Origin of the sequence: Pseudomonas sp. A014, assembly GCF_052378495.1 — a bacterium.
In the GTDB taxonomy this organism is placed as follows: Bacteria; Pseudomonadota; Gammaproteobacteria; order Pseudomonadales; family Pseudomonadaceae; genus Aquipseudomonas; species Aquipseudomonas machongensis.
The window spans coordinates 3,394,211-3,450,677 of sequence record NZ_CP199001.1 but is presented as its reverse complement, the minus strand read 5'-3'; the positions used below and the strand labels follow the sequence as shown (position 1 = coordinate 3,450,677).

Below are 56,467 nucleotides of genomic sequence, written 5' to 3'. Positions count from 1 at the left end.
TTCAGTCGCGGGGCCTTCAACCTGTCGGGCTTCATCGCCACGGTGTCGCTGGGCACCATCTGGCAGATCAGCTTCTCGCCCTACACCTCGGATTATTCGCGCTACCTGCCGCGAGAGATCGGTATCGCCAAGCCGTTCTGGGCGACCTATTTCGGCGCGACCCTGGGCACCATCCTGTGCTTCAGCTTCGGGGCGGTGGCGGTGTCGTGCGTGCCTGAAGGCACCGATGCGATGGATGCGGTCAAGCAGGCCACCGGCTGGTTGGGACCGATCCTGATGGTGCTGTTCCTGCTCAACATCATCAGCCACAACGCGCTGAATCTGTATGGCGCGGTGCTGTCGATCGTTACCGCGATCCAGACGTTCGTCGCTCACTGGACGCCGAGCGTGCGGGTGCGGGTAGTGCTGGCGTCGGTGATCCTGTTCGGGTGCGGGCTGGTGGCGCTGAATGCCTCGGCGGGGTTCATCGGCCAGTTCATCGGCCTGATCCTGGCACTGCTGCTGGTGCTGGTGCCCTGGGCGTCGATCAACCTGGTCGACTTCTACCTGATCAAGAAGGGCGAATACGACATCGCCTCGTTCTTCCGCGCCGATGGCGGCATCTACGGTCGCTTCAACCACCACGCCATCGTTGCCTATGTATGCGGGATCCTGGTGCAACTGCCGTTCGCCAATACGGCGCTGTATGTGGGGCCGTATTCGAACATCGTCGAAGGCGCCGACCTGTCGTGGCTGTTCGGGTTGCTGGTGACGGTGCCGCTCTATTATTGCCTGGCCACTCGCGGCAAGGCGCTGAAGGCGGGGCGTGCGCTAGGTGTGAGCGACTAGTTGATGTGCAAGAGGGCCGCAAAGCGGCCCTCGGTGTTTCAGTTCACACCTTGAACTGCGCCACCATCCCGTTCAATTCCACCGCCAGGCGCGAGAGATCCTGCGCCGCGGCGCTGGTCTGGTTGGCTCCCGCAGAGGTCTGCATCGCCAGGTCACGGATGTTCACCAGGTTGCGGTCTACCTCACGCGCCACCTGGGCCTGCTCTTCGGACGCGCTGGCGATCACCAGGTTGCGCTGGTTGATCGCGGCGATCGCCTCGGCAATCAGCTCCAGTGCCTGACCTGCGGCCTCGGCGATCTCCAGGGTGCCGCTGGCACGGCCCTGGCTGCTGTGCATCGAACCCACGGCGCGCTCGGTGCCGGTCTGGATACCCCCGATCATCTGCTCGATCTCGGCCGTGGACTGCTGGGTCCGATGGGCCAGCGCCCGCACTTCATCGGCGACCACGGCAAAGCCACGTCCGGCTTCACCGGCCCGCGCCGCTTCGATGGCGGCGTTGAGCGCCAGCAGGTTGGTTTGCCCGGCGATCGAGCCGATCACATCGAGCACTCGGCTGATTTCGTTGGCGCTGGTGGCCAGTTGTTCGATCTCGCTGGAGGTGCCGGTGACGTCCTCGACCAGTTGCTGGATCGAGCTCAGCGCCTGGTTGACCTGGTCGCGGCCATCGCGGGTGGTCTGGTCGGCGCCCCTGGAGGCGTCGGCGGTGCTGACCGCGTTGTTGGCCACTTCCTCCACCGCAGCGGTCATCTGGTTGACCGCAGTGGCGGCCTGGTCGATCTCCGCGCTCTGCTGGTGCAGGCCGCGGCTGGTGTCTTCGGTGACGGTGTGCAGCTCTTCGGACGCCGAGGCCAACTGGTCGGACGAGGCCGCGATCTTGCGGATGGTGTCGCGCAGGCTTTCCTGCATGCGGCTCAAGGCCCGCAGCAGCAGCGCCGGCTCGTCACGACCGACGATGCGGATTTCCTGGGTCAGGTCGCCGGTGGCCACGCGCTCGGCAACGCTCACGGCTTCGGCCAACGGTACGACGATGCTGCGGGTCAGCAGCACGGCGATGGCCACCAGCGCGAGGATGATCACCACCAGCGACAGCACGATCAGGGCAAAGGCTTCTTCATAGGCGTCACTGCTGCGCTGCGAGGCTTTGTCGGCACCGTCGGAGTTGTACTGGATCAGGGTGCCGAGCGCTTTCATCATCGAGTCGGCGTACTCGGCCAGCGGGCCGTTGACCAGGCGCCTGGCCTCGGCAATGTCGCCATTGGCCGCGGCATCGCGGATCGACTTCTGCAAACCGTGGTAGCGCTGGGTGAGAGAGATGAAGTTATCGAACAGGGCGCGGTCGTCCTTTTCGATGATGGTCGATTCGTAGGTTTTGATGCCTGCTTCGAGCGAAGTATTGATCTCGCCGATGCGGCCGAGGGTGGTCTGGCGGACGGCGGGATCTTCCTCGATCACGCTGCGCAGGGTCATGGCGCGGGCGCGGCCGAGGTAGGTGCTGACGTCGTTCAGGGCGATGATCGCCGGCATCCAGGTGACGCGGATTTCATCGGTGGCGCTATCCATGCGCCGGGTTTCGTACAGCGATATCAGACCCATGACCAGCACCAGGACGCCCAGCAGCGTAAATACGCTGGCTGCCCGGATACCAATCTTCATATTCCTTAAGTGCATGGAGCTACTCCTTGAATGTGGCGTGCAGGCTTCAAGCGCTGGGTCGTGGTGCCGGAACCGGCGAAAGGGGCCAGGCGTCTCGGTGCGCTGCGGGAAAGTACAATATCCTTAACTTTAGTAGGTTTTTTGACGTCAATAATGCCACGGTGCCACTATTATTGACCAGTCATTCAATGTAACTACACGTACAAACAGATCCGTCATTTTTTGACGGATCTGTCAGGTTTATTCGCTTAAACGATGGCGATCATTGGATCGGCAGCGGCCAGGGCCTTGCTGCGATCAGCCTCTGGCGGGTAGATCCACACCGAGTTGATCTGGCGCTTGAGCTGCTTGCCTTCATCGCCCTGCAGCTTCAGTTCACGTTCCCAACCTTCGCTGAAGGCCGCGCCCCAGTCGCCCAGATCGAGGCAGGTGACGTACTTGGGCTGGCGATACACCACCGGCGCCTCGCCGAGCAGGTCGGCCATGGCATTGTTGCCCGAGTGACGGCCCATGGGGATGGCGTGCTGGCAGGTCATCAGCGCGTGGTTGCCCAGGTCATCGACTGCGGCCCAGGCCACGTCGCCGGTGGCGTAGATATGCTGCTGGCCGATGACCTTGAGGTGCTCGTCGACGCGCAGGCGACCCTGGGCATCACGTTCGCCGGCGATCTGCGCGGTCAGCGGGCTGGCCTTGACGCCTGCGGTCCAGATCACCGTCTTGCTGGCGATGTACTCGCCGTTGTCCAAGGTCACGCCACCGACATCCACCGCGATCACCGAAGCATTGGTGAGCCATTGCACGCCGGCGTGCTGTGAGGCGGCAACGATGGCTGGGGTGATGCCGGCACCCAGGGCTGCACCGACCTGTGCGCCGCGATCAATCACGATCACGCGGATATTGGCCTGCTCGCCGAGTACTGCGCGCAAGCGGGCAGGCATTTCGGTGGCGGTCTCGATGCCGGTGAAACCGCCGCCGCACACCACCACGGTGTTGCGGGCCGGGGAGGCCGGCAGGCTGGCGAGGTCGGTCAGGTGTTGCTCCAGCTTGACCGCCGACTCCATCTGGTCGACATCGAAGCTGTGCTGGTCCAGACCCGGTACGGCAGGGCGGGCAACCTGGCTGCCGGCGGCCAGTACCAGGCGCTCGTAACCCAGTTGGCGGGTCTGGCCATTGGCGTCGATATAGGTGACCGAGCGTGCGTCGGCATCGATGGATTGGGCATGGCCCTGGATGAAATTCACCCCTACAGCCTCGAACAGCTCGCCAAGCGGCGCTTTCATCGTGTGCACATCGGCTTCGTAGAAGCGCGGGCGGATGCGCAGTTCGGCCTGCGGCGCGAGCACGCTGATGTGGATGTCGCCACGCTTGGCGAGGTCGAGCAGGCGGGCGGCGCTCAGGGCGCTCCAGACGCCGGCAAAACCGGCACCGATGATCAGGATGTGTGGGTTCATGGACAGGCTCCGCGAGAGGGTCGAAGGGGTTTGGGTCGAGGTTCGGCGTGCGTTGCTGCGCTTGCCGAATAACTACGACTCTATTGGTCGTAGTTTAAAACGACAAGCTTTTTTTTAGCGGGCAGTCGCAGGCGGCCCTCGCTTTGCGGGTGAAGCAGCGATAAGTCAGGGGTTCTGGGCGATTGAGAAAAATAGGCAGGCGACCGATGGTGGCCGATGGCTTTGCCAGTTCCTGGAGAAGGGCGTACTGTTTGCGACAAATTTGGTCGGAGATTGATATGTCGTTATACAGCGCGGGCGTCGAGTACGGCATTCACTGCCTGCTGTTTCTCATCGACGAGCGCGGCGATAGCCGCGAGTCCAGCGTGCGCGATCTCGCCGAACTGCAAGGGGTGCCGCAGGAATACCTGGCCAAGGTCTTCACCAAGCTGGCGCGTGCCGGGCTGGTGGCGGCCACTGAAGGCGTGCGTGGCGGTTTTCGCCTGGCCCGGCCTTCGGACGAAATCACCGTGCTGGATATCGTCAACGCCATCGATGGGCCGAAGAAGATCTTCGATTGCCGCGAGATCCGCGAGCGCTGCTCGCTGTTCGACGGTGCAGCGCCCGGCTGGGCCACCGAGGGCACCTGTGCCATCCATGCGGTGATGCTCAGCGCGCAGAAACGTATGGAAGAGGCACTGGCCCAGCAGACCATCCTCGACCTGGCGCGGCGCTTCGGGCGCAAGGCGCCGGCCGAGTTCGGGCAGAAGGTCAATGACTGGATGAGCGAGCGGCGTGATGGCAAGGGTGGGGCAGGAGACATCGCGCTCAAGCAGCTCTAGCGCGTAGGGGCTGTGTAGAACACTGCCAGCCAGACCGTCGTCGCATCGGCCTGCGTCCACTCCACGCGGTGTCGGCAATGCGGCGGGATATCCAGGTGGTCGCCTGCCTTCAGTACCCGCGTTTCGCTTTCGTGCTCCAGGCGTAACCCGGCGCTGCCGGTGAGAACCACCACCCACTCGCCTTCGGCCTGGTCGTACCAGAAATCGGGCGGGCTGCATTGGCCGCTGGAGACGATGCGCTCGATGCGCAGCCCTGGGCGGCGCAGCAGTTCGTCGAATCGCTCGGCGGCCGCAGGATCGAGCGGGGGCAGGGGGCTGAACAGGTTGTCGGGCATGGACGTTTGCCTTTCTTGATTCCGGACGGTGATTGTAGGAAGGTTCCGGAATTTTCCGCACGGAGCTACGTTGTCACGGAGCTACTTTGCGGAACTACTTTACGGAACAATGTCACGGCACTGCGCAAGGAATCACGCCAATGGACAAGCTGCTGGCCATCAAGATGTTCATGGCGACTGTTGAAGCCCAGGGCTTTTCCGCTGCCGGCCGACGGCTCGGGGTCGCGACCTCGTCGGTGACACGCCTGGTCGATGCGTTGGAAAGCGAGCTGGGTACCAGCCTGCTCAACCGCTCGACCCGGCAGGTCAGCCTGACCGAGGCGGGTGTCGGCTACTACCAGCGCGCCCGCGCTATCGTCGCGGCCTTGGCCGAGGCCGATGCCAGCGTCGCCGATCGCGGGCAGGAACCGGTGGGCGTGCTACGCCTGTGCCTGCCGGTGGAGTTCGGGCGGCGGATGATTGCGCCGCACCTGGGCCGCTTCATGGCCCGCTACCCCTCGCTGGAGCTGGATATCGACCTGAGCGACCGCTTCGACGATTTGCTCGACGGGCGCTACGACCTGTCCATTCGCCTGGGTGATCCGGCGCCGAGCGACGAGCTGGTCAGTCGCACCCTGGGCACTTTTGAACGCTGGCTGGTGGCCAGCCCGGATTACCTGGCCAGCCATGCTGCGCTCGAACACCCCGCGCAGTTGAGCGAGCATGCCTGTTTGCGCTTTCGCTATAGCGGCCTGGGGCGACCTTGGCAACTGCGCCAAGGAGACGAGCTGATCGAGGTGGATGTGGCCGGGCCCTTGCGCTGCGCCAACTCCGACTTGCTGCGCGAGGCGGCGGTGGCGGGCAGTGGCGTCAGCCTGCTGGCAGACTGGCTGGTGCGCGACGATGTCGCTGCCGGGCGTCTGGTGCGGTTGTTCCCGGGCTGGCAGGCCAATCCGATCGCTGCCAGTTGCAATATCAACGCCCTGTACCTGCCCAACCATCGCTGGTCGCGGCGGGTAACGGCGTTCATCGAGTTCTGCGAGTCGTTGCTCAGGCCCTGAACGTGGTGGCTTTGCGCCTGGCGCAACGCCGCTTTGCGTTGCGTTCCGATTCCCTCTGCAGGCCCTGGCCGCTAAGGTGCGTGGCATGTCTTGCCATGTGTGAATAATCTGAAATGAGTGCTTCTTTAGCGACATCCTCTACATCCGGCACGTCACTGAGCCGAGGCCTGGTGACGCTGCTGGCGTTCTGCTGTGGTGCCATCGTTGCCAACATCTATTACGCCCAACCCATCGTCGGCCTGATCGCGCCGGACCTTGGGCTGTCCACCGAGCGTGCCAGCCTGATCGTCTCGCTCACCCAGCTGGGCTACGCCCTGGGGCTGCTGTTGCTGGTGCCGTTGGCCGACCTGGTGGAGAACCGTCGGCTGATGATCGCCACGGCTGTGCTGTCCTGCGCCAGCCTGCTCCTGGCGGGCAGCAGTGGGCACGGCCAAGGTGAGCTGTTTCTCGGTTATGCCTTGCTGATCGGCTTCAGTTCGGTGGCGGTGCAGATGCTGATCCCACTGGCTGCGCATCTGTCACCGGAGCAACAGCGTGGCCGGGTGGTGGGCAACATCATGGGTGGCCTGCTGTTGGGCATCCTGCTGGCGCGGCCCTTGTCGAGCCTGGTGGCCGATCACTTCGGCTGGCGTGCCGTGTTCCTGGGGGCGGCGGTGCTGATGGCGGCAATCGTCGTGCTGCTGGCCGTGACCCTGCCGCGGCGTGTGCCGGAGCACAAGGCCAGCTACGTCGAGTTGATGGCCTCGCTGGGCGGGCTGCTGCGGCGCTACCCGTTGCTGCGCCAGCGCTCGCTGTATCAAGGCTTGATGTTCGCGACGTTCAGCCTCTACTGGACCGCCGTGCCGCTGGCGCTGGCAACCGAGCATGGCCTGTCGCAGAGCCAGATCGCGTTGTTCGCATTGGTGGGCGCGGTGGGCGCCATTGCGGCCCCGATTGCCGGGCGCCTTGCCGATGCCGGGCATGCGCGCCAGGCGTCGTTGCTGGCCCTGGTGCTGGCGCCGTTGTCGCTGCTGTTCGGGCTGAGCGCGCCGGGCTACAGCGTGATCGGCCTGGGGTTGACCGGGGTGCTGCTGGACTTCGCCGTGCAGATGAACATGGTGATCGGCCAGCGTGAGGTGTACGCCCTGGACCCAGCCAGCCGCGGGCGGCTCAATGCCGTGTACATGACCAGCATCTTCATCGGCGGTGCTCTGGGTTCGGCAGTGGCCAGTGCCTTGTATGCGGGTTATGGCTGGAATGGCGTGGCGCTGGTGGGCGCGGTATTGCCGGGGCTGGCGCTGGTGATCTTCCTGATGGTTGCGCGGCGGGCTTGACCCACCCTTCGGTAGGCGCGGAACACGTCGCAGCGGCGAACCGCCGCGCCTACCGAGGCGAGAGTCAAGCCTGCATCTGTTCGATCAACGCCCACAGCCGTGGGTCGTTGTAATCCTCGATCACCAGTTGCGCGCCGGCCTGCAGCAGGCGCTCGGCCGGCTGGGTGGTGGCCAGGGCCACGGTGAAGATCCCGGCGTCGACCGCCGCCTTCACGCCGGGCAGCGAGTCTTCGAAGGCCAGTGCCTGCGCGGCCTTGGCTTCCAGGCGCTGGAGGCCGGTGAGGTAGGGCAGTGGGTCGGGCTTGGGCCGGGCCAGTTCGTCGGCCACCAGCACATGCTCGAAGCGCTCGCCCAGGCCCATGGCCCCCAGCATGTGCTCGGCGTTCAGCCGCGGGGCATTGGTCACCACGCACATGCCGATGCCATGGCGCTCGGCGTGCTCCAGCAGGCGCAGCAGGCCCGGCATCGGCTCGAGCGTGGGCGACATTTCGCGGAACAGCGCCTCCTTGCGGTCGGCCAGGTCCTTGCACTCGGCGGCATCGGCCTGGGGGAACAGCTCCTTGAACAGCAGGCCATTGGAGCGGCCGCTGACCTGGGCGTTGAATTGCTCCTGGGTCAGTTCGCGGCCGTCGTAATCGTGCAGCAGCTTGCGAAACGCCTGCAGGTGCAGGGTGTCGGTGTCGGTGAGGGTCCCATCGAGGTCGAACAGCAGGGCGGTCAGCATCGGGCATCCTGGCAGTGAAGAAACAATTCAGCAGCCATCATAGCCAAACTCGGCGACGAAGGGGGCTGTTCAGTGTATTCGGAAAAGAGTACAAATGTGCTCCATGGACAAATTATCCCCCAAACGCCGCGCCATTCTCGAATTCATCCGCGAGCGCATCGCCGACCACGGCCAGCCGCCGAGCCTGGCCGATATCGCCGAGCGCTTCGGTTTCGCCTCGCGCAGCGTGGCGCGCAAGCACATCACTGCCCTGCATGAGGGTGGTTACATCGAGGTCACGCCTAACCAGGCGCGGGGCATTCGCCTGGCCGAACCGCTGCGCCGACCGGAAATCCTCGAGATTCCGGTGCTTGGCCGGGTCGCCGCCGGTGCGCCGATCGGTCCGGACCTGGGCATCCACGAACAATTGCTGATCGACCCCAGCCTGTTCCGTCGCACGCCCGACTACCTGCTCAAGGTGCGGGGCGATTCGATGATCGGCGACGGTATCCTCGACGGCGATCTGGTTGGCATTCTCCAGCAGGGCGATGCCCGCGACGGGCAGATCGTCGTTGCGCGGCTCGATGGCGAGGTCACCATCAAGCGCCTGCAACGGGTGGCGGGTGGCTATCGGCTGCTGCCACGCAACCCGGCCTATGCCCCCATCGACGTGGGCCCCGAGCACGACTTCTGCATCGAAGGTGTGTTCTGCGGCCTGCTGAGGCGTGACTGATGGGCGCGGTAGTCGATCTCGATGGGCTGCTCGACCAGCGCCGAATCTGGCGTGGGCGGCAGGTCCAGGCACGCCCGCTCGGCTTGCAGCCCACCGGTCATGCCGCGCTGGACGAGCGCCTGCCTGAAGGGGGCTGGCCATCGGCGGCGCTCAGCGAGTTGCTGCTGGCCAGCCCCGGTTGCGGTGAACTGCAGTTGCTCTGGCCGACCCTCGCCCGGCTGAGCGGCGAGGGTGGGCGGGTGGTGCTGGTAGCGCCGCCGTTCATTCCCTACGCGCCGGCCTGGCAGGCGGCAGGCGTCGATCTGCGCTGGCTGGCGCAGGTCGCGGCCGAGCCAGACGAGGCCCTGTGGGCTGCCGAGCAGTGCCTGCGCTCTGGCAGTTGTGCGGCGGTGCTGTGCTGGCCGGAGCGCGCCGATGACCGCTCATTGCGCCGCTTGCAAGTCGCCGCTGAAACCGGTGAGGCGCTGGCCTTCGCCTGCCGACCCCAGCAGGCGGCGCACAACCCGTCGCCTGCGGCTTTGCGTATCGCCATCGATACGCGTCCGGCACAGTGGCGAGTGCTCAAGTGCCGTGGCGGCCTGGTGCCGGCCACGCCCATCGCCGCTCCCGGACGAGGCTGATGCGCCATGCTCTGGGCCTGCATCCTGCTGCCGCAGCTGGCGCTGGACACCGTTCAGCGCGGGCGTGACGACGCCGATTCGCCGCTGGTACTGCTTGGCGGCCCAGCGCAACGACGGGTGTTGCAGGCGGTCAATGCGGCGGCCGCCGACCTGGGGCTGCGCGCCGGCCAGACGCTGACTGCCGCCCGCGCCCTGGCTGACGGCTTCACCTGTGTCGAGGCCGATCCGGCGCGCATCGACGAAGTACAGCAACTGTTGGCGGCCTGGGCCTACCGGTTCAGCGCTCAGGTCAGCCTGCACTATCCGCGTGCGTTGTTGCTGGAGGTGGGGTCGAGCCTGCAACTGTTCGGTCCGTGGACGAGTTTCGAGGCGCGTCTGCGTACAGAACTGCAGGAACTCGGCCTGCGTCATCGCATTGTGCTGGCGAGCAATCCGGTGGCGGCGCGCATGCTGGTCAACGGGCACGATGGCCTGGCGCTGACCTGCGCCGAGCAGACGCGCGCAGCATTGGCGAACATGCCTCTGGATCGGGTCGGCTTGCCTGCCGATGCCGCCCAGGCCCTCTCGCGCATGGGGTTGCGCCGGCTGGGCGAGGTCATGGCCTTGCCGCGTGATGCCCTGGCCAAGCGTTTTGCCGCGCCTGTGCAGTTGCACCTGGACCAACTTTTCGGCCAGCGTGCGCTGGGGCTGGATTTCTATCAGCCGCCAGACCGGTTCGAGTCCAGGCTGGAGCTGAATTTCGATGTGGAATCGCACCAGGCATTACTGTTTCCCCTGCGCCGGCTGATCAATGACCTGGCCGCTTTTCTTGCTGGGCGCGACTGCGGCGTGCAGCGTTTCGAGCTGCATCTGGAGCACGTAGAGGGGCCGGATACCGTGCTGAAGGTCGGCTTGCTGGCGGCCGAGCGCGAAGCGGCGATGCTCTTCGAACTGGCCCGTGGCCGGCTGGAGCCGCTGCGCATTCCGGCGCCGGTGCGCAACGTGCGCCTACTGGCCGCCGACCTGCCAGCGTTCGTGCCACAGCATCGCGCGCTGTTCGATCCGCGTTCGCAGCAGGCCCAGCCCTGGGAGCAGTTGCGCGAGCGCTTGCGTGCCCGGTTGGGCGACGAGGCGGTCATGGGGCTGCGCGCCGAAGCCGATCATCGTCCCGAGCATGCCTGGCAGGCCAGTGAGCAGGGCGCTGCCGGTAGCCTGGCGGTCGCGCCCGGCAGCCGTCCTGGCTGGTTGCTGCCCCAGGCCCTGGCCTTGCCCGAGGGCGGCCTGCAATGGCTTGGCCAAGCCGAGCGCATCGAATCGGGCTGGTGGGATGGCGGTGATGTGCGCCGTGACTACTACCGCATCGAAACCCGCGAAGGGTTGCGCGGTTGGGCCTACCGCGACCTCGCCCAACCCGGCCCCTTGTGGCTGCAGGGCTGGTTCGCATGAGCCTGCCTGGGTACGCCGAGCTGCATTGCCTGTCGAATTTCAGTTTTCAGCGCGGCGCCTCCAGCGCCGACGAGCTGTTTCGTCGTGCCCACGAGCAGGGCTATCAGGCCCTGGCAATCACCGACGAATGTACCCTGGCCGGGATTGTCCGCGCCTGGCAGGCGGCCCGCGAGCATGGCGTACGACTGATCGTCGGCAGCGAAGTGCAGGTGCAGGATGGGCCGCGCCTGGTGCTGCTGGTGGAGAACCTGAGCGGCTACCAGAGCCTCTGCGCGCTCATTACCCGTGCGCGGCGTCGGGCAGAGAAGGGCGAGTATCGATTGCTGGCCGAAGACCTGCAGGCGCATTGCTCAGGCTTGCTGGCGCTGTGGATCGCTGACGACCCTGGCGACCCTGAACCCGGCCGTTGGTTGCAGGCACTGTTCCCCGAGCGGCTGTGGCTGGCAGTGCACCAGCACCGTGGCAGCGACGACGCAGCGCGCTTGCAGCGTTTGCGTGCCCTGGCCGGGCAACTGGCGATTCGCGCCGTGGCCTGTGGCGACGTGCACATGCATGTACGTGGTCGTCGCGCCTTGCAGGACTGCATGACCGCGATCCGCCAGCACTGCACGGTGGCCGAGGCCGGGCGTTACCTCTACCCCAATGGCGAACGCCACCTGCGTAGCCGCGAGCAACTGGCCGAGCTGCACCCCGGCGACCTGCTGAGCGAAACCCTGGTCATTGCCGAGCGCTGCCGCTTCGACCTGAGCGAGCTGAAGTACCAGTACCCCCGTGAGCTGGTCCCTGAAGGCCACAGCCCGGCGAGCTGGTTGCGTCACTTGTGCGAGCAGCGTCTGTCGATACGCTGGCCGCAGGGTGCCAGCGCCGAGGTGTACCAGACGCTTGAGGGCGAACTGACGCTGATCGAGGAACTGGGCTACGAAAGCTACTTTCTCACCGTCCACGACATCGTCGATTTCGCCCGCCGGCAGAATATTCTCTGCCAGGGGCGGGGCTCTGCGGCCAACTCGGTGGTGTGTTTCGTGCTGGGGATCACCGAGCTCGACCCGATGACTCACCGCCTGCTGTTCGAGCGATTTCTCTCACGTGAGCGCAATGAACCGCCCGACATCGACGTGGACTTCGAACACGACCGCCGCGAAGAGGTGATCCAGTATGTGTTCAGGCGCTATGGCCGGCACCGCGCGGCGCTTACCGCGGTGGTCAGCACCTATCACGCTGCTGGCGCCGTGCGTGACGTGGCTCGGGTGCTGGGTCTGCCGAGCGACCAGGTGGATGCCCTGGCCAAATGCTGCGGGCGCTGGAGCGATCGCATTCCCGATGCGCAGCGCCTGGCCGAGGCTGGTTTCGAGGCGCAGAGCCCATCGTTGCGGCGTATCCTGGTGCTGGCGGGTGAGCTGATCGGTTTCCCTCGACACCTGTCGCAACACCCTGGCGGTTTCGTGATCTGCGAGCAGCCACTGGACCAGCTGGTGCCGGTGGAGAACGCCGCCATGCCCGAGCGCACGGTGATCCAGTGGGACAAGGACGACCTGGACATGGTTGGTCTGCTCAAGGTCGATGTGCTCGCCCTGGGCATGCTCAGCGCCCTGCGCCGTTGTTTCGACCTGCTCCGGCTGCACCGTGGCCGCGAGCTGACCCTGGCCAGCATCCCCCAGGAAGACCCCGCCACCTACGCGATGATCAGCCGCGCCGAGACCATGGGGGTGTTCCAGATCGAGTCGCGGGCACAGATGGCCATGCTGCCGCGCCTGCAGCCGCGCACCTTCTACGACCTGGTCATCGAGGTGGCAATCGTGCGGCCCGGGCCGATCCAGGGGGACATGGTGCATCCCTATCTGCGGCGGCGTCTGAAGCAAGAGCCGGTCACTTATCCTTCGGAAAAGCTCAAGGCGGTCTTCAAGCGCACGCTGGGTGTGCCGTTGTTCCAGGAGCAGGTAATGGAACTGGCGATGGTCGCGGCCGACTACACCCCAGGCGAAGCCGACCAGTTGCGCCGCAGCATGGCGGCGTGGAAGCGTCATGGCGGGCTGGAGCCGCATCGGCTGCGCTTGCTCGACGGCATGTTGCGCAATGGTTACGAGCTGGCCTTTGCCGAACGCATCTTCGAGCAGATCAAGGGGTTCGGCAGCTATGGCTTCCCCGAGTCCCACGCCGCCAGTTTCGCCTTGCTGTGCTACGCCAGCAGTTGGCTCAAGTGCCACGAGCCGGCGATCTTCACCTGCGCGTTGATCAACAGTTGGCCCATGGGGTTCTACAGCCCCGACCAGCTTTTGCAGGAGGCGCGTCGACAGGGCATCGAGGTGCGACCGGTGGATGTCGTTCACAGCGTCTGGGACTGCACCCTGGAACCGCAAGGCGGTGATGCCCTGGCGATTCGCCTGGGGCTGCGGCAGGTCCGTGGTTTCGGCGAGGACGATGCCCGGCGCCTGGAGCAGGCGCGGGCACAGCGGCCATGGCGGGATGTCGAGGATCTGTGCCTGCGTGCGTCCCTCGACAGCCGCGCCCGCGCGCGCCTGGCCGATGCCGGTGCCTTGCGTGCCCTGGCTCGCGATCGCCATCAGGCACGCTGGCAGGTCGCTGCCGTGCAGGCGCAACTGCCGTTGTTCGCTGGGGTCGAGTCTGCGCCTGAAAGCGAAGTGAGCTTGCCGGCGCCGAGCATCGCCGAAGACCTGTTCGCCGACTACGCGACCCTGGGCACCACACTTGGCCCGCATCCCTTGACGCTGCTGCGTTCACGCCTGCGCGCGCTGGGTTGCCGCAGCTCTCGTGAGCTGGATGGCTTGAGCCATGGCGACAGCGTTGCCGTGGCCGGCATCGTCGTGGGTCGCCAGCGCCCGCAGACGGCCAGCGGCGTGACCTTCGTCACCCTGGAAGACGAGTTCGGCATGCTCAACGTAGTGGTGTGGCGGGATCTGGCCGAGCGACAGCGGCGAGCCCTGGTGGGCTCGCAATTGCTCAAGGTCAGTGGCCGGCTGGAGCAGGAAAAGGGTGTCAGACACCTGATCGCGCGGCGGTTGGAGGATGTCAGTGGGTTATTGCGGGGGCTGGATGTAAGGAGTCGGGATTTTCATTAGCCTCGTCTGACATGCCGCACCAACACCTTCTCCAGCAACTCCCACATCCCGGGATCCGTACTGAACGCCACATTGAACCGCATCCACCCCGTGGCCTGCGCATCGACCATGAACAACTGCCCAGGCCCAAGCATGATCCCCTGTTCCAGCGCATCGTCGAGCAGCGCCGCACTATCGGGAATGGCCGGGTGGCGGGTCCAGATGTACATGCCTTCATCCGACTCGATGAACAACTCGAAGCCCAGTCGATGCAGGTGCCGACCCACTTCCTGATGCGCTTCTGCCAGGCGCTGGCGCAGGCGCTTGAGGTGCTTGCGCCAGCGTCCGTCGATCACTGCGGCGTATACCACCCGCTCCATCACCTGCGAGGTGGTCAGCCCTGAACGCATCTTCAACTGCAACAGCTGCTGCATCACCTCGGCTTCGGCCACCAGGTAGCCCACCCGCACGTTGGGCGAGATGCTCTTGGAGTAGCTGCCCACGTATACCACCTGCTGCAGATGATCGAGGCTGGCAAGGCACGGCTGCGGCTCGGCGATCATGTCGGCGTAGAGGTTGTTCTCCACCAGGCGCAAACCATGCTGCGACGCCAGTTGCAGCAGGCGGTGCAACTGCGCGAGCGGCGTACGCGAACAGGTCGGGCTGTGCAGGTGTGGCTGGGTGAAGAACACCGTCGGGCGATGGTGGGCGAGCAAGCGCTCCAACTGGTCGAGGTCGTAGCCCACCGGTGTGCGCGGGACGCCCACCAAGGTCGCGCCCTGAAAGCGCAGGATGCTCATCAGGTTGGGATAGCCTGGGTCGTCCACCAGCACCACGTCACCCGGTCGCACCAGGGTGCGCACGGCCAGGTCCAGCGCCTGGCTGGCGCCATGGGTGAGCATCAGTTGCGCAGGGCTGGCGACGATCGACAGCTCCTGCTGCAGGTTCTGCGCGGTCAGCGCGCGCAATTCAGGCAGGCCCATCGGATCACCATAGCCAGACAGCTCCAGCGGGCTGCCGGCCACCTGGCGCATGCCGCGACGCAAGCCATCTTCGTACATCCAGTCGTTGGGCAGCCAGCCGCAGCCGGGTTTGAACGGCAGTTGGCGGGTCTCGAAGATCTGTTGCAGGTACCACTCGGAGTTGAACGATGGTCGGGTTGTGTCAGCTTGCGGGGTATGCGTGTCGAGCAACTCGCCCGCCGAGCGGCTGACGAAGAAACCCGCGTTGCCGCGACTGACCAGCAGCCCCTGGGCCACCAGGCGGTCGTAGGCTTCGACCACGGTGAAGGTGCTCACCGAGTAGGTCGAGGCAAACGCGCGGATAGACGGCACCTTGGCGCCGGGCTTGAGGGTCTGGTTGTCGATGAGCTCGCGCAATCCGTCGATGATCTGGTTGACCAGCGGGGTAGGGGAGTCTGGATGTAGTCGCAGCATGGGGTGCCTTCAGGTGTGCATAACGCCAAGCGCCTGCAGGGTGTCGCGGGTGTATTGCATTGGCGGCCTGTACAGTGCAGTGCGAGTTTCATGCCACTGTGCATGGCTCTAAGTGTCGGACATTTTTACATTAGGTGTCAGATATCGCCAGATGCAACACGTTCAGTTCGCCCGAGCGGCAACCCTCGGGCGCGTCAGCAGGCCGCCATGGATGGTCTGCGTGTGTTCTTCACACCTCCTGCCCGCAATAGCGCTGATGTACAGGTGAGGCCGATAACCATCGGGGTTTCACAGTTTTTCCTTGGATAAAAAGAAGCACGGGGTACACAACTGATGGACGCAACATCCACATCCACCACTTCCGCGGAAGGCGGGCACGAGAGCAAGCTCAGTGCCTCGCTCAAGTCGCGCCACCTGACGATGATGTCGATCGCCGGGGTCATTGGCGGCGCCTTGTTCGTCGGCTCCGGCAGCGTGATCCACAGCGCCGGCCCAGCGGCTGTCCTGGCGTACCTCGCCGGCGGCATCCTGGTGGTGCTGATCATGCGCATGCTCGGCGAGATGGCGACTTCCTCGCCGGACACCGGCTCGTTCTCGACCTACGCCGACCGCGCCATCGGGCGCTGGGCCGGTTTCACCATCGGTTGGCTGTACTGGTGGTACTGGGTCATCCTCATGGCCTGGGAAGCCTACGTGGCGGGCAAGATCCTGCATGGCTTCTTCCCTGATGTCAGCGTCAACGTGTTCGTGCTGGCGACCACCTTGTTGCTGATCACCGTGAACTTCTTCAACGTCAAGCACTACGGCGAATTCGAGTTCTGGTTCGCCTTGATCAAGGTGGTGGCGATCGTCTGTTTCCTGGTGGTGTGTACCGCCGCCGTGATGAACGTCTGGCAGTTCGGTGAGGTGCGCGGCATCACCCACCTGACCGCCGAAGGCTTCATGCCCAACGGCATCACCACGGTGATCGGCGCCTTGCTCGGCGTGATGTTCGCCTTCCTCGGTGCCGAGATCGTGACCATCGCGGCTTCGGAAGCGAAGGACCCGGCTACCCAGATCGTCAAGGCCACCAACTCGGTGGTGTGGCGTGTGTGCCTGTTCTACGTCGGCTCGATCTTCCTGATCGTCTGCCTGGTGCCGTGGAACGATCCGCACCTGGGCGTTTCCGGCTATGGCGCCTACCGTCGCACCCTGGAACTGCTGGGTGTGCCGTATGCCGAGCTGCTGATGAACTTCGTGGTGTTGACCTCGGTGAGCAGTTGCCTGATCTCCGGCCACTACACCGCTTCGCGCATGCTCTTCTCGCTGTCGCAGCGCGGTGATGCACCGTCGTTCTTCAAGATCACCCGCACCGGGACCGGCGTGCCGGTATACGCGATCCTCGGCTCCTGCGCCGTGGCGGTGGTCTGTGCGCTGATCAACTTCAGCGAGACCCTGCGCCCGAAGGATGTGCTGGAAACCCTGATGAACACCACCGGCATGATCGCCCTGCTGGTGTACCTGGTGATCGCCTTCTCGCAGCTGCGCATGCGCCGCAAGCTGATCGCCGAGGGCCGTGAGGTGCGCCTGAAGATGTGGCTGTTCCCCTGGCTGACCTACCTGGTGATCGCCTTCATCGTTGCCGCACTGGTGACCATGGCCTTCATGCCTGACTACCAGATCCTGGTGATCTCCACCGGTATCGCCGCGGCCATCGTGGTGGCCATGGGTGTGGTGCATCAGATCCGTAGCGCCAAGCGGCACTGATCGCTACCTGGGTTGTACTGAAAACGCGGCCGGCTCCTCCAGGGACCGGCCGCGTTTTCATTTGCGCCGCACCACCGTCAGCCAATCGGTGTAACGGGCGACCTTGATCGGCAGGGCGGCCTGCAGGTCATCCAGGGCCTGGTCGGTGTCGTCCAGGGCCAGGTCGTCGGCGACCTTCAGGTCGGCCAGCGAGGGGGCATCGAACAGCAGCAGGCCACGGTGGTGCCGGGCCAGGCGCTCGAGGGTTTCGTTCAGTGGCTGACCATCGCCGGGCAGGCGCTCCAGGTACCAGGCTGCCTGGGTGTCGCCGGTATCGACCTGGGTCAGGGTGCCGGGGCTGATGCCATCGAAGCGCAACTGCTGGCCGCGGTTGAGCGACCGTTGGCGGTCGTTGCCCGTCAGTTCGACCCGCCCCTCCAGCACGGTGACTTCGCTGCTGTCCTGCAGCCGTTCGACGATCAGTTTCGCGTCCAGCGGCCGCAGGCTGCCGTGTGGGGTGACGATGAACAGCGGGCGCGTATCGCCCCGCGCCACCTCCAGCAACAGTTGGCCCTTGAGCAGGTCGATCCGTCGCTGGGCGCGGTCGAACGTCAGGTCCACGGCCGACCCGTTGTCCAGGGTCAACAGGCTGCCGTCCTCCAGTTGCCGGGTCAGGCGGCTCTGGCTGTCGGTGGACAGGTCGGACAGCTCGAAGCCCTGGCCCATCCAGGGCGAGGCGAGCAGGAAGGAGGCGCCGATCAACGCAAGGATGGCCAGAGGCAGGGCAAGACGCGGATAGGGGAAGGCATTCATGGCAAGCGACGTGTGGAGGTTATGCGGATGACCTCCAGCATAGGCTGTCGGTTCCTGTTTTCGTTCAGGCGAAGCGGATCGGTCAGGCCGATACCCCGGACGCTCGGCAAAAGGCCTATGCTAGCGCTTCCAACTGCCGAAGGAGTCGCCCATGGCCTGGTCCGCCACCCAATATTCGCTCTTCGAAAATGAACGCACCCGCGCCGTGCGCGATCTGCTCGCGGCCGTGCCACCGCGGCCGGTGCGCCATGCCACTGACCTTGGTTGCGGCCCTGGCAACTCCACCGAGGTCTTGCTGCAACAGCATGGCGACGCCCAGGTGCTGGCCTTGGACAGCGACCAGGACATGATCGACAAGGCGCGCGAGCGACCACGCCTGAACGTGCCACGGGTGCGTTGCGAGGTAGCCGATATCGCCACCTGGAAGGCTGCCGAACCCCAGGACCTGATCCTCGCCAACGCGTCGTTGCAATGGGTGCCGAACCACCGTGAGCTGTACCCGCACCTGATCCGCCAGCTTTCCGAGGGTGGCAGCCTGGCGGTGCAGACTCCCGACAACCTTGACGAACCTGCCCACAAGCGCATGCGCGAGATTGCCAGCCAAGGCCCGTGGAAAGACAAGTTCAGCGATTTTTCCTTGCCACCGCGACACAGCGGCGCGTTCTACTACGACCTGCTCAGCCCGCTGTGCGAACGCGTGGATGTGTGGCGTACCACCTATCACCATGTCCTCGAAGGCGGCGCCAGCGCCGTGGTGGAATGGTTCAAGGGTTCGGGCCTGCGGCCGTACCTGGCGCGGCTGGACGAGGCCGAGCGCGAAAGCTTCCTGCAGCTCTACTTGCAGGCCATGGAGCAGGATTACCCGAAAGCCACCGATGGCAAGGTGTTGCTGCCGTTCCCGCGGTTGTTCGTGGTCGCTACCCGCTAGCACGCCACCCGCGCCAGAGCACATAGCCGTAGATGCCAAGGTTGAGCAGCAACACGATCAACCCGAGCAGCACCTGGATCTGCGGTGTCAGCCCGGCAGGGTAGATCAGCGGCCAGACATAGTGCTCGACGAACCCACCCTGGTAGCCAGCCTGGCCGGCTGCCAGGCGCATGCGGTTTTCCCAGCCGGTCAGCGGGCACTGCAGATGCAGGCATTCCACCGAAAGCCCCCAGGCCAGGGCCGGCAGATGCAGGAGCAGGGCGCGGCGCCAGCGCAGCACCAGCAGGCCGCCGAACAGCACCAGCAGGATGAAGGCCAGGTGCAGCAGGACCAGGGCGTCGGCGCTTAGGCGGTAGAGCATGGTGGGCGGGGTCCGCTGTGGGGCGAGTCATCAGCATAGGGCAGATTGCAGGGTTGTCGGGGCCGGCCTGATCGCAGGGGCGGCACCGATGGAGTCACAGCGCCTCTTGCACCATCTGCAGAAACGTCGCCACCACTCGTCGCGTGCGTTGTTCGCTCAGGCACACCAGCGTCTCGGTCAGGTGGCGTTGGCAATCGACGATGGGCAGCGCGCACACCCGTGAGTCGGCGCCGAACTCCGCCGCCGACACCACCCCCACGCCAATCCCCACCACCACCGCTTCACGCGCCGCTTCACGTCCCTCGACCTGGATGGCCGGGCGGATGCGCAGGCCCGCGCGCTGCATCTCTTCTTCCAGGGTCTGGCGTGTCACCGAGCCGGGCTCACGCAAGACCAGCGGCGTGTCGTCCAGGTCGGCCAGGCTGATCGAGGCGCGGCTGGCCCAAGGGTGGTCCCGGGACACGAAGGCCACCATCGGGTCACGCCGCATCGGCACGCAGAACAGCCGCTCGTCATCGACGTCGCGCCCGAGCAGGGCCAGGTCGGCCTGGTAGCTGAACAGGCGCGCGAGCGACTCATCGGTGTTGCCCGTCTCGATCTTGACCTGAATCCCCGGGTAGCGCTGGCAGAAGCGCGCAACCTGCGGCAGTACGTGCACGGGGGCATCCACCGCCAGCACCAGGCTGCCGGTGTGCAGGGCTCGCGAATCCTGCAGCAGCTCCAGGGCTTCGGCTTCACAGGCGAACAGGCGTTGGCTGATGCCCAACAGGCGTTCGCCCAGGTCGGTGAGCTGCACCGAGCGCTTGTTGCGCTGGAACAGCAGCACGCCGAAGCGTTCCTCCAGCTTGCGCACCTGGTCGGACACCGCCGGCTGGGTGAGGAAGAGTTTCTCGGCGGCCCGGGTGAAGCTGCCGTGTTCGGCCACGGCGTGAAAGGCCTTGAGCTGCGCTTGCGAGACCGACATGAACACCTCGGAACAGGTTCAGTTAAAAGCTGGGCTTATGTGTGAAATACGATAAATCGATTTTATTTATCAGTCATCAGCTGCTTCCATGTCGCTCAACCCGAGGCGGCGCCAAAAGCGCCTGCACCGGGCCATGGTCCAGCCAGATGACGTCCCTCCGTCATGCAGTGCGCAACACAACAACAAGACAGGCGTTTCTTCACATTCTGCCGGCACACTCAGCAAGAGGTCAGAGTCAAATGAACCAGTCTTTCGGTGCCATCAAGCGGTGGCGCATGCAGATCTTCGCCATCACCTGGCTGGCCTACGCCGCCTTCTACTTCACCCGCAAGGCCTTCTCGGTCGCCAAGCTTGGCATTGCTGAAGATCCAGGCTTCATGCTCGACAAGGCCGCCATGGCCAACCTCGACGCGATCTACCTGGCGGCCTACGCCGTGGGCCAGTTCACCTGGGGCATGCTCGCCGACCGCTTCGGCCCACGCGTGGTGGTACTCGGCGGCCTGCTGATCTCGGCCGCAGCAGCGGTGGTGATGGGCAGTTACGCGACCTTCCCGATCTTCGCCACCTGCATGCTGATCCAGGGCCTGGCGCAGTCGACCGGCTGGGCAGGGCTGTGCAAGAACATCGGCAGTTTCTTCCCGTCGTCCCAGCGTGGCCGGGTACTTGGGCTATGGAGTTCGTGCTACGCCTTTGGCGGCCTGGTGGCCTCGCCCTTTGCCGGGTGGTGGGCGTACACCCTGGTTGGCAGCTGGCACGCAGCGTTTTTCTCCAGCGCCGTGGTGGTGGCAGCGGTAGCGCTGCTGTTCTTCTTCTTGCAGCGCAATAAGCCCGAAGACGTCGGCCTGCCGGCGGTGGAGCCGGAGCCGCAGAGCATGACGCCAGGCGCGAACCTGTGCAGCGTCTGGGCGCCGCTGCGCGAAATCCTGCGCAACCGCACGGTACTCACGTTGGGTCTTGCCTACTTCATGCTCAAGCCGGCGCGCTACGCCATTCTGCTGTGGGGGCCGGTGATCGTTTTCGAGCAGATGCCCTCGGTAGGCAAGGTTGGCGCGGCGATCATTCCCACAGCCTTCGAGCTGGCCGGGTTGCTCGGCCCGATCCTCATCGGCCTGGCCTCGGACAAGCTGTTCGGTGCCCGGCGCATGCCTGCCTGCGTGATCAGCCTGGTGCTGCTGACCTTCACCCTGGCGGGTTTCATGGCCGCAATGCACAGCGGCAGTGTGGTTCTGGTCGTTGCGCTGTTGTTCGTCATGGGCCTGACCCTGTACGGACCTGACTCGATGATCAGCGGCGCGGCCGCGATCGACTTCGGCACCGCCAAGGCCGGCGCCACGGCAGCCGGGTTCGTCAATGGCTGCGGCTCGGTGGGTGCGGTGTTGGGTGGCCTGCTGCCGGGCTATTTCGACAGCGTCACGGTGTTCATCGTGTTCGCCGGCACTGCGCTGTTCTCCGCCCTGGTGCTGCTGCCGCACTGGAACAGCCGCCCGGCCAGTGCGGAGGCGGTACATGACGTGGCCCCCAACACCGGCATGGCGATCAAGCCGGTACGTACCTGAAGGAAAGTGAAACGATGAGACCGTTCTGGCTGCAACAGGCCCTGGATCCGCAAAACGAAGCGGTATGCCCGCCGCTGCAAGGTGATGTGCGCTGTGATGTGTGTATCGTCGGTGGCGGCTATACCGGCTTGTGGACCGCGCTGATGCTCAAGGAGGCGGTGCCGGCGTTGGATGTGCTGCTGATCGAGGCGGATATCTGCGGCGCCGGTGCCAGCGGGCGCAATGGTGGTTGTGCGCTGTCGTGGTCGGCCAAGTACTTCACCCTGGAGCGCTTGTTCGGTGTGGCCGAGGCGGTGCGCCTGGTCCGTGAGTCGGAGCGCAGTATCGCGGCCATCGGCACGTTCTGCGCCGAACATCACATCGACTGCGACTACCGCATGGACGGCACCTTGTATACCGCCACCAATGCCGCCCAGGTCGGCAGTACCGATGCGGTGATCGCGGCGCTGCAGCGCCAGGGCATCAACTCGTTCCAGCGTCTGGCGCTGGATGAGGTGCAGCGTCGGGCAGGCTCTGACCGCCACCGGGAAGGCTGGTTCTCGCCAGCGGCCGCCACGGTACAGCCGGGCAAGCTGGTGCGTGGCCTGCGCCGGGTCGCGCTGCAGCTCGGCGTGCGCATCCACGAGGGCACGGCGATGACCAGCCTTGAGCACGGCGTCCCGGTGCAGGTGCGCACTGCCCACGGCACCGTGCGTGCCGACCGGGTCGTGCTGGGCCTCAATGCCTGGATGGCGCGACAGTTCGCGCAGTTCGAGCGCAGCGTGGCGATCGTCTCCAGCGACATGGTGATCACCGAGCCGTGCCCCGAACTGTTGCGCCAGACGGGCCTGGAGACCGGCATCAGCGTGCTCGATTCGCGCATCTTCGTGCATTACTACCACAACACCCCCGACGGTCGGCTGATGCTCGGCAAGGGCGGCAATACCTTCGCCTATGGCGGGCGCATGCTACCGGTCTTCGATCAGCCATCGCCCTATCGATCGCTGCTGAAACGGACCTTGGGCGAGTTCTTCCCGGCGCTGGCCGAGGTGCCGCTGGCCGCGAGCTGGAACGGGCCATCGGATCGCTCGGTGACCGGCTTGCCGTTCTTCGGCCGGCTGGACGGGCAGGGCAACGTGTTCTACGGCTTCGGCTATTCCGGCAGCGGGGTAGGGCCTTGCCACATGGGCGGGCAGATCCTTTCGTCGCTGGCCCTGGGGATGGACAACGCCTGGACGCGCTCGCCCCTGGTCAAGGGGCCGCTGGGGCAGTTCCCGCCGGAGCCGATCCGCTACTTGGGGTCGCTGATGGTGCGCGATGCCGTGCGGCGCAAGGAGCGCGCCGAAGACCGAGGGCTGCGCCCGCGGCGGCTGGATGTGCGGTTGGCGAAGTTCGCGGCGGCGGCGGGGAAGGCGGACAAGGGCTGAGTCGGTGTGGGCATTTTCGCGGGCAAGTCGGGTCGCCGCACCGCCGCTCCCACAGGTACCCACCGCTTGCAGGGGCGGCGGTTCGCCGCTGCGAGTTGCCCGCGAATGTCCGCCATGCGATTTCTTGTCGATCCCACCCGCGAGGGCGTATAAACTCTCCCCACTTTTGGCCGGTCGCTTCCTGAACCGGCCGCTGAGACAAAGAGAGTCGAGATGGGCGCACAGTGGAAAGCCAAGCATAGAGAAACGGCCGCCAACGCCAAGGGCAAGATCATGGGCAAGTTGGCCAAGGAGATCCAGATCGCGGCCAAGTCGGGCGCCGACCCGGATATGAACCCGCGTCTGCGCTTGGCGATCGTCCAGGCCAAGAAAGCCTCGATGACCCGCGAAACCCTCGAGCGTGCGATCAAGAAAGGCGCTGGCCTGGATGGCGAGGCGGTGCAGTACCATGCCGTCAGCTACGAGGGCTTTGCCCCGCACCAGGTGCCGCTGATCGTCGAATGCCTGACCGACAACGTGAACCGTACCGTCGCCCAGATCCGGGTGTTGTTCCGCAAGGGCCAGCTCGGCGCAAGCGGCTCGGTGGCCTGGGACTTCAACCATGTCGGCCTGATCGAGGCTACCCCGGAAGGTGATGCCGACCCGGAAATGGCCGCCATCGAAGCTGGCGCCCAGGACTTCGAAGACGGCGAGGAAGAGGGCTCGACCCTGTTCATCACCGACACCACCGACCTGGACGCGGTGCAGAAGGCCCTGCCCGAGCATGGTTTCACCGTCACCTCCGCGAAGATCGGCTACACCCCGAAAAACCCGGTGAGCGCCGCCAGCCTGAGTGCTGAAGCCCTGGCCGAGGTCGAGGCCTTCCTTGAGGCGATCGACGAGAACGAAGACGTGCAGAACGTCTATGTCGGTCTGACGGACTGACTTCCTGCCGGGCCGCCTCGCGGCCCGATGGGCCCCGCCATGGGGCCCTCCACCCCACCCGCGCAGGTCACCCCATGACCCCCACCTTCGCCTCACTGAGCCTGGCCCACCTGCGCACCCTCGATTGCCTCCTGCAATTGAAGAACCTCAGCCACGCCGCCGAGCGCCTGGGTTGCAGCCAGTCGGCCCTCAGTCGGCAGCTCGCTCACCTGCGCGATGCCTTCGGCGACCCGCTGCTGGTCCGCCAGGGGCGCGGCTATGTGCTCAGCGAACATGCCGAAACCTTGGTCGAACCCTTGCGCCAGGTGCTCGATGAGCTCAGCGCCCTGCGCCAGCCTGCCGCCTTCGACCCGGCGCGTTGCGAGCGGCGTTTCTGCATCGCCGCCTCCGACTATGTGGCCGAGCACATCCTTCCGGACCTGGTGACGGCACTGGAGCATGAGGCGCCCGGGGTATCCCTCGAGTACCGCACCTGGCAGGCCGGCCAATACGCCTCGCTGGCCAGTGGTGAGGTCGATCTGGCCACCACACTGTTCGATGAGTCCCCGCCCAACCTGCATGGCCGGCTGCTCGGTGAAGACCGTGCGGTGTGCCTGATGGCGGGCGGGCATCCGCTGGCCGCCTGCACCACGATCAGCCAGGACGACTACCTTGCCTATCGCCATGTGCGGGTTTCCGGCGGCGGCGACAAGGACAGCTTCATCGACCGACACCTGCGTGCCCAGGGCCTGCAGCGGCGCATGCAGCTGCAGGTGCCGTTCTTCAGTGCCATGGTGCAGGTGATCGGCAATGGTCAGGCGTTGGCCACGGTGCCGGAGCATATCGCCCGCCAGCTTTGCCGTTTGCATGGCCTGGCCTGGCGGCCGCTGGGCTTCATCGAGCACAGTCAGCGCTACTGGGTGGTCTGGCATCAGCGCTTGCAGGCCTCGGCCGAGCACCGCTGGTTGCGTAACCGGGTATTCGAGCTGTGGCGCCAGTCGTCGTTTGGCGTGCAGGGCGGGGATGCGCGGTTGCGATAGCAGCTATGCGCGAAACGGGGTTATTGCCCGACGGCGGGTTGCCTAGACTGGGCTGATTGCGGGGTGTCGGTGCTGACACCTCATCCCTTCGCCCAGGAGCCAGCCCAGTGACCCCCGAACAATTCCGCCAATACGGCCACCAGCTTATCGACCTGATCGCCGACTATCGCCAGACCGTCGGCGAGCGCCCGGTGATGGCCCAGGTCGAGCCCGGCTACCTCAAGGCCGCGCTGCCCGAGGCTGCGCCGCAGCAGGGCGAGCCGTTCGCCGCCATCCTCGATGATGTCTCCAGCCTGGTGATGCCCGGCCTGTCGCACTGGCAGCATCCCGACTTCTACGGCTACTTCCCCTCCAACGGCACGCTGTCGTCGGTTCTCGGCGACTTCCTCAGCACAGGGCTTGGCGTGCTCGGCCTGTCCTGGCAGTCCAGCCCGGCCCTGAGCGAGCTGGAGGAAACTACCCTCGACTGGCTGCGCCAACTGCTGGGGCTGTCGGCGCAGTGGAGCGGGGTGATCCAGGACACGGCCTCCACCAGCACCCTGGTCGCGCTGATCAGCGCACGTGAGCGCAGCACCGACTACATCCTCGCCCGCGGCGGCCTGCAGGCCCAGGACAAGCCGCTGATCGTCTACGTCAGTGCCCATGCCCACAGCTCGGTGGACAAGGCCGCACTGCTGGCCGGGTTCGGCCGCGACAACATTCGCCAGATCCCAACGGACGAGCGCTTCGCCATGATCCCCGAAGCGCTGCAGGCCGCCATCGAGCAGGACCTGGCCGCCGGCAATCAGCCCTGCGCCGTGGTTGCCACCACCGGCACTACCGCCACCACGGCCCTGGACCCGTTGCGCCCGGTTGGTGAGATCGCCCAGGCGGCGGGGTTGTGGCTGCATGTCGATTCGGCGATGGCAGGCTCGGCGATGATCCTCCCCGAATGCCGCTGGATGTGGGACGGCATCGAGCTGGCCGACTCGGTGGTAGTCAATGCGCACAAGTGGCTGGGCGTGGCCTTCGACTGTTCGATCTATTACGTGCGCGACCCGCAGCACCTGATCCGGGTGATGAGTACCAACCCCAGCTACCTGCAGTCGTCGGTGGATGGCGAAGTGAAGAACCTGCGCGACTGGGGCATACCGCTGGGGCGGAGGTTCCGTGCGCTGAAGCTGTGGTTCATGCTGCGCAGCGAAGGGGTCGAGGCCTTGCAGCAGCGCCTGCGCCGAGACCTGGAAAATGCCCGATGGCTGGCCGAGCAGGTCGCGGCGGCGCCGGGTTGGAAACTGCTGGCGCCGGTGCAGTTGCAGACCCTGTGCATTCGGCATGAACCAGAGGGGCTGGACGGTGAGGCGCTGGATGAGCACACCCGTGGCTGGGCAGACCGGCTCAACGCTTCCGGCGATGCCTACGTGACCCCGGCCACCCTGCAAGGCCGGTGGATGGTACGGGTGTCGGTCGGCGCGCTGCCGACGGAACGGGCGGATGTGGAGCGGTTGTGGAGAAACCTGCAGGCGGTGGTCAAGGCTTGAGGTTGCCGGGGCCGCTGTGCGGCCCCGACGGCCTTACGGGCTCACCACCTCGAAGCTGCTTTTGCGGCTGGCTTCATAGGCGTCCTTTTCCAGCGGTTTGGCCTGCGGGTTACCCAGGTCTTCCATCGCCATCCGGTAGGTTTCAGGCGCCACATAGGCGGCCAGTGCACACACGCAGGTGATGGCGAAGGCCAGTGCCCCGACTACCAGCCAGATATGCTCCGAACCGGGTGGGGCGACGGCTGCGAACAGCGCCGGCAGCATCGCCGTGAGCATGGTGCCGATGTTCTGTGCGATGGCCATGGCCGACACCCGGTAGCGGGTCTGGAACAGCTCGGGGTAGAAGCTTGGGAACACGGCGTTGTAGCCCTGGTAGACCATGCCCCACATCAGGATCGAGCCGACGAAGGCCAGTGGCACGTTCTGGATGCTGATCGCATACAGGTAGACGAACGCCAGCAGGCCCGATCCCAGGCACCCGGCAATCATGGTCGGGCGCCGGCCGATGCGGTCCGACAGATTGCCCACGAACGGGATCACCAGCACCGCGACGATATTGCCCACCACCGGGATCCACAGGTACACGCTCTTGTCGAAACCGATGCCGTAGGCCGGCTGCACGGCATAGGCCGCACCGAAGATGGTGGCGACCACCGGGATCACGTTCATCAGTGCCATGAACATCACCAGCACCATGTGTTTCCAGCTGTGGCGGAACGCTTCGCCGATTGGGGACTTGGCCACCTTGTCCTGTTTTTCTTCCTGAACGAATGCCGGGGTTTCGTGCACTTCCTTGCGGATGATGAAGCCTGCGATCAGCACCACTGCACTCATCAGGAACGGAATGCGCCAGCCCCATTCGTTGAACGCTTCGCTGGGCATGAAGTAGGCCAGTGGCAGGAATACCGCAGCGGCCATCACCTGGCCGGCCTGCACGCCTTGCAGGGTGTAGCTGGCGTAGTAGCCGCGACGTCCGAAGGGCGCGTGCTCCATGATCATGGAACTGGCGCCGGAGATCTCTCCGGCCACGGCGAAGCCTTGGACCAGGCGCAGGACCACCAGCAAGGCAGGGGCGAGGAGGCCGATGTCGTGGTAGGTGGGCAGCAGGCCTACGGCCATGGTCGAGATGCCCATCAGGAACATGCACAGCAGCAGCACGTTCTTGCGTCCTCGCGTGTCACCCCAATGGCCGAGCACGAAGGCGCCGACCGGACGAGCCAGGTAGCCGACGCCATAGGTGGCAAGGGAGGCGATGATGGCCATCTTCGGGTCACTGGACGGGAAGAAGATCTGCGGGAAGATCAACGCTGCCGCCTGGGCATAGATGAAGAAATCGTAGTACTCGAGGGCCGAGCCGATCCACCCGCTGGCGGTGGCTTTCTTGGCCTGTGAAGAGTGGGCCATGGTGTCTCCGTTGTTCTTGTTGGTTGTCGGATGGCGGTCGCCCTCGGGCAGGCATGAGCCCGGATGGCGGCGACTGAATCCATGGTGGTCCAGGGTTCTGCGGTGAATCAATTCGCTTGGTTGGCTTTTGTTCGATTATCGAACACAAACTAACCATTTCGTACAAAGTGCATTGCCGTCCCGACTTTACCTGCGAATAATCGATCCTGCCATCGTCGAGAACAAGCAGGCTCATGGGTCAGACGAACCTGCGCCTGTACAAACAACAAGGAACTCAACATGCAGCGTTCGATCGCCACCGTCTCACTCAGCGGTACCCTGCCTGAAAAGCTCGAAGCCATCGCTGCCGCAGGCTTTGATGGCGTCGAGATCTTCGAGAACGACCTGCTCCATTACGCCGGTGCCCCGCGTGAAATTCGGCAGCGGTGTGCGGACCTGGGGCTGGCCATCACGCTGTTTCAGCCGTTTCGCGACTTCGAGGGCTGCCGCCGTGATCGTCTGCACAAGAACCTCGACCGCGCGGCGCGCAAGTTCGACCTGATGCAGGAACTGGGCACCGACCTGGTGCTGGTGTGCAGCAACGTGCAGCCCGATGCGCTGGGCGATGAGCAACTGCTGGTCGATGACCTGCGCCTGTTGGCCGAGCATGCCGGGGCGCGGGGCCTGCGCATCGGTTACGAAGCTTTGGCCTGGGGGCGTCACGTCAACACCTGGCAGCAGGTGTGGCACCTGGTGCGCAAGGTCGATCATCCGGCGCTGGGGGTGATTCTCGACAGCTTCCACACGCTCTCGCTCAAGGGCGATCCCAGTGCGATCCGCGATATCCCTGGCGAGAAAATTTTCTTCGTTCAGATGGCCGATGCGCCGATCCTGGCCATGGACGTGCTGGAGTGGAGTCGGCATTTTCGCTGTTTCCCCGGCCAGGGCGAGATGGACCTCGCAGGTTTCCTTGCGCCGATCATCGCCAGTGGGTATCGCGGCCCGCTGTCGCTTGAGATTTTCAACGATGGCTTTCGTGCCGCACCTTCGCGTCAGAACGCCGCCGATGGTCTGCGCTCGTTGCTGTACCTGGAGGAAAAGACCCGCGTGCGGCTGGCCGAGCAGGCGGTCGCAGTGGAACCCGGCGTGCTGTTCGCACCGCCTGCGGCGAGCCGTTATGACGGAGTGGAGTTCGTCGAGTTCGCCGTAGATGACGCGGTCGGTGCGCGGCTGGGTGGGTGGTTGAAGCGCCTGGGGTTCGCCGAGGCCGGTCAGCACCGCAGCAAGGCGGTCAGGCTGCTGCGCCAGGGTGATATCAATATCGTGCTCAACGCCGAACCCTATTCCTTTGCCCACAACTTCTACGAGGCTCATGGTCCATCGCTGTGCGCTGCAGCCTTGCGCGTGGATGACGCCCAGGCGGCGCTGCAGCGGGCAATGGCCTATCGTGGTCAGCCATTCCGTGGTCTGGTCGGCCCCAACGAGCGGGAAATCCCGGCGGTGCGCGCGCCGGATGGCAGTCTGATCTACCTGGTGGAGCCGGCCGGGGCAGGGCAGGGCATCTATGACAGTGATTTCTGCCTCGATCCGTCGGCCACTGCCGGTGGCGGGCTGCAGCGCATCGACCACATGGCCTTGGCCTTGCCGGCCGAGGGTCTGGACAGTTGGGTGCTGTTCTACAAGAGCCTGTTCGACTTCACCGCCGACGACGAAGTGGTACTGCCCGACCCTTATGGTCTGGTCAAGAGCCGCGCCCTGCGCAGCCCGTGCGCGACGTTGCGCCTGCCGCTGAACATCTCCGAGAACCGCAACACGGCCATCGCCCACGCCCTGTCGAGCTACCGTGGTTCGGGCGTGCACCATATCGCCTTCGACTGCGCCGACATCTTCGCCGAGGTCACACGGGCCAAGGAGGCTGGCGTGCCATTGCTGGAGATCCCGATGAACTACTACGACGATCTGGCGGCGCGCTTCGAGTTCGACGATGAGTTCCTCAGCGAGCTTGCTTACTACAACGTGCTGTACGACCGCGATGCGCAGGGCGGCGAGCTGTTCCATGTGTACACCGAACCGTTCGAGGGGCGTTTCTTCTTCGAGATCCTCCAGCGCAAGGGGGACTACGCGGGGTATGGCGCGGCGAACGTGGCGGTGCGCCTGGCGGCGATGGCCAAGCTGCGCGCGAGTGCGGGTGGCTAGCAAGCCGCACATGCACCCTCGCGCTTCCCTGCACCGCCCGGCTCACGGATAATCCCCGCACATTCCAAACAACAGCCTGTGAGTCGGTATGAGTGATCCGCAAGTCAGCCTCGGTCAGTCCGAGGGCGGGGCGCGCAAGTCGCGCAAGAACAACCCGGAGAAAACCCGCGAGGACATTCTCCAGGCTGCGATCCACGAGTTCGTCCAGCAAGGCCTGGCTGGCGCGCGGGTCGATGCGATCGCCGAGCGCACCGCCACTTCCAAGCGCATGATCTACTACTACTTCGGCAGCAAGGAACAGCTGTACCTGGAATGCCTGGTCAAGCTCTACGGCGACATCCGCAAGACCGAGCACAGCCTGGACCTGGAGTCGCTGCCGGTCGAGCAGGCGATCCGCCGACTGGTGGAGTTCACCTTCGATCACCACGACCACAATGTCGACTTCGTACGCATCGTCTGTACCGAAAACATCCATTACGGTGAGTTCGTCAAGCAGGCGCCGGTGATCCGCGAAATGAGCAGCCTGGTGCTCGAATCACTGGCGCGCACCCTGCAGCGCGGGGTCGAGGAAGGCATGTTCCGTGCGGGCATCGAGGTCATCGACCTGCATATGCTGATGAGTTCGTTCTGCTTCTATCGGGTCTCGAACCGGCATACCTTCGGCCAGATCTTCCAGATCGACCTGGCGGACGACGCAATCAAGCTGCGCCACAAGCAGATGATCTGCGAAGCCGTGCTCAACTACATCCGCGCCTGATGCCCAGCATCTGCATCACTCGCCCAGCCGCTGCTCACGTGAAGGCGGGTAGCCGAAATACGCCGCGTAGCACTTGCTGAAGTGCGACACCGAAACGAACCCGCACGCCACCGCCACTTCCATGACCGACAGGTCTGAGTACTGCAGCAGCCGCCGGCTCTTGGTGATGCGCAGCTCCATGTAGTAGCGCCGCGGCGAGGTACCGAGCTGGGCCTGGAACAAGCGGTCGATCTGCCGACGCGAGCGGCCGCTGTAGGCGGCCAGCTGATCGAGGCTGAGGGTCTCTTCCAGGTTGTTTTCCATCAGCTCGACAATGGTGCGCAGTTGCAGGCTCATGGACTTCTTCGCCCCGGGCCCGACCTGGCGATAGCGGGCGCCGGAGAACGACAGGATCTCTTCGACACCTTCGGCCAAGGCGTCGCCATACAGCCGGCGTACCAGGCCCAGCATCAGTTCCATGGCGCCATTGGGGCTGGCGGCGGTCAGGCGATCGCGATCAAGGGTGAAGCTGGCCGGCGTGATGCGCGTCTGCGGGCTGCGTTCGGCGAGGCTGGCCCGCTGTTCGGGGTGGATGCTGCAACCGTAGTCGCCCAGCACCCCGGCGCGGCCGAGGAACCATGCACCGCTCCACAAGCCACCCAGGGCCATGCCGTGGGCCGCGCAGTCGCCCAGCAGGCGGTCGAGTTCGGGGTATTTGAGCGGGGTGCGCAGGCCGGCGCAGATGACCAGGAGGTCGGGCTCCTTGAGCTTGCGCGGGTCCAGCTCGCTGGCCACCAGTTCCAGCCCCAGGTCACTCAGCACCCGGTCACCTTCGAGCGACAGCGGGGTGAAGCGGAAGCTGTCGGCTCGCAGCAGGTTGGCGGTGACCAGCACGTCCATCGCCACGGTGAAACTGGCCATGGAAAAATGCTCGAGCAGAACGAAGTCGACGCGGTACGGCACCTGTTCGTCGCTGGCGCCGGATTTGAGCCGCAACATGTTACTGGTGCTAGTCTTCTTGCTGAACTGGCGAGGCGTGGGCACAGCGGACTCCGTTTCCTTCGATGGCGCAGGGAGTGTGCTGGGAGTTGCCGGGAAAGACAATCACTGGCCGGATAATGCCGCGAGCCCTGCACTGGCGGTACGCGGATTGGAATGAACCCTTGGCGCCTGGCGTGAACAAATGCATTACATGCTCACAGGAGAACGCTCATGGAAATCGGAACGGTCTGGATCCTCGTCGCAGTGCTGGTGATTCTTCTGCAGATCTGGGCGATATGGCACATCATCGGCAGCGAGCGCCGTGCCGAGCGCAAGATGTTGTGGGTCGTGTTCGTGGTTTGGGCGCCGTTCCCCGGCCTGTTGTTCTGGGCCTGGCGCGGGCCGCGGGCGGTGAAGGGCAGGGCCGTGCTGGAAGAGAAATGAGCCTTGCCTGGCGCCTGTCGCAAGGACAGGCGCCACGGACTTGGATCTCGGTGCCGATCCCTGGAAAAACCTGTCTGGGCGGGTAGAATCGCCGCTCCTGCCCTCAGCGAGCCTGCCCCTATGTCAGCGCCGTCACTCGAGCTGTTCCCGACCGGCCCTGAACACGCCGAAATCATCCGCAATCTTTACCAGTTCTATGCCTACGAGTCCTCGGACTGGGAGCAGGAAGACGTCGAGGCGGATGGGCGTTTCTACCTGCACGAGGCGCACATGGCGCGCTACTGGCAATCGCCCGGCTGGGGCGCCCGCCTGGTGCTGGTCGACGGCTTCATCGCCGGTTTCGTGCTGGTCGAGCGTAGCGAGCTGCCCGGGGTCGAGGCCCTCGAGCTGGCCGACCTGTTCATCCTCAAGCGCTATCGCCGTCAAGGCATTGGCCGGGCAATAGCGTGCCAGATGCTCTGCAGTGGCGCGCATGACTGGCTGTTGCGCTGCTATCGGCAGGATGAAGCGGCCATGGCCTTTTGCAGCCGCGTCGTCGCCGAGTTGCCACGCGCCGTGCAGGCAATCGCGCCGGAAGATGACCCGCAATTGCACACATGGCGCGTCGCGGCGGTGCGTCACTGAGGTCCAGCATGCGCGAATTTTTGTGATCCACTTCACAAAATCCTGTCGCTCAACGGCATAATGCCAGTATCTTGAAAAACGGCCCCGCAGGTTCAGGAAGAATGCCATGTCGCTAGTCGCGAGCCCCGACGTCATGTACCGGTTGTTGATCCAGAGCGTGGTGGACTATGCCATCTACCTGCTGACCCCGGAGGGGGTGGTCGCCAACTGGAACCCGGGGGCGCAGCGCGCCAAGGGCTATGAGGCCGCCGAGGTTGTCGGGCAGCACTACTCGCTGTTCTACAGCGAGGCGGACCGTGCTGCCGGCCTGCCGCAAGCCAACCTCGAGCAGGCGCGCCGCTGTGGTCGTTTCGAGGAGCATGGCTGGCGCCTGCGCAAGGACGGCAGCCTGCTGCGCGCCCATGTGGTGATCGAGGCGGTGCATGACGACGACGGGCAACTGGTGGGTTTCGCCAAGATCACCCGTGATTGCACCGAGCAGTACCATGCACAGATGGCCCAGCGCGAGCAGGAGCGGCATTTCCGCCTGCTGGTGCAGGGCGTGCGCGACTATGCCATCTATATGCTCGACAGCGCCGGCCATGTGATCAACTGGAACGCCGGGGCCGAGCGAGCCAAGGGCTACAAGGCCGATGAAATCGTCGGCCAGCATTTCTCGGTGTTCTACACCCATGAAGACCGCGTCGGTGGCCTGCCCGAACAGGGGCTGGAGACGGCCCGTCGGGAAGGGCGCTTCCAGGCCGAAGGTGTACGCCAGCGCAAGGACGGCTCGCATTTCTGGACCAGCGTGGTGATCGAGGCCATCCATGACGAGGACAGCGGCCAACTGATCGGTTTCGCCAAGGTGACCCGTGACATCTCCGAGCGTCGTCGCTACGAGCTGGAGCTGCTGCAGGCCAAGGAGCTGGCCGAGCAGTACAGCCAGGAGATGAGTACCCTGTCGCAGTTTCTCGATTCGGTGATCGCCAATATTCCAGCCTGTGTCATCGTCCAAGACCTGGTCAGCCAGCGCATCCTGTTGGCCAACCAGCAGGCCGAGCGCTTGTTCGGTGGCCAGGGGGCGAGCCTGATTGGCACGCTGCCCGCAGATTGCGCGGTGCCGGCTGCCGCCGAGTTTCTCGAGCAGCAACTGGCGCGCGGCGCACGCAGTGCCAAGGGCTACGCCGCTGAAACCCGTGTCGAAACCGTCGCGGGTGCCCGCACCTTGCGCAGTCGCGCGCTGCTCAGCCAGAACCGCGACAACCAGGCCGATTACGTGCTGTTCATCGCCGAGGACGCCACTGAAGAACTGGCAGCCCATGCGCAGATTCACCACATGGCCCATCACGATGCGCTGACCGGCCTGCCCAATCGCACCTTGTTCCATGAGCGCCTCAAGCAGGCGCTGGCGCGCGGCGAGGACAGTGGCAAGCTGACCGCCACCTTGTGCCTGGACCTGGACAACTTCAAGAACATCAACGACTCCCTCGGCCATGCCTTCGGCGACAAACTGCTGCGTGCCCTGGGCAAGCGCCTGCGTCGGGAGCTGCGCGAGCACGACACCTTGGCCCGGCTAGGTGGGGATGAGTTCGCCGTGGTTCTGGCCGGGCTGGACAACCGCGAAGCGGCCTGCAATACCGCCCGACGCCTGATCGATGCGATCTGCCCGCCGTTCCAGATCGAAGGGCACCAGTTCGCTGTCGGTGTGAGCATTGGCATTGCCTTTGCGCCCGAGGACCAGGACAACGCCGAGCAACTGCTCGGCTACGCCGACATGGCCCTGTACGAAGCCAAGCGCAATGGCCGCAACCGCTACGAATGCTTCCATGTCGAACTCGACGTTGCCGCACGCCAGCGCCGCCTGGTGGAGACCGACCTGCGCACAGCCCTGCACCTGGGGCAACTGCAATTGCACTACCAGCCGGTGGTGGACCAGCAGTGCAACAGCGTCACCGGCTACGAGGCGCTGCTGCGCTGGGAACACCCCAGTCGTGGCCTGATCATGCCCATGGATTTCATTCCCATCGCCGAGGAGACCGGGCTGATCCACGAGATTGGCGCCCGCGTGTTGAATCTCGCCTGCCAGGAGGCGGCGACCTGGGAAGGGCAGGAGGTGGTGTCGGTCAACCTGTCGCCGGTGCAGTTCAAGAACACTGGGCTGGTGCACACCGTTTCCCTGGCACTGTCGGACTCAGGGCTTGCCCCGCATCGCCTGGAGCTGGAGATCACCGAGTCGGTGCTGCTGGGCAACAGCGAGGAGAACGTGCGCATCCTGCGGGAGCTGAAAGAGCTTGGCGTGTCGATCTCGCTGGACGATTTCGGCACCGGCTATTCGTCGCTGGGTTACCTACGCTCGTTCCCGTTCGACCGGATCAAGATCGACAAATCCTTCGTCCACGACATGTGCGACAGTCGCGAGGCGATGTCGATCATCCGCGCGATCACCGAGCTGTCCAACAGCCTGAAGATCAAGACCACGGCCGAGGGCGTGGAGTCGGCCGAGCAGATGGAGCGCCTGGCGGCAGAAGGGTGTTCGCATTTCCAGGGCTACTTCTATGGGCGACCGGCACCGGCCAGCGAGCGCCTGAAGAAGCCGGGCAGGATTGTCAGGGACTGAGGCACGGTGTCTGCTTCGCGGGTAAACTCGCCCTGACGCGGGCAAAAACACTTGCCATCCGGCGCCCCATCTCTTCTAAACTCGCAAGGTTCGTCCTGCCCAGAGATCCGCATGACCACCCGCACCCCGCTGTCCGGCGTCAACCACCCCTTGCGCGGCATCGCCCTGGTGGTGGCCGCGACTTTCCTGTTCGCCAGCCATGATGGGCTGTCGAAATTCCTCGGTGGTATCTACCCGGTGATCATGGTGGTCTGGGCGCGCTATGTGGTGCATACGCTGCTGATGGCCGGCATCTTCATGCCCCAGGCGGGGCTGCGTGTACTGCGCACCCGGCGTCCGTTGCTGCAGACCTTGCGGGCCTTGAGCCTGCTCAGCACCAGCCTGTTGTTCACGGCGGGCCTGCAGTACCTGCCGCTGGCCGAGGCCACGTCGGTCAACTTTCTCGCCCCGGTGCTGGTCACTGCGCTGTCGGCTCCGCTGCTCAAGGAGCGGGTCACGCTCGGCCAGTGGCTGGCGGTAGTGATGGGGTTCATCGGGGTACTGGTAGTGGTGCATCCGGGCGGAGCGATGTTCACCCCGGCGATCCTGTTTCCCTTCGGTTCGGCCCTGGGTTTCTGCTTCTACCAGCTGCTGACCCGGATTCTGGCTGCCCATGACAGCCCAACCACCAGCAACTTCTACGCAGGCCTGTGCAACACCCTGATCATGAGTGCGCTGGTGCCGTTCTTCTGGCAGACACCGCAATGGCAGCACGTACTGCTGATGCTCGCCCTTGGCGGTTGCGGCATGACCGCCCACCTGCTGCTGACCAAGGCCTTCCGCCATGCAGCTCCGGCGCTGCTGGCGCCGTTCAGCTACTGCCAGATCGTGTTTGCAGGTGTGCTGGGCCTGGTGGTATTCGGCCAGGTGCCGGATACCACCAGCATCGTGGGCATCGCCATCATCTGCCTGAGTGGCCTGGGTGCCGCCTGGATGCAGCGGCGCAAGTGACCGTCAGCCTTTGACCAGGGCCTTGAGCGAGGCGTCGAAGCTACGCAGGGCGTCGGCCTGCACGTTTCGCTCGACCTGCAACTGGCGGGCGACATTCGCCGTGTCGCTGGGCAGCGCTTCACGGGCCTGGCCTTCGGCGCGGCCGATGTAGGTCAGTTGGTCGTCGTAGAAGCGTGCGACCACCTGGGTTTCGATGTCCGGGCTGGTGGCGCTGGCGAGGCGGCTCTGGGCATCGAGTAGCACGATCACGTCGGGGCGATCGGCGAGCAGGGTGTCCAGATCGTCGTAGAAGGTGACCTCGGCGAAGGTTTGCGCCAGCGACTGCGCCAGCCAGCCATAGGCCTGGCTGCCACTGTTGAGCGTGGCCACTTGCACGGCACGCGAGGCGCCAGGCACTGAAGGAGGGACCTCGCGATGGCGCTGCAGGTAGTCCAGGGTGGCAGCGGCATTGCGGCCCAACAGCACGGCGACATGTTGGCCCGGTTTCAGCGACACGCTGGACAGCTCGGTGGCCGAGTAGAAGTGACCGTAGGGTTGCGCCACCTGCGAGGTGGCCGAGGCGGCACAGCCACCCAGAGCGGCCAGCAGGGCCAAAATCGCGGCGAGCATACCGCCTTTGCTGATCGATGCCATGATCGATGCCTCATCGAAGGTTCAATGAAGCCATCTTCCGCCTCCGGGCCCAGCGGTGGAACTTGAAGATATTCATGGTCGCTATCGACGATGTCGATGGGGCGCGGCTGCCTCGACCTGCCTGACAGACCCAGCCTATCGCCTTTCAATAGTCGCTCTATTAGACCTCTGCCCATGCTGGGCTAGTCTTTCCCGTGGCCTTGCGATTTGCGCGTGCAGCGCCGCGGGCCTGCGTCGGCAACAGACCGACCACCACCTGATGAAGAGAAGCCCCGAGCCTTGCGGCTCGGGCTGCAGAACACCTGGCATAGACCGGAAATCTGGACAACCGACCCATAAGGTACCCGCAGATGTCGAACGAATCGAAATGCCCGTTCCATCAAACCGCAGGCGGCGGCACCACCAACCGTGACTGGTGGCCCGATCAGCTCAACCTCAGGATTCTCCACCAGCACGGCAGCCAGTCCGATCCGATGGACCCGGATTTCGATTATGCCAAGGCGTTCAAGAGCCTTGACTTCCAAGCCCTGAAAAAAGACCTCACCGCGTTGATGACCGACTCCCAGGACTGGTGGCCTGCGGATTTTGGCCACTATGGCCCGCTGTTCGTCCGCATGGCCTGGCATAGCGCAGGCACCTACCGCATCGCGGACGGCCGCGGTGGCGCGGGCTCCGGTCAGCAGCGCTTCGCCCCGCTCAACAGCTGGCCCGACAACGTCAGCCTGGACAAGGCCCGGCGGCTGCTGTGGCCGATCAAGCAGAAATACGGAAACAAGATTTCCTGGGCTGACCTGATCGTGCTCACAGGCAACGTCGCGCTGGAGTCGATGGGCTTCAAGACCTTCGGCTTCTCTGGAGGCCGCGCCGATGTCTGGGAGCCGGACGAAGATGTGTACTGGGGCTCGGAGAAGGTCTGGCTGGGGGGTGACACCCGCTACGGCAAGGCCCAGCCGCCCGGTAAAGGTGATCTGGTGGCAGAGCCTGCCAAGCATCCGGAGGAGCAAAGCCGTACCGAGCCGGCAGGGCGCAACCTTGAAAACCCGCTGGCAGCCGTGCAGATGGGCTTGATCTACGTAAACCCTGAAGGCCCGGAGGGCAATCCTGACCCGGTCGCTTCGGGCAAGGACATTCGCGAGACCTTCGGCCGCATGGCGATGAATGACGAAGAAACCGTGGCCCTGATCGCCGGCGGCCACGCCTTCGGCAAGACCCACGGTGCAGGCCCTGCGGACAACGTCGGTGCCGAACCTGAAGCCGCCGGGCTCGAGCTGCAAGGGCTGGGTTGGGCCAACAAGTTCGGCACTGGCAAGGGTGGCGATACCATCACCAGCGGCCTGGAAGTGACCTGGACCTCGACCCCGACCCGCTGGAGCAACGAGTACCTGAACAACCTGTTCAACTTCGAGTGGGAACTGACCAAGAGTCCGGCGGGCGCCCATCAATGGCGTCCCAAGGATGGCAAGGGGGCCAACAGCGTGCCCGATGCCCACGATCCGGCCAAGCGCCATTCACCGATGATGCTCACCTCTGACCTGGCCTTGCGCTTCGACCCGATCTACGAGCCGATCGCCCGGCGTTTCAAGGAGCATCCCGAGCAACTGGCCGACGCCTTCGCCCGTGCCTGGTACAAGCTGATCCACCGTGACATGGGGCCACTGGCCCGTTACCTGGGCCCGGAAAACCCGCAGGAAGAACTGCTCTGGCAGGACCCGATCCCCAAGGTCGATCACCCGCTGGTAGACGAGCAGGACATCACGACGCTCAAGGCCAAGGTGCTGGCCTCGGGCCTGAGCGTTGCCGAACTGGTGTCCACCGCCTGGGCGGCAGCTTCGACCTTCCGTGGCTCGGACAAGCGCGGTGGCGCCAACGGCGGGCGCCTGCGCCTGGAACCTCAGCGCTCCTGGGCCGCCAACCAGCCTCAGCAATTGGACAAGGTGCTCAAGGCGCTGGAGAGAATCCAGGGCGAATTCAACAATGGCGGCAAGAAGATTTCGCTGGCCGACCTGATCGTGCTGGCCGGCTCCGCTGCGGTCGAGAAGGCCGCCCAGGACGCTGGACACACTGTCAGCGTGCCGTTCCGGCCGGGTCGCACCGATGCCTCCCAGGCGCAGACCGATGTCGAGTCGTTCGCCGTGCTGGAGCCGCTGGCAGACGGCCTGCGCAACTTCACCAAGGCCAGGTACAGCGTCAAGGCCGAGAAGCTGCTGCTGGACAAGGCCCAGTTGCTGACCCTGACCGCGCCGGAACTGACCGTGCTGGTCGGTGGCCTGCGGGTGTTGGGCGCCAACCATGGTGGCAGCCAGCATGGGGTGTTTACCGACAAGCCTGGCAGCTTGAGCAACGATTTCTTCCGCAACCTGCTGGACATGGGCGTGGAATGGAAGCCGACCTCGGCTGACAACGAGACCTTCGAAGGCCGTGACCGCAAGACCGGGCAGGTGAAATGGACCGGCACGCGGGTTGACCTGGTGTTTGGTTCCCACGCCCAGTTGCGGGCGTTGAGCGAGGTGTACGGCAGCAGCGATGCCAAGGAGAAATTCGTCAAGGACTTCGTGGCGGCCTGGGTGAAGGTGATGGAACTCGACCGGTTCGACTTGTAGAAGCGGGACTGTAGGGCGCTTTTTCGCGGGTAAATCGGAGCGCCGAACCGCCGCTCCGATTTACCCGCGAAACAACGCCGAGGTCATCAAGATTCAGGCGACAGCCTTCTGCGCCTCGGCCACCTTGGGCTTCGCCGGCTTGAGCCGTGATACACCCAGCAACACCAGAACCAGCCCGGCAATCTGGTAGCCCGAGATCGCCTCGCTGAGGATGGCCCAGGACGCCAGCATGGTCAGCACCGGCCCCAGGTTGCCGACCGCCGCAGTGTGTGTCGGGCCTAGGCGCTGGATCGCCAGGGCCACCCAGTAGATCGGCAGTACCGTGGAAAACAGCGCCATCATCGCCGCGTTGGCCCACACCGCAGCGGGCAATTGCGCCAACTGGGTGACATCCGCCACCAGCAGGTAGTGCGCCAGCACCATCAGCGACGAGGCCGAACCACACAGCCCGGCCATGCGCATCGAGCCCATGCGCTTGAGCATCATTCCGGTACCGGAGTAATACAGCGCGTAGGTGACGGCGCTGGCGAACACCCACAGCGACCCCACCAGCACTGCGTGCCCACCGCCAGCGGTGCCCAGGTCATGCACGAAGGCGATCCCCAGCCCCAGGTAGCACAACCCCATCGCCACCAGGGTGCGAGGGGTAGGGCGCTCACGCAGAGCGACGGCCTGGAAGATCAGCACCAGGGTCGGGTAGGTGAACAGAATCAGGCGTTCCAGACCCGCGCTGATGAACTGCAAACCGTAGAAATCGAACAGGCTCGACAGGTAGTAACCCAGCAGCCCGAGCACAGCCACGCGAAACCCGTCACCCAGGGTCAGTGGAGTACTCGCCGAGCCACGGCTGGCCCACACCAACCAGGCGAACAGCGGCAGCGACAGGCCCATGCGCAGCGCCAGCAAGGTCACTGCATCCACAGGCCCCGCGGCGTAGGCGAGCTTGACGAAGATCGCCTTGAAGCTGAAGCCCAGGGCAGCCAGGACGGCATAGAGGCTGCCGCTTTGCAGGTGTCGCTCAAGTGAGGTACGCAGGCTGTTCATGCTGAATCCGCAACAAAATAAGTCAGAGGCTTATTCTGAATAGAAGGCTCGAAAGCTAGAATCGCTTTTTCTCGAACATGGCGTTCGTTTTTGGAGAAACCCCATGCACTTCGATCTTCAGGACTTGCGTCTGCTGGCTGCCATCGCAGCGACTGGCAGCCTGAGCAAGGCCGCGGCCAGTTTTCCGGTGGCGGTGTCGGCGGCAAGCACGCGCTTGCGCCTGTTTGAGGAGCGCAGCGGTCTGATGTTGTTCACCCGCAGGGCTGACGGTATGCAGTTGACCCCATCTGGGCGGTTGGTACTGGAGTCGGCCCGTGGGGTGCTGGGCGAGGCGCAGAAACTGCAGGACACGCTCAAGGAGCTGGCCGGCCAGCGTCGAATCAACCTGCACCTGGCGGCCTCGACGGTCACCAACAGCACCTTGCTGCCGGCGGTACTGGGGCCGTTCCTGGCCGACTACCCCGAGGTCGACCTGCTGCTGGTCGAGCACAAGAGCGTCGATGTATTGCGGGTGGTGCTGGCTGGGGAGTGCGAGATCGGCGTGTTCGACGGCAACCTGGTCAACGATGGGCTGGTGTCGCTGCCGTTTCGCACCGAGCGTCTGGTGCTGCTGGTGCCTGCCGATCATGAACTGGCGACGCGTGAGCAGCTGCGTCTGGTCGATGCCCTGGATCATGCCTTCGTCTGCCTGCCGGCAGAGCGTGCCATGCAGCGCTTTGTCGAGGAGCTGGCGATGAACCTGGCCATGCCGCTGAAGATCCGCGTGCGCGCGCCCAGCTTCGAGGCCATCGCCCAGCTGGTGGCCCAGCGCGCCGGGCTGGCGATTGTCCCGGAGATCGCGGCTGTGCGCGCCGAGCAGGAGTTCGCGGTGCGCAGGGTGGCACTGGAGGAGCGTTGGGCGACTCTGGAGCTGCGCATCTGCTTTCGCAGTTGGGAAGGTCTCAGTTCCCACGCCAGGCAACTGGTCACCTTCCTTTCCGGGCAGTAATCCGATGAGCTGGCACTCTGCAATCCTGGCCGGAGCGCTTACAATCACCGCTTTTGCCCTCCAAGACAGGCACGCCGGTCAATGACGCTCGACCCCCCAACCCTCCTGGCCCTGACCGTCGCCCTTGCGGCAGCAGCTGCGCTATACCTGGCGATCGAATGGCGCAGTGTGCGCGAGTCGTCGTTGCTCTACTGGAGTGCCGGTTTCGCCACCATCACCGTTGGTTCTACCCTCGCGCTGCTGCGCATGAACGGTTTTCTGCTGATTGGTATCTGGTTCGCCAATGGGATGCTGGTGTTCGCGCATTTCTGCTTCCTGCTGGGCGTTGCCCGTTTCACCGAGGTGCGATTGTCACGGGGCTGGCTGCTGGTCGTGCTGCTGTGGGTGAGCCTGCTGCTGCTGCCGGAAGGGCCGTCGTGGTCGAAGATCATGCTGGTGGTCAATTCGCTGCTGGTGGCCCTGGTGTCGCTACGTGCCAGTTTCCTGCTGCGTCCGCACGGCGTGTCGCTGAGTGTGGGGGCGGTGCAACTGCGCTACGTGATGCTGATCCACGGGCTGTTCTACGTGATCAAGGCCCTGACCGTGGTGATTCCGGGAACCTTGATCGACCTTGCGGCATTTCGCGGTGAAATCATCCAGATTTCGCTGATCGAAGGGGCGATGGCGATCATGCTGATCGCCTTGTCGATGACCGGCACCGAGCGCTACCGGCGTGAGGAGCGCATCGCGCTTCTCGCCGCGCGTGATCCGCTCACGGCGCTGTTCAACCGCCGCGCCCTGGAAGTGCGTGCGCCGGTGTTGCTGCGGGCGACAAGCCACGAGCGCCCTGGCGCCGTGCTGTTGATCGATATCGACAACTTCAAGCTGGTCAACGACCTTTACGGCCATACCGCAGGTGACCGGCTGCTGGTGGCGCTGAGCGAAACCATTCGTGGCCTGCTGCCGGCCAATGCCCTGGCAGCGCGACTGGGGGGTGATGAGTTCGTCATTCTGCTGGGTAATGCGCGCCGCGACGAAGTCGAGGTGCTGGGCACTATTCTGCGCGAGCGCTTCCAGGACATCGCTGCACAATCCTTCGTCACCCCGATGGCGGTGACCCTGAGCATCGGTGCCAACCTGTTCGATCAGCCGCCGGCCAGCCTCACGGCGCTGATCGAGCAGAGCGATGCCGCGCTGTATCAGTCCAAGCGCAGTGGACGCGACAGCATGCGCCTGGTGGACCTGACCTTGACGGGCGATTGAGCCGGCATCGGGCTTTCACTTGTTGTTGATGCATTCGGACTGCACCGAATAACGCACGGTGCGCAGGGTGCCCTGGCTGTCCTCGAAGGTCATCAGGCGCGGTACCACCTCGCACGTGCGCGGGTCGCCCGACTGGCGCACCAGCCGCGCCACATCCAGTGGCATGCCATAGCGGTAGTCGACGATCTCCGGCATGGGCTTGTCGCGCTTGATGGCGTAGGCGGCCACGGCTTGCTGGTGCGCCTGCAGCAACTGCTCGCTGCGCTGAGCGGAAAAGCCGGTGGCTTGGACGCCGAAGGCCAGCAGGAGCAGGGCGATCGCTGTACTCAGTCGTTTCATGGGGTGTCTCCGGAAGGGCTGTGGTTTCCGGATCACGCTAGCGAGCAGCAGCCAACAAGGGCATGACGACAGCCTTACAGTTGTGAAAGGTCCGCACGCATGACGCCATTGTAATGTGCCGATCACCTTCCCGTTATCCACCTGCGGCGAGCATCGATGCTGGCCGCGAACGCACCTGCGAAACGGCCTGACAAGAACAACAGCCGTTATCGAAGGAGCATCGCATGAGATATCGTCCGGGACTTTCCCTGGCCGCGCTGGTGGCGCTGGCCGGTCCTTCGGCGTGGGCCGAGGACGCTACGAAAGAAGGGTTCATAGAGGGCAGCCGCCTGAGCGTGCTGAACCGCAACTACTACTTCAACCGTGACAACCGCGACGCGGTGGCACCGACCTATAACAGAGCCAAGGCGCCCGACAATGGCTATTCCGAAGCCTGGGCGCATGCTGTCATCACCCGCTTCGAGTCCGGCTTTACCCAGGGCACCGTGGGGGTAGGGGTCGATGCCTTTGCCATGCTCGGGCTCAAGCTCGACACCGGAGGCGGGCGCAACGGTGGACGCAGCTCGTTCGATGTACTGCCGGTGGATCGCGACGGCCAGGCGCGTGACGAATACAGCAAGCTCGGCGGCGCGGCCAAGGTGCGGGTGTTCGACACGGTGCTGCGGGTGGGCGATGTGTTTCCGGCCAACCCGGTGGTCGCGGCGGGCGATTCACGCCTGCTGCCGGAGAGCTTTCGCGGCGTGACCGTCGAGAACACCAGCCTGGCGGGCCTGAACTTGCAGGCCGGGCGCCTGCATGCAATGAGCCAGCCGATGTCCAGCGACATGCGCGAGTCTTTCGCGACCTTCTATGGCGGGCCTGTGGACTCGCCATGGATCGCCTATGGCGGCGGCGACTATGCCATCAACGAACATGTCAGCGTCAGTCTGTTCGGCAGTCGCCTGAAGGATGTGTGGAACCAGTACTACGCCGGTACCAGCGTTACCTGGCCATTGAGCGAAGAGCTGGCGCTGATCGGTGGCTTCAACTTCTACAACGCCAAGGACGAAGGGCGTAAACGCCTGGGCACCTTCGACAACGACATCTGGAGCGCCAAGCTCGGTGTGCGTTACGGCGCCCACACCGTCGCCTTGACCCACCAACGCAACAATGGCGACGACGATTTCGATTACCTGCGCCAGTCCGACTCGATCTTTCTCGACAACTCCATCCAGTACAGCGACTTCAACTCGCCCAAGGAGCGCTCGTGGATGCTGCGCTATGACCTGAACATGGCCGGGTATGGCGTCCCCGGGCTGTCGTTCATGACCCGCTACGGGCGCGGCAGTGACGCTGATTACTCGAACGCCAACGCCTATTACATGCGTCGCGATGGCAATGGCGATCCGCTGACCGACCAGAAGCGCTGGGAGCGCGACATCGAGGTCAAGTACGTAGTGCAGACCGGCGCGGCCAAGGACCTTTCGCTGCGCGTGCGCCAGGCGACCACACGGGCGACGGCGTTCGAGTCCGACCTGGATGAGGTGCGAGTGATCGTCGAGTATCCGTTGTCGATCCTTTGAGCTTGAGCCCATTCACCTTCAGAAGCCTTGCGCTCCTTTGGTTGCAGGTGAATGTCTTGGCGCCTCGATGAGGCGCCTTTTTTGTGGCTGCCATTTGGCAGCGCACATCACCCCTTGTCGGAGGACGGCAAGATACGGTTGATGACCGTGCTGCCGTTGTCGTTGCGGGTCAGGTAGATCGGCAGGACCTTGGGCAGGTTGTTTACCAGACGGTTGACGTCGCGGGTGTCGTAGATGCCGCTGATGCGGATGTTGCCGACAGTGCTGTCGGCCAGCAACAGGGGTTTGTCCAGGTAGCGGTTGATCACCGGCAATGCCTGGGACAGGCTGAGGTTGTCGAGTACCAGGCGACCGCTGCGCCAGGCCAGGCTATTGGCATAGTCGTCGCTCTGGGCCAGTTGCGGTTCGAAGTCACCGATGCTGTAGCTGGCCTGCATGCCGGGGCCGAGGCGGTAGCCGCCTTCGCCACTGTGGCTGGAAACCAGCACTGAGCCTTCGACCAGGGTCACCTTGACCTGATCTTCGTACTTCCACACGTTGAACTGCGTGCCGGTGACCCGCGTCTGGCCGTGACCGGCGCGCACGATGAAAGGGTGCTCGCTGTCGTGGGTAACCTTGAAGAAGGCTTCGCCCTTGATCAGGTCGACCTGGCGCCGGTCCTTGTAGTTGAGGTAGCGCAGCTCGCTGTTCAAATTGAGCTCGACCTGGCTGCCGTCGTGCAGTTGCACCGTACGCACCTGCTGGTCGCTGTCGAAATGCTGATAGCGATTGGGCAACCAGCCTTGCTCCCAGCCAACCCAGCCGGCCAGGGGCAGGGCGAGCAGGGTGATCACCGCGGCTGAGGCCAGTGGTCGCCAGTTGCGCTGGTGGGACCTGGCCGCAGGCAGTTCGGTCACGTTGGTAGTACGCGGCAACATGTCGGCGGTATGCCAGATCTCCAGCATCGCCTGGTATTCCTCGGCATGCCGGGTGTCGGTGGCCAGCCACTGGGCAAATGCCTCACGCTCGGCGGCCGAGCAGTCCTCGGCGTGCAGGCGCATGCACCAGTGCGCAGCGGCATCGGTGATGGCATCGTCGTCGAGGGGGGTGAGGCGGTCTTGGTTCATTGCGGCTCCCGGTTTTGCGCATTCTACCTGCCAGAAGGGCCCTGCGAGAACCAAGATAATGGCGAATGACTATCAGTTGCGATTTTTTTGTCGGTTTTCCGGCGCAGCGGCATAGGGGGCACCGAGAGGGCTGAGGGAACAACGACTTAGATAGCCTGCTAATAAAAGCTTTGACATTAACTGCCTAGGCAGTAATATTTTCTAACATCTTTTCTGAGCGATGCCGATGGCCCATTTCACCCCGGAAAACTTCCAGACCTGCGCCATTGGCATGTTGCTCGGCCGCGCCTCGTTATTGAAGGACCGCATTCTTGACTGGCACCTGGAAGCTGATGGCGTTACCGCTGCGCAGTTCAAGGTGTTGATCATCGTGACCCAGTACCAGGTAGATACCCCGGCCGAACTGTGCCGCTGCCTGGGGCTGGACAGCGGTTCGATGACGCGCATGCTCGATCGCCTCGAGCAGAAGGGCCTGATCCTGCGCAACCGCTGTCCCGACGACCGTCGCCAGGTGCGGCTGGCGCTGACCGACGACGGTCAACGTCTGGCTGACCGTCTGCCGGAGATCGGGGCAATGGCGATGAACGAGCTGGTCGGTTCGCTCGAACCCGACGAGCTCAAGATCCTCGAGACGCTGCTGGCAAAGATTCTCTTGGCCGCCAGCGACCCGTTGACGATTGCCCGTTTCGGCGATCGCACCCCTGATCCGACTTGATTCAAAGGTACTTCTCATGGCCACACCCTCGGATGCACCCACTCCCGCCGAAGTGCCCGACGCCACGCGCAAGCGCAAGACCTGGCTGCTGGCCCTGTTGCTGGTATTGATATTGGCCGGCGCCGCCGGCTGGGCCTGGTACAGCTTGGTCGGGCGCTGGCACGAAAGCACCGACGATGCCTACGTCAACGGTAACGTGGTGGAGATCACTCCATTGGTGACGGGTACCGTCACCAGCATCGGCGCCGACGATGGCGACCTGGTGCACGCCGGCCAGGTGTTGTTGCGCTTCGACCCCAGTGACAGCGAGGTCGCGCTGCAGGCCAGCGAGGCCAAGCTGGCGCGCACGGTGCGCCAGGTGCGCGGCTTGTACAGTAACGTCGATGCACTCAAGGCCCAGGTGCAGACGCGCCAGGCCGAACTGAAGAAGGCTCGCGAGAACTACGCCCGGCGCAAGGTCCTGGCTGACAGCGGGGCGATCGCCGCTGAAGAGCTGTCGCACTCACGCGACGACCTGACCGCCGCGCAGAGCGCCCTGGACAACGCCCGCCAGCAACTCAACACCAGCACTGCGCTGATCGACGACACCGTGGTGTCGTCGCACCCGGACGTGATGGCCGCGGCCTCCGACCTGCGTCAGGCTTACCTGGACAACGCTCGCACCACGTTGGTGGCGCCGGTGACCGGCTACGTCGCCAAGCGCACCGTGCAATTGGGGCAGCGCCTGCAGCCGGGTACCGCGACCATGGCGGTGATTCCGCTCGACCAGGTATGGATCGACGCCAACTTCAAGGAAACCCAGCTGCGTGACATGCGTATCGGTCAGCCAGTGGAGATCACCGCCGACCTGTACGGTAGCGAAGTCAAGTACAGCGGGACGGTCGACAGCCTGGGCGCCGGCACTGGCAGTGCCTTCGCCCTGCTGCCCGCGCAGAACGCCACGGGCAACTGGATCAAGATCGTCCAGCGTGTGCCGGTGCGGGTGCACCTGAACCCCGAGCAGCTCAAGGATCATCCGCTGCGCATCGGCCTGTCCACCGTGGTCGAGGTCGACCTGCACGACCAGAGTGGCCCGGCGCTGGCCCAACAGCCGCCGCAACAGGCCAGCTACACCACCCAGGTGTATGACCGTCAGTTGGCCGAGGCCGATCGTCTGATCGCCCAGCTGATCCATGACAACAGCGCCGCCAGTGGCAAGACGGCGCAGCGATGAGCAACGGCGCATCCGCCCAGTTCACCCCGCCGAGCCTGCTGCTGACCACCATTGGGTTGTCGCTGGCGACCTTCATGCAGGTGCTCGACACCACCATCGCCAACGTGGCGTTGCCAACCATTTCCGGCAACCTGGGGGTGAGCTACGAGCAGGGCACCTGGGTCATCACCTCCTTTGCGGTAAGCAATGCCATTGCGCTGCCGCTGACGGGGTGGCTGAGCCGCCGTTTTGGCGAGGTGAAACTGTTCATCTGGGCCACCTTGCTGTTCGTGCTGGCGTCGTTCCTCTGTGGTATTGCCCAGTCGATGCCCGAGCTTGTGGGCTTTCGCGTGCTCCAGGGCGTGGTCGCAGGCCCCTTGTATCCGATGACCCAGACCTTGCTGATTGCGGTCTACCCTCCCGCCAAACGGGGGATGGCGCTTGCGTTGCTGGCAATGGTGACGGTGGTGGCCCCGATTGCCGGGCCAATCCTCGGCGGCTGGATCACCGACAGCTATAGCTGGCCGTGGATTTTCTTCATCAATGTACCGATCGGTCTGTTCGCTGCCGCCGTTGTGCGCCAGCAGATGCGCACACGTCCGGTGACCACCAGTCGCCAGCCGATGGATTACATCGGCCTGCTGACGCTGATCGTCGGTGTCGGCGCCTTGCAGGTGGTGCTCGACAAGGGTAACGACCTGGATTGGTTCGAGTCCTCGTTCATCGTGGTGGGTAGCCTGATTTCCGCGGTCTTCCTGGCCATCTTCGTGATCTGGGAACTCACCGATCGGCACCCGGTGGTGAACCTGCGGCTATTCGTGCACCGCAATTTCCGCATCGGCACCCTGGTGTTGGTGGGCGGGTATGCGGGCTTCTTTGGCATCAACCTGATCCTGCCCCAGTGGCTGCAGACGCAGATGGGCTACACGGCGACTTGGGCGGGGCTTGCGGTAGCGCCGATCGGCCTGCTGCCGGTGATCATGTCGCCCTTCGTTGGCAAGTATGCGCATCGCTTCGACCTGCGCCTGCTCGCAGGGATCGCCTTTCTGGCCATTGGCGCAAGCTGCTACATGCGTGCGGGTTTCACCAACGAGGTCGACTTCCTGCACATCGCCCTGGTGCAATTGTTCATGGGGATCGGGGTAGCGCTGTTCTTCATGCCGACCCTGACCATCCTGCTTTCGGACCTGCCGCCGCATCAGATTGCCGACGGCTCTGGGCTGGCGACGTTCCTGCGTACACTCGGCGGCAGTTTCGCCGCCTCGCTGACCACCTGGATCTGGATCCGCCGGGCCGACCAGCACCATGCCTACCTGAGCGAGCACATCAGTCAGTACGACCCGGCAACGCGTCACACCCTCGAGCAACTCGGCGGGGCGACTCCGCAGAGCTATGCGCAGCTTGAGCAGATCCTCAACAGCCAGGCCTACATGATGTCGACGGTGGACTACTTCACCTTGCTGACCTGGGTGTTTGGCGCCTTGATCCTGCTGGTGTGGCTCGCTCGCCCGCCTTTCACGGCCAAAGCCGGACCCGCTTCGGCGGGGCACTGAGGTGTACTTGCGGCACGGCTGCGTGCAGCCGTTGCCGCAATCGGGGCTTTTCCCCTAACCTTGTAGGTCTATTCCTTCGACAGTGGCAGTTTCATGGACAAGGTCATTCTCATCACTGGCGCCAGCCGCGGTATCGGTGCCGCGACCGCGCGGTTGGCGGCGCAACAGGGCTACCGCATCTGCATCAATTATCACGCCGACGATCACGCTGCCGAACGCATCCTGGCTGAGGTTCGGGGGCTGGGCGCCCAGGCCATCGCCGTGCGGGCCGATGCCAGCGTCGAGGATGAAGTGATCCAGGTGTTCCAGCGGATCGACCAGGAGCTGGGCCCTGTCACCGCACTGGTCAATAATGCCGGGACCATCGCGACCCAGAGCCGGGTCGACGAGATGTCCGAATTCCGCCTGCTCAAGCTGATGAAAACCAACGTGGTCGGCCCGATGCTCTGTGCCAAACATGCCTTGCTGCGCATGTCGCGGCGCCACGGCGGGCAGGGTGGTGCGATCGTCAACGTGTCGTCGGTGGCTGCACGCCTGGGCTCGCCCAACGAGTACGTCGACTATGCCGCTTCCAAGGGCGCGTTGGACACCTTCACCCTTGGGCTTGCCAAGGAAGTGGCGGGCGAGGGGGTGCGGGTCAACGGCGTGCGTCCCGGTTATATCCATACCGACTTCCACGCCTTGAGCGGTGATGCCCAGCGCGTCACCAAGCTCGAACCTGGCCTGCCCATGGGCCGCGGTGGGCAACCGGAGGAAGTGGCCGAGGCGATCCTCTGGTTGTTGTCGGAGAAAGCATCCTATTCCACCGGCAGCTTCATCGATCTGGGAGGCGGGCGCTGAGCCTCAGCCCAGGATGTGTGTCACCCGTTCGAGCAGTGTTTTCAGCTCGAACGGGCTGGAAATGATTTCGATATTTGTTGGCAAACCGTCGTGGTCTGCCAGCGTCTGGGTGGCGTAGCCGGTGATGAGCAAGGCTGTGCAGCCAGGTGTCAGGGCCGCATTCATTTCGATCAGTTGCCTACCCTTGGGGCTGTCGGACAAGGCGGTGTTGCCGACCAGCAGGCCCGGGCGCAGCCCCTTGCGCAGGGCCGCAAGCGCCCGGTCGGTGCTGGCGAAGGCATGCACGTCGTAGCCCGCCTCGCTCAGCAGCTCGCTGATGACCAGCTTCATCGCCGCCTGGTCCTCGACCAGCAGGATTGACCGCGCAGGTGGCGGGGCCGGCAGGCTCTGCGGTTCGGGGGGCGGGAGGTTTTCAGCCCTGGGCAAATAAAGGTGAACGCAGGTGCCGTTGCCCGGAATCGAATCGAGGTGCATTTGCCCCCCAGACTGCCGCACGAAGCCGTACACCATGGACAACCCCAAGCCAGTGCCCTGCCCGAGCGGCTTGGTGGTGTAGAACGGTTCGATGGCTCGTTGCGCCACCTCCGCTGGCATGCCTTGGCCGTTGTCCTCGACTCGCAAGTGCAGGTATTGGCCCGGGGCGAGTCGCAGACGTTGGGCTTGCGCCGGGGTCATTTCCAGGTTTTCGCAATGAATCACCAAGGTGCCACCGTCGGGCATGGCATCGCGGGCATTGATGCACAGGTTGAGCAGCGCGCTTTCCAGTTGCGAGGGGTCGATGCAGGTTGGCCACAGCTGTGAAGCTGTGCGATCGATGAGCTCGATGTCCGAGCGCAGCGAGCTCTGCAGCAGCGCCAGCATGTCGCCGACCAGTTGCTGGATGTCGGTGGCGCGGGGCAGCAATGTCTGTCTGCGCGAGAAGGCCAGCAGGCGCTGCACCAGTGACGCGGCCTTGGACGCGTTTTGCTCGATGATGCCGAACAGCCGGCTCACCTCATCGTTCTGCGGCCCGCACAGGCGTGGCTTGGCAAGCTCCAGCGCACCGAAGATGCCACCGAGCAGGTTATTGAAGTCGTGGGCGATGCCGCCGGTGAGTTGGCCGACCGCTTCCATTTTCTGCGCCTGGCGCAGCGCCTGCTCGGCTTCGCGCAGGCGCTCCTGCTCAAGGGTGCGCTCGGTGATGTCGTAGGCGAACAGGCAGGCGCTGAGTGGCGGGCGTTCGTCGCTGTGCAGCGGGGTGATCCGCAGCTCGTAGTGGCGCCGATAGGGCGGCCCGTCGAAGGCGACGCTTTCGATCACCGTTTCCCCCGCCAGCGCTCGGTTGACCAGTGGTAGCAGGCATTGGAGCGGCTGTGGCAGGCCGGCAAGCGCTTCATCCAGGCGATCGCCGGTCCTGGGGCAGAAACCGTGCAGGCGCTGGAATGTCTGTCGGGCAGTACGGTTGATCGCTTGCAGACGCAGGTCCGGGGCGATGACGAAGACATTGGCCAGGCTGTGATCGACCAGCTCGATGAACAGCCGGCGTTCGGCCAGGGTCTGGTCGAAGCGCTGCTCGAGTTGCTCGTGCACTCGGCGCAACAGGACGTTGTCCAAGGGCGATACTTCGGCTTGCTGCGCTAGCCGGTTTTCCAGCTCGCCGTTGCGCTGCTGCAAGGCCAGGATCTGTTGGCGCAGTTGAGTGGGGTCGTTCATCGGGTGCTCGTCCATGTGCAGGTAGCCTCACTATAGCGGCTGATCCTTCAGAATGAGCGCACGATACGCCCCAGTGTCTCCATCGCAGTCTCCGTGGCGTCGTTCCACGGGCTGCCGTAGTTCAGCCTGATGCAGTTGCCGAAGCGCCGGGTCGGCGAGAAGATCGGCCCCGGTGCGATGCTGATGCCTTGCGCCAGGGCCATGTGGAACAGCTTGAGCGCGTCCATCTGCTCGGGCAATTCCAGCCACAGGAAGTAGCCGCCGGCGGGCTGGCTGACCCGTGTCTGCGCCGGGAAGTGGCGGGCAATGGCGGCGAGCATGTTGGCCTGCTGGCCTTCCAGGGCGTAGCGCAACTTGCGCAGGTGGCGATCGTAACCGCCATGTTGCAGGTAGTCGGCGATGGCGGCCTGAGCCGGCATCGAGGCGCAGAGCGAGGTCATCAGCTTGAGCCGCTCGATCTTCTGTGCGAAACGGCCGGCGGCGACCCAGCCCACCCGGTAGCCTGGGGCCAGGCTCTTGGAGAACGAGCCGCAGTGCATGACCAGGCCATCGCGGTCGAAGGCCTTGGCCGGCTTGGGCGCTTGCTGGGCGTAGTAGAGCTCGGCGTAGACGTCGTCCTCGATCAGCGGCACCTGGTGGCGGTGCAGGAGTTCGACCAGTGCCTGCTTTTTCGCCTCGGGCATGCTCGCACCGACCGGGTTCTGGAAGTTGGTCATCGACCATACGGCCTTGACCGGGTGTTTCTCCAGGGTTTGTGCCAGCACCCCCAGGTCCATGCCTTCACGTGGGTGCACGGGAATTTCCACGGCCTTGAGCTTCAGTCGTTCGAGCACCTGCAGGCACACGTAGAAGGCCGGGGCTTCGATGGCAACCAGATCTCCCGGCTCTGTGACTGCCTGCAGGCACAGGTTGAGGGCTTCCAGCGCGCCATTGGTGATCAGCAGCTCTTCCATCGGCAGCATCAGGCCGGCGACCATGTAGCGCAGGGCGATCTGGCGGCGCAACTGCGGGTTGCCCGGTGACAGGTCGGTGACCACCACGCGTGGGTCCATGGCGCGGCTGGCGCTGGCCAGCGAGCGGGCCAGGCGCTGCAGCGGGAACAGGGTGGGGCTGGGGAAGGCCGAGCCGAAGGGGACGGTGTGAGGGTCCTTGATCGAATCAAGGATGGAAAATACCAGGGCACTGACGTCGACATCGGTGGATTCGCTGACCGGTGCCTGTGCCTGGGGTTCGCTGAACTGGCGAGGTGCGTGGGTATTGACGAAGTAGCCCGAACGCGGCCGGGCACGAATCAGCCCGCGGCGCTCGAGCAGGTAATAGGCCTGGAACACCGTGGAGGGGCTGACCCCGTGGGTCTGGCTGGCGTAGCGTACCGAGGGCACACGCTGTCCGGGGCCAAGCACCCCGGAGCGGATCAGTTCTGCGATATCGTCGGCGAATCGTTCGTAGCGTTTCATCGTTGTGTTATTCGGCCTGGCAGGCAAGGTTCAAGGCAGTGTAAGGGATCAGCGGTTGAGCGGCGCAACGAAACGGCTGCGTGCACGGCTGTGCACCTGCGGCTGGTCGCTGTCCTGTACTTCGAACGTGAGGTCTACCGAACTGCTCGTTGGGCGTTCGGCGAGCATCGCCACCGATACCGGCAGTTCGCTCATTTCTCCGGCAGGAATGAATATCGCTTGCTTGCCGTGCAGCACGAAGCCTTCGGCGTCGACCAGACGTAGTCGATAGTGCTGGGGATGCTGGGTCTTGTTGATGATCTTGAGCAGGTAGATATTCTCGATCTGGCCCTGGGCATTTTCACGGAACAGGCCGCGGTCCTTGATGACGTCCAGCGACACCATCGGGCGCGTCTGCAAGGCCATCACCAGGGCGCCGATCATGACCAGCAGGGCCGTGGCGTAACCCAGCAGGCGCGGTCTCAGCCAGTGGGTGCGGCCGCCTTGGAGGTTGTGTTCGGACTTGTAGCCGATCAGGCCGCGGGGGTAGCCCATCTTGTCCATGACCCCGTCGCAGGCGTCGATGCACGCAGCGCAACCGATACAGGCCATCTGCAGGCCGTCGCGGATGTCGATGCCGGTGGGGCAGACCTGCACGCACAGTGTGCAGTCGATGCAGTCGCCCAGATGCTGTGCCTGTCGGTCGCTGCCTTTCTTGCGGGGACCGCGGCTTTCACCGCGGCCTGGATCGTAGGCCACGGCCAGGGTGTCCTTGTCGAACATCACGCTCTGAAAGCGCGCATAGGGGCACATGTGCATGCACACGGCTTCACGCAGCCAGCCGGCGTTCAGGTAGGTGGCGGCAGTGAAAAAGACCACCCAGAACAACGCTACGCCGCCCAGCTGAAGGGTCAGCAGCTCCTGGGCCAGCGGGCGGATGGGGGTGAAGTAACCGACGAAGGTGAGGCCAGTGATCACCCCGATGGCCAGCCACAACCCATGCTTGAGGCTGCGGCGCGCGAACTTGCCGAGGCTCCAGGGCGCGGCGGCCAGGCGGATGCGCTGGTTGCGGTCGCCTTCGGTGACCTTCTCGCACCACATGAAAAGCCAGGTCCAGACGCTCTGCGGGCAGCTGTAGCCACACCACACCCGCCCGGCGAAGACGGTGATGGCGAACAGGCCGAAGGCGCAGATGATCAGCAGTGCCGACAGCAGGATGAAATCCTGTGGCCAGAAGGTTGCGGCAAAGATGTGGAACTTGCTGTCGGCAAGGTCCCAGAGCACGGCCTGGCGACCGTTCCAGTCCAGCCAGGCCGTGCCGAAGAACAACACGAACAACAGGCCGGCGAAGCCGATCCGCAGGTTGCGGTACAGGCCTGTGAAGCTGCGGGTCTGGATGCGCCCGTCTGCGTGGCGCTTGGGGGGCTTGGCCGCAGGCTCGATCTCGATGATTCGGAAGGGGATTCTCTCGCTCATGGTGGTTCGCTCATCAGGCCTCGATCAGGCCCGGGCACTATGGCCCCCGATCTGTTTACAGCACAGGCTCAGGTAGAGCGATAAAAACCATATCAGATGAACGAGAAGTCCCTTGCAGGCCTCAGATTACGGAGCCTGGAGCACTGCTCTTGAGATGTCTGCGACTATCCACCGCACCGATCACGGTCAGGGCGTCGGCTTCGGCTTCGGTGATTGGTATGCGTTCACCCGCCAGCACCGCGACCGACATGCGCAGCTGTTCATCGGTGAAGATCTCGATCTCCGGCCCCAGGCCTTCTATGCGCAGCTTGTCACCGATCAGTGTGCAGCGTTGGTTGCTTTCGTCGATTTCTACCGGCATGACGTTACCCTCCGCAGGTGGTTACGGGTGTGACCACAGCGCGCTTCGGGTTGCTGCATCGTTCCGCCGGGCGGATGCTGCCGCACTCCGGGCAAACGCAGCGGTCAATCTTTCAATAGGCCACGGCGCGCTGGTGTGGAGAAACCCATGGATTCCTGGTGGCAGAATGTTTGGCAAGCGATACGGGCAGAGTTCACCGACATCACCGATGAAGGCGAGGTGACGCGGATTCTCGTGCGTCTGCTGATGGCGGCGGTGCTCGGCGCGGTGTTGGGTTTCGAGCGCGAGCACAAGGGCAAGTCGGCCGGGGTGCGGACACACATGCTGGTGTCCATGGGTGCAGCCCTGTTCGTGCTGGCACCGAGCATGGCCGGTGCCGATGCACAGGCGCTGAGCCGGGTGATACAGGGGATCGTCGCCGGGATCGGTTTTCTTGGCGCGGGCACCATTCTCAAGGGCCATGGCCAGGACACCAATCACGTTAAGGGGCTGACGACGGCGGCAGGCCTGTGGATGACGGCGGCGATCGGCACGGCGGCGGGCATGGGGCGCGAGGCGACGGCGTTGGTCAGTACGGTGCTGGCCTTGCTGGTGTTGAGCAGCATGCCGGTGCTGGTGGAGAAGGTCGAGGGGGAGGGTGGTGAGGCGAAGAATGAGGAAAACACAAAGCACTGAGGGGAGCCGAAGCTCCCCTCAAAGCGTTGTTGCCTGCTCTTTTTATTATTGAAAACCGGCCTGTTGTTGTTTTTGTCAGCCTGTTTCGGTGTAACCGGGCCCCTATCCGGGGCCAAGAGCAAACGTATTTTTTTGAGCGCTGACCTGCCTTCATCATTGCTGATCCGATCCTGACAGTCGCTACCTCAAGGTAGTTTTGTTGTTCTGTGTCAGGTCGCGGGGACGAACCCCTGGAACGCGTGCCTACTCCAAAAAAATCTGCTTGCTGCGCCTCTGCCGTGTTGTTCTTGTTATGTCAGAGCCGGTGCATGTTGTTTTTATTGGGGTGTCACGTTTTTTTATTTTTGTTGTGCCAGAGATAAAGCAGATGCCGTGCCAACTTTTCAATATCCATTAAAATCAAGGGCTTAGAGATTTGAGGCGATTTTTCAT

At 64.4% G+C, this 56,467-nt stretch carries 48 protein-coding genes (1 of these 48 only partly in view); 30 read left to right on the top strand and 18 right to left on the bottom strand.

Annotated elements, in window-relative coordinates; genetic code table 11:
* Positions 1-828: the 3' portion of a purine-cytosine permease family protein gene (locus tag ACTYOL_RS15625; protein ID WP_444756541.1), read on the top strand. It extends 576 nt beyond the left edge of the window; the window shows 828 of its 1,404 coding nt (coding positions 577-1,404); its start codon lies beyond the left edge, outside the window; the stop codon is at positions 826-828.
* Positions 829-871: 43 nt separating this feature from the next.
* Here ACTYOL_RS15625 and ACTYOL_RS15620 read toward each other — a convergent pair whose 3' ends face one another.
* Positions 872-2,482 carry a methyl-accepting chemotaxis protein gene (locus tag ACTYOL_RS15620; RefSeq protein WP_444758153.1) on the bottom strand — a complete coding sequence of 537 codons (1,611 nt, stop codon included), beginning with the start codon at positions 2,480-2,482 and terminating at the stop codon, positions 872-874.
* A gap of 248 nt (positions 2,483-2,730) precedes the next feature.
* Positions 2,731-3,933 carry an NAD(P)/FAD-dependent oxidoreductase gene (locus tag ACTYOL_RS15615; RefSeq protein WP_444756540.1) on the bottom strand — a complete coding sequence of 401 codons (1,203 nt, stop codon included), beginning with the start codon at positions 3,931-3,933 and terminating at the stop codon, positions 2,731-2,733.
* 278 nt (positions 3,934-4,211) lie between these two features.
* Here ACTYOL_RS15615 and ACTYOL_RS15610 point away from each other — a divergent pair, with 278 nt between their 5' ends.
* Entirely contained in the window at positions 4,212-4,754 is a 543-nt protein-coding gene (locus tag ACTYOL_RS15610) for an RrF2 family transcriptional regulator (RefSeq protein ID WP_065862557.1), read from the top strand.
* Here the strand turns inward: ACTYOL_RS15610 and ACTYOL_RS15605 are convergent.
* Entirely contained in the window at positions 4,751-5,089 is a 339-nt protein-coding gene (locus tag ACTYOL_RS15605) for a cupin domain-containing protein (RefSeq protein WP_197891341.1), read from the bottom strand. The genes ACTYOL_RS15610 and ACTYOL_RS15605 overlap by 4 nt on opposite strands.
* Positions 5,090-5,229: 140 nt before the next feature.
* On the opposite strand from ACTYOL_RS15605, the gene ACTYOL_RS15600 reads away from it, so the two are divergent.
* Positions 5,230-6,129 (top strand): LysR family transcriptional regulator, encoded by a 900-nt coding sequence (locus ACTYOL_RS15600; RefSeq protein WP_063545274.1) that lies wholly within the window; start codon positions 5,230-5,232, stop codon positions 6,127-6,129.
* A 113-nt stretch (positions 6,130-6,242) separates the two neighbouring features.
* Positions 6,243-7,442 (top strand): MFS transporter, encoded by a 1,200-nt coding sequence (locus ACTYOL_RS15595; protein WP_054891573.1) that lies wholly within the window; start codon positions 6,243-6,245, stop codon positions 7,440-7,442.
* A 64-nt stretch (positions 7,443-7,506) separates the two neighbouring features.
* Here ACTYOL_RS15595 and ACTYOL_RS15590 read toward each other — a convergent pair whose 3' ends face one another.
* Positions 7,507-8,166: an HAD family hydrolase gene (locus ACTYOL_RS15590; protein WP_153772749.1), complete on the bottom strand. Its 660-nt coding sequence runs from the start codon at positions 8,164-8,166 to the stop codon at positions 7,507-7,509.
* Positions 8,167-8,260: 94 nt separating this feature from the next.
* Between ACTYOL_RS15590 and lexA the strand changes: the two genes are divergently transcribed.
* Genes lexA through ACTYOL_RS15570 form a run of 4 tightly spaced genes read left to right on the top strand, consistent with a single transcriptional unit; the run spans position 8,261 to position 14,000 of the window.
* Positions 8,261-8,878 (top strand): transcriptional repressor LexA, encoded by a 618-nt coding sequence (gene lexA, locus ACTYOL_RS15585; RefSeq protein ID WP_063545264.1) that lies wholly within the window; start codon positions 8,261-8,263, stop codon positions 8,876-8,878.
* Positions 8,878-9,498 (top strand): translesion DNA synthesis-associated protein ImuA, encoded by a 621-nt coding sequence (gene imuA / locus ACTYOL_RS15580; RefSeq protein WP_054891570.1) that lies wholly within the window; start codon positions 8,878-8,880, stop codon positions 9,496-9,498. The genes lexA and imuA overlap by 1 nt, the downstream gene beginning before the upstream one ends.
* A 6-nt stretch (positions 9,499-9,504) precedes the next feature.
* Positions 9,505-10,923 (top strand): Y-family DNA polymerase, encoded by a 1,419-nt coding sequence (locus ACTYOL_RS15575; RefSeq protein ID WP_197891347.1) that lies wholly within the window; start codon positions 9,505-9,507, stop codon positions 10,921-10,923.
* Positions 10,920-14,000: an error-prone DNA polymerase gene (locus tag ACTYOL_RS15570; protein ID WP_444756539.1), complete on the top strand. Its 3,081-nt coding sequence runs from the start codon at positions 10,920-10,922 to the stop codon at positions 13,998-14,000. Before ACTYOL_RS15575 ends, ACTYOL_RS15570 begins: the two co-directional genes overlap by 4 nt.
* On the opposite strand, the gene ACTYOL_RS15565 is transcribed toward ACTYOL_RS15570, so the two are convergent.
* The gene (locus ACTYOL_RS15565) at positions 13,997-15,415 is read right to left on the bottom strand and encodes an aminotransferase-like domain-containing protein (RefSeq protein ID WP_054891567.1); all 1,419 of its coding nucleotides are present in this window, start codon (positions 15,413-15,415) and stop codon (positions 13,997-13,999) included. The genes ACTYOL_RS15570 and ACTYOL_RS15565 overlap by 4 nt on opposite strands.
* Positions 15,416-15,748: 333 nt before the next feature.
* Between ACTYOL_RS15565 and ACTYOL_RS15560 the strand changes: the two genes are divergently transcribed.
* Positions 15,749-17,161: an amino acid permease gene (locus tag ACTYOL_RS15560; RefSeq protein ID WP_063545261.1), complete on the top strand. Its 1,413-nt coding sequence runs from the start codon at positions 15,749-15,751 to the stop codon at positions 17,159-17,161.
* A gap of 57 nt (positions 17,162-17,218) precedes the next feature.
* Here ACTYOL_RS15560 and ACTYOL_RS15555 read toward each other — a convergent pair whose 3' ends face one another.
* Positions 17,219-17,953, bottom strand: coding sequence for a FecR family protein (locus tag ACTYOL_RS15555; protein WP_197891353.1), 735 nt, complete (start codon positions 17,951-17,953; stop codon positions 17,219-17,221).
* A gap of 151 nt (positions 17,954-18,104) precedes the next feature.
* Here ACTYOL_RS15555 and tam point away from each other — a divergent pair, with 151 nt between their 5' ends.
* Positions 18,105-18,881, top strand: a complete 777-nt coding sequence (gene tam, locus ACTYOL_RS15550) for a trans-aconitate 2-methyltransferase (RefSeq protein WP_153772743.1) — start codon at positions 18,105-18,107, stop codon at positions 18,879-18,881.
* On the opposite strand, the gene ACTYOL_RS15545 is transcribed toward tam, so the two are convergent.
* Complete coding sequence (locus tag ACTYOL_RS15545; protein WP_054891563.1) at positions 18,871-19,242, bottom strand: DUF2784 domain-containing protein; 372 nt, start codon at positions 19,240-19,242, stop codon at positions 18,871-18,873. The two genes, tam and ACTYOL_RS15545, sit on opposite strands and share 11 nt — an antisense overlap.
* 94 nt (positions 19,243-19,336) lie before the next feature.
* Entirely contained in the window at positions 19,337-20,206 is an 870-nt protein-coding gene (locus tag ACTYOL_RS15540; RefSeq protein WP_125929634.1) for a LysR substrate-binding domain-containing protein, read from the bottom strand.
* Between the two features lie 239 nt (positions 20,207-20,445).
* Between ACTYOL_RS15540 and ACTYOL_RS15535 the strand changes: the two genes are divergently transcribed.
* From ACTYOL_RS15535 to ACTYOL_RS15515, 5 genes are all read left to right on the top strand, one after another.
* Positions 20,446-21,762 (top strand): MFS transporter, encoded by a 1,317-nt coding sequence (locus tag ACTYOL_RS15535; protein WP_112898534.1) that lies wholly within the window; start codon positions 20,446-20,448, stop codon positions 21,760-21,762.
* 14 nt (positions 21,763-21,776) lie between these two features.
* The gene (locus ACTYOL_RS15530; RefSeq protein WP_153772741.1) at positions 21,777-23,168 is read left to right on the top strand and encodes an FAD-dependent oxidoreductase; all 1,392 of its coding nucleotides are present in this window, start codon (positions 21,777-21,779) and stop codon (positions 23,166-23,168) included.
* A 213-nt stretch (positions 23,169-23,381) separates the two neighbouring features.
* Positions 23,382-24,092, top strand: coding sequence for a YebC/PmpR family DNA-binding transcriptional regulator (locus ACTYOL_RS15525; RefSeq protein ID WP_023631852.1), 711 nt, complete (start codon positions 23,382-23,384; stop codon positions 24,090-24,092).
* A gap of 74 nt (positions 24,093-24,166) precedes the next feature.
* Positions 24,167-25,111: a LysR family transcriptional regulator gene (locus ACTYOL_RS15520; protein ID WP_054891560.1), complete on the top strand. Its 945-nt coding sequence runs from the start codon at positions 24,167-24,169 to the stop codon at positions 25,109-25,111.
* A 107-nt stretch (positions 25,112-25,218) separates the two neighbouring features.
* The gene (locus ACTYOL_RS15515; RefSeq protein ID WP_063545254.1) at positions 25,219-26,631 is read left to right on the top strand and encodes a DOPA decarboxylase; all 1,413 of its coding nucleotides are present in this window, start codon (positions 25,219-25,221) and stop codon (positions 26,629-26,631) included.
* Positions 26,632-26,664: 33 nt separating this feature from the next.
* On the opposite strand, the gene ACTYOL_RS15510 is transcribed toward ACTYOL_RS15515, so the two are convergent.
* The gene (locus ACTYOL_RS15510; RefSeq protein ID WP_054891558.1) at positions 26,665-28,035 is read right to left on the bottom strand and encodes an MFS transporter; all 1,371 of its coding nucleotides are present in this window, start codon (positions 28,033-28,035) and stop codon (positions 26,665-26,667) included.
* A gap of 279 nt (positions 28,036-28,314) precedes the next feature.
* Between ACTYOL_RS15510 and quiC the strand changes: the two genes are divergently transcribed.
* Complete coding sequence (quiC, locus tag ACTYOL_RS15505) at positions 28,315-30,210, top strand: 3-dehydroshikimate dehydratase QuiC (protein ID WP_444756538.1); 1,896 nt, start codon at positions 28,315-28,317, stop codon at positions 30,208-30,210.
* Positions 30,211-30,298: 88 nt separating this feature from the next.
* Positions 30,299-30,967, top strand: coding sequence for a TetR/AcrR family transcriptional regulator (locus ACTYOL_RS15500; RefSeq protein WP_151924938.1), 669 nt, complete (start codon positions 30,299-30,301; stop codon positions 30,965-30,967).
* Between the two features lie 15 nt (positions 30,968-30,982).
* Here the strand turns inward: ACTYOL_RS15500 and ACTYOL_RS15495 are convergent, their stop codons facing one another.
* Entirely contained in the window at positions 30,983-31,990 is a 1,008-nt protein-coding gene (locus ACTYOL_RS15495) for a GlxA family transcriptional regulator (RefSeq protein WP_054891555.1), read from the bottom strand.
* 168 nt (positions 31,991-32,158) lie between these two features.
* Between ACTYOL_RS15495 and ACTYOL_RS15490 the strand changes: the two genes are divergently transcribed.
* From ACTYOL_RS15490 to ACTYOL_RS15475, 4 genes are all read left to right on the top strand, one after another.
* Positions 32,159-32,371, top strand: coding sequence for a PLDc N-terminal domain-containing protein (locus tag ACTYOL_RS15490; protein ID WP_054891554.1), 213 nt, complete (start codon positions 32,159-32,161; stop codon positions 32,369-32,371).
* Between the two features lie 120 nt (positions 32,372-32,491).
* Entirely contained in the window at positions 32,492-32,995 is a 504-nt protein-coding gene (locus ACTYOL_RS15485) for a GNAT family N-acetyltransferase (RefSeq protein ID WP_444756537.1), read from the top strand.
* A gap of 106 nt (positions 32,996-33,101) precedes the next feature.
* Positions 33,102-35,591, top strand: a complete 2,490-nt coding sequence (locus tag ACTYOL_RS15480; protein ID WP_153772737.1) for a sensor domain-containing protein — start codon at positions 33,102-33,104, stop codon at positions 35,589-35,591.
* 111 nt (positions 35,592-35,702) lie between these two features.
* The gene (locus tag ACTYOL_RS15475) at positions 35,703-36,581 is read left to right on the top strand and encodes a DMT family transporter (protein WP_054891552.1); all 879 of its coding nucleotides are present in this window, start codon (positions 35,703-35,705) and stop codon (positions 36,579-36,581) included.
* Positions 36,582-36,584: 3 nt separating this feature from the next.
* Here ACTYOL_RS15475 and ACTYOL_RS15470 read toward each other — a convergent pair whose 3' ends face one another.
* A complete protein-coding gene (locus ACTYOL_RS15470) occupies positions 36,585-37,214 on the bottom strand; it encodes an ATPase (protein ID WP_444756536.1) in 630 nt (209 codons plus the stop codon).
* A 350-nt stretch (positions 37,215-37,564) separates the two neighbouring features.
* Here ACTYOL_RS15470 and katG point away from each other — a divergent pair, with 350 nt between their 5' ends.
* Complete coding sequence (katG, locus tag ACTYOL_RS15465; RefSeq protein ID WP_444756535.1) at positions 37,565-39,814, top strand: catalase/peroxidase HPI; 2,250 nt, start codon at positions 37,565-37,567, stop codon at positions 39,812-39,814.
* Positions 39,815-39,907: 93 nt separating this feature from the next.
* Here the strand turns inward: katG and ACTYOL_RS15460 are convergent, their stop codons facing one another.
* Positions 39,908-40,858, bottom strand: coding sequence for a DMT family transporter (locus ACTYOL_RS15460; protein ID WP_197893450.1), 951 nt, complete (start codon positions 40,856-40,858; stop codon positions 39,908-39,910).
* 103 nt (positions 40,859-40,961) lie between these two features.
* Between ACTYOL_RS15460 and ACTYOL_RS15455 the strand changes: the two genes are divergently transcribed.
* Together ACTYOL_RS15455 and ACTYOL_RS15450 are read left to right on the top strand one after the other, a co-directional pair.
* Positions 40,962-41,846, top strand: coding sequence for a LysR substrate-binding domain-containing protein (locus ACTYOL_RS15455; protein WP_200603436.1), 885 nt, complete (start codon positions 40,962-40,964; stop codon positions 41,844-41,846).
* Between the two features lie 81 nt (positions 41,847-41,927).
* Positions 41,928-43,088: a GGDEF domain-containing protein gene (locus ACTYOL_RS15450; RefSeq protein ID WP_054891547.1), complete on the top strand. Its 1,161-nt coding sequence runs from the start codon at positions 41,928-41,930 to the stop codon at positions 43,086-43,088.
* Between the two features lie 15 nt (positions 43,089-43,103).
* On the opposite strand, the gene ACTYOL_RS15445 is transcribed toward ACTYOL_RS15450, so the two are convergent.
* Positions 43,104-43,427 (bottom strand): DUF2790 domain-containing protein, encoded by a 324-nt coding sequence (locus tag ACTYOL_RS15445; RefSeq protein WP_065862581.1) that lies wholly within the window; start codon positions 43,425-43,427, stop codon positions 43,104-43,106.
* A 224-nt stretch (positions 43,428-43,651) separates the two neighbouring features.
* Here ACTYOL_RS15445 and ACTYOL_RS15440 point away from each other — a divergent pair, with 224 nt between their 5' ends.
* A complete protein-coding gene (locus ACTYOL_RS15440; protein WP_153772730.1) occupies positions 43,652-44,989 on the top strand; it encodes an OprD family porin in 1,338 nt (445 codons plus the stop codon).
* 107 nt (positions 44,990-45,096) lie between these two features.
* On the opposite strand, the gene ACTYOL_RS15435 is transcribed toward ACTYOL_RS15440, so the two are convergent.
* A complete protein-coding gene (locus ACTYOL_RS15435) occupies positions 45,097-46,095 on the bottom strand; it encodes a FecR family protein (RefSeq protein ID WP_200603438.1) in 999 nt (332 codons plus the stop codon).
* 226 nt (positions 46,096-46,321) lie between these two features.
* Between ACTYOL_RS15435 and ACTYOL_RS15430 the strand changes: the two genes are divergently transcribed.
* The 4 genes from ACTYOL_RS15430 (at position 46,322) to ACTYOL_RS15415 (ending at position 50,395) form a co-directional block, all read left to right on the top strand.
* Positions 46,322-46,810 (top strand): MarR family winged helix-turn-helix transcriptional regulator, encoded by a 489-nt coding sequence (locus tag ACTYOL_RS15430; RefSeq protein WP_054925628.1) that lies wholly within the window; start codon positions 46,322-46,324, stop codon positions 46,808-46,810.
* A 16-nt stretch (positions 46,811-46,826) separates the two neighbouring features.
* On the top strand, positions 46,827-48,023 hold the full coding sequence (locus ACTYOL_RS15425; RefSeq protein ID WP_153772728.1) for an HlyD family secretion protein: 1,197 nt from the start codon (positions 46,827-46,829) through the stop codon (positions 48,021-48,023).
* Positions 48,020-49,555 (top strand): DHA2 family efflux MFS transporter permease subunit, encoded by a 1,536-nt coding sequence (locus ACTYOL_RS15420; protein WP_153772727.1) that lies wholly within the window; start codon positions 48,020-48,022, stop codon positions 49,553-49,555. Before ACTYOL_RS15425 ends, ACTYOL_RS15420 begins: the two co-directional genes overlap by 4 nt.
* A gap of 93 nt (positions 49,556-49,648) precedes the next feature.
* Positions 49,649-50,395 (top strand): SDR family oxidoreductase, encoded by a 747-nt coding sequence (locus ACTYOL_RS15415; protein ID WP_054891540.1) that lies wholly within the window; start codon positions 49,649-49,651, stop codon positions 50,393-50,395.
* A 3-nt stretch (positions 50,396-50,398) separates the two neighbouring features.
* Here ACTYOL_RS15415 and ACTYOL_RS15410 read toward each other — a convergent pair whose 3' ends face one another.
* The 4 genes from ACTYOL_RS15410 to ACTYOL_RS15395 form a co-directional block, all read right to left on the bottom strand.
* Positions 50,399-52,087 (bottom strand): PAS domain-containing sensor histidine kinase, encoded by a 1,689-nt coding sequence (locus tag ACTYOL_RS15410; protein WP_200603440.1) that lies wholly within the window; start codon positions 52,085-52,087, stop codon positions 50,399-50,401.
* A gap of 47 nt (positions 52,088-52,134) precedes the next feature.
* A complete protein-coding gene (gene mapR, locus ACTYOL_RS15405) occupies positions 52,135-53,544 on the bottom strand; it encodes a GntR family transcriptional regulator MpaR (protein WP_054891539.1) in 1,410 nt (469 codons plus the stop codon).
* A gap of 48 nt (positions 53,545-53,592) precedes the next feature.
* Positions 53,593-54,999: a cytochrome c oxidase accessory protein CcoG gene (gene ccoG, locus ACTYOL_RS15400; RefSeq protein WP_444756534.1), complete on the bottom strand. Its 1,407-nt coding sequence runs from the start codon at positions 54,997-54,999 to the stop codon at positions 53,593-53,595.
* 121 nt (positions 55,000-55,120) lie between these two features.
* Positions 55,121-55,360 (bottom strand): DUF3203 family protein, encoded by a 240-nt coding sequence (locus ACTYOL_RS15395; RefSeq protein ID WP_054891537.1) that lies wholly within the window; start codon positions 55,358-55,360, stop codon positions 55,121-55,123.
* Positions 55,361-55,507: 147 nt separating this feature from the next.
* On the opposite strand from ACTYOL_RS15395, the gene ACTYOL_RS15390 reads away from it, so the two are divergent.
* A complete protein-coding gene (locus ACTYOL_RS15390) occupies positions 55,508-56,035 on the top strand; it encodes an MgtC/SapB family protein (protein ID WP_054891536.1) in 528 nt (175 codons plus the stop codon).
* Positions 56,036-56,467: the final 432 nt, after the last annotated feature.

Excerpts from the sequence above, each read along its gene's own strand:
- lexA (WP_063545264.1), top strand. The coding sequence starts at position 8,261 with ATGTGCTCCATGGACAAATTATCCCCCAAACGCCGCGCCATTCTCGAA.
- ACTYOL_RS15445 (WP_065862581.1), bottom strand. The coding sequence starts at position 43,427 with ATGAAACGACTGAGTACAGCGATCGCCCTGCTCCTGCTGGCCTTCGGC.
- ACTYOL_RS15480 (WP_153772737.1), top strand. The coding sequence starts at position 33,102 with ATGTCGCTAGTCGCGAGCCCCGACGTCATGTACCGGTTGTTGATCCAG.
- ACTYOL_RS15555 (WP_197891353.1), bottom strand. The coding sequence starts at position 17,953 with ATGAATGCCTTCCCCTATCCGCGTCTTGCCCTGCCTCTGGCCATCCTT.
- ACTYOL_RS15475 (WP_054891552.1), top strand. The coding sequence starts at position 35,703 with ATGACCACCCGCACCCCGCTGTCCGGCGTCAACCACCCCTTGCGCGGC.
- ACTYOL_RS15420 (WP_153772727.1), top strand. The coding sequence starts at position 48,020 with ATGAGCAACGGCGCATCCGCCCAGTTCACCCCGCCGAGCCTGCTGCTG.
- ACTYOL_RS15600 (WP_063545274.1), top strand. The coding sequence starts at position 5,230 with ATGGACAAGCTGCTGGCCATCAAGATGTTCATGGCGACTGTTGAAGCC.
- ACTYOL_RS15605 (WP_197891341.1), bottom strand. The coding sequence starts at position 5,089 with ATGCCCGACAACCTGTTCAGCCCCCTGCCCCCGCTCGATCCTGCGGCC.
- ACTYOL_RS15560 (WP_063545261.1), top strand. The coding sequence starts at position 15,749 with ATGGACGCAACATCCACATCCACCACTTCCGCGGAAGGCGGGCACGAG.
- ACTYOL_RS15395 (WP_054891537.1), bottom strand. The coding sequence starts at position 55,360 with ATGCCGGTAGAAATCGACGAAAGCAACCAACGCTGCACACTGATCGGT.
- ACTYOL_RS15535 (WP_112898534.1), top strand. The coding sequence starts at position 20,446 with ATGAACCAGTCTTTCGGTGCCATCAAGCGGTGGCGCATGCAGATCTTC.
- ACTYOL_RS15455 (WP_200603436.1), top strand. The coding sequence starts at position 40,962 with ATGCACTTCGATCTTCAGGACTTGCGTCTGCTGGCTGCCATCGCAGCG.
- ACTYOL_RS15500 (WP_151924938.1), top strand. The coding sequence starts at position 30,299 with ATGAGTGATCCGCAAGTCAGCCTCGGTCAGTCCGAGGGCGGGGCGCGC.
- ACTYOL_RS15530 (WP_153772741.1), top strand. The coding sequence starts at position 21,777 with ATGAGACCGTTCTGGCTGCAACAGGCCCTGGATCCGCAAAACGAAGCG.
- ACTYOL_RS15410 (WP_200603440.1), bottom strand. The coding sequence starts at position 52,087 with ATGAACGACCCCACTCAACTGCGCCAACAGATCCTGGCCTTGCAGCAG.
- katG (WP_444756535.1), top strand. The coding sequence starts at position 37,565 with ATGTCGAACGAATCGAAATGCCCGTTCCATCAAACCGCAGGCGGCGGC.
- ACTYOL_RS15390 (WP_054891536.1), top strand. The coding sequence starts at position 55,508 with ATGGATTCCTGGTGGCAGAATGTTTGGCAAGCGATACGGGCAGAGTTC.
- imuA (WP_054891570.1), top strand. The coding sequence starts at position 8,878 with ATGGGCGCGGTAGTCGATCTCGATGGGCTGCTCGACCAGCGCCGAATC.
- mapR (WP_054891539.1), bottom strand. The coding sequence starts at position 53,544 with ATGAAACGCTACGAACGATTCGCCGACGATATCGCAGAACTGATCCGC.
- ACTYOL_RS15620 (WP_444758153.1), bottom strand. The coding sequence starts at position 2,482 with ATGAAGATTGGTATCCGGGCAGCCAGCGTATTTACGCTGCTGGGCGTC.
- ACTYOL_RS15570 (WP_444756539.1), top strand. The coding sequence starts at position 10,920 with ATGAGCCTGCCTGGGTACGCCGAGCTGCATTGCCTGTCGAATTTCAGT.
- ACTYOL_RS15485 (WP_444756537.1), top strand. The coding sequence starts at position 32,492 with ATGTCAGCGCCGTCACTCGAGCTGTTCCCGACCGGCCCTGAACACGCC.
- ACTYOL_RS15545 (WP_054891563.1), bottom strand. The coding sequence starts at position 19,242 with ATGCTCTACCGCCTAAGCGCCGACGCCCTGGTCCTGCTGCACCTGGCC.
- ACTYOL_RS15575 (WP_197891347.1), top strand. The coding sequence starts at position 9,505 with ATGCTCTGGGCCTGCATCCTGCTGCCGCAGCTGGCGCTGGACACCGTT.
- ACTYOL_RS15565 (WP_054891567.1), bottom strand. The coding sequence starts at position 15,415 with ATGCTGCGACTACATCCAGACTCCCCTACCCCGCTGGTCAACCAGATC.
- ACTYOL_RS15540 (WP_125929634.1), bottom strand. The coding sequence starts at position 20,206 with ATGTCGGTCTCGCAAGCGCAGCTCAAGGCCTTTCACGCCGTGGCCGAA.
- ACTYOL_RS15430 (WP_054925628.1), top strand. The coding sequence starts at position 46,322 with ATGGCCCATTTCACCCCGGAAAACTTCCAGACCTGCGCCATTGGCATG.
- ACTYOL_RS15525 (WP_023631852.1), top strand. The coding sequence starts at position 23,382 with ATGGGCGCACAGTGGAAAGCCAAGCATAGAGAAACGGCCGCCAACGCC.
- ACTYOL_RS15470 (WP_444756536.1), bottom strand. The coding sequence starts at position 37,214 with ATGGCATCGATCAGCAAAGGCGGTATGCTCGCCGCGATTTTGGCCCTG.
- ACTYOL_RS15610 (WP_065862557.1), top strand. The coding sequence starts at position 4,212 with ATGTCGTTATACAGCGCGGGCGTCGAGTACGGCATTCACTGCCTGCTG.
- ACTYOL_RS15425 (WP_153772728.1), top strand. The coding sequence starts at position 46,827 with ATGGCCACACCCTCGGATGCACCCACTCCCGCCGAAGTGCCCGACGCC.
- ACTYOL_RS15435 (WP_200603438.1), bottom strand. The coding sequence starts at position 46,095 with ATGAACCAAGACCGCCTCACCCCCCTCGACGACGATGCCATCACCGAT.
- ACTYOL_RS15590 (WP_153772749.1), bottom strand. The coding sequence starts at position 8,166 with ATGCTGACCGCCCTGCTGTTCGACCTCGATGGGACCCTCACCGACACC.
- ACTYOL_RS15490 (WP_054891554.1), top strand. The coding sequence starts at position 32,159 with ATGGAAATCGGAACGGTCTGGATCCTCGTCGCAGTGCTGGTGATTCTT.
- ACTYOL_RS15510 (WP_054891558.1), bottom strand. The coding sequence starts at position 28,035 with ATGGCCCACTCTTCACAGGCCAAGAAAGCCACCGCCAGCGGGTGGATC.
- ACTYOL_RS15520 (WP_054891560.1), top strand. The coding sequence starts at position 24,167 with ATGACCCCCACCTTCGCCTCACTGAGCCTGGCCCACCTGCGCACCCTC.
- ACTYOL_RS15415 (WP_054891540.1), top strand. The coding sequence starts at position 49,649 with ATGGACAAGGTCATTCTCATCACTGGCGCCAGCCGCGGTATCGGTGCC.
- ACTYOL_RS15450 (WP_054891547.1), top strand. The coding sequence starts at position 41,928 with ATGACGCTCGACCCCCCAACCCTCCTGGCCCTGACCGTCGCCCTTGCG.
- ACTYOL_RS15440 (WP_153772730.1), top strand. The coding sequence starts at position 43,652 with ATGAGATATCGTCCGGGACTTTCCCTGGCCGCGCTGGTGGCGCTGGCC.
- ACTYOL_RS15595 (WP_054891573.1), top strand. The coding sequence starts at position 6,243 with ATGAGTGCTTCTTTAGCGACATCCTCTACATCCGGCACGTCACTGAGC.
- ACTYOL_RS15460 (WP_197893450.1), bottom strand. The coding sequence starts at position 40,858 with ATGAACAGCCTGCGTACCTCACTTGAGCGACACCTGCAAAGCGGCAGC.
- ACTYOL_RS15615 (WP_444756540.1), bottom strand. The coding sequence starts at position 3,933 with ATGAACCCACACATCCTGATCATCGGTGCCGGTTTTGCCGGCGTCTGG.
- quiC (WP_444756538.1), top strand. The coding sequence starts at position 28,315 with ATGCAGCGTTCGATCGCCACCGTCTCACTCAGCGGTACCCTGCCTGAA.
- ccoG (WP_444756534.1), bottom strand. The coding sequence starts at position 54,999 with ATGAGCGAGAGAATCCCCTTCCGAATCATCGAGATCGAGCCTGCGGCC.
- tam (WP_153772743.1), top strand. The coding sequence starts at position 18,105 with ATGGCCTGGTCCGCCACCCAATATTCGCTCTTCGAAAATGAACGCACC.